This is a genomic window from Candidatus Defluviilinea gracilis (assembly GCF_057138825.1).
The window spans coordinates 1-51,188 of sequence record NZ_DBNHEF010000048.1 but is presented as its reverse complement, the minus strand read 5'-3'; the positions used below and the strand labels follow the sequence as shown (position 1 = coordinate 51,188).

General features: G+C 53.0%; 49 protein-coding genes and 1 other RNA gene. 32 read left to right on the top strand and 18 right to left on the bottom strand.

Translation table 11 applies throughout. The features are described from left to right. Window positions 1-51 precede the first annotated feature (51 nt). Window positions 52-229: non-coding RNA, 6S RNA (gene ssrS, locus AC16KF_RS06685), on the bottom strand. A gap of 127 nt (window positions 230-356) precedes the next feature. Here ssrS and AC16KF_RS06680 point away from each other — a divergent pair. Then, window positions 357-1,367, top strand: coding sequence for a GH25 family lysozyme (locus AC16KF_RS06680; RefSeq protein ID WP_484036526.1), 1,011 nt, complete (start codon window positions 357-359; stop codon window positions 1,365-1,367). Between the two features lie 84 nt (window positions 1,368-1,451). Here the strand turns inward: AC16KF_RS06680 and AC16KF_RS06675 are convergent, their stop codons facing one another. After that, the gene (locus tag AC16KF_RS06675) at window positions 1,452-2,432 is read right to left on the bottom strand and encodes an anion permease (RefSeq protein ID WP_484036525.1); all 981 of its coding nucleotides are present in this window, start codon (window positions 2,430-2,432) and stop codon (window positions 1,452-1,454) included. A 209-nt stretch (window positions 2,433-2,641) separates the two neighbouring features. Further along, window positions 2,642-3,262 (bottom strand): DUF47 domain-containing protein, encoded by a 621-nt coding sequence (locus AC16KF_RS06670; protein WP_484036524.1) that lies wholly within the window; start codon window positions 3,260-3,262, stop codon window positions 2,642-2,644. A 223-nt stretch (window positions 3,263-3,485) separates the two neighbouring features. Between AC16KF_RS06670 and AC16KF_RS06665 the strand changes: the two genes are divergently transcribed. The 4 genes from AC16KF_RS06665 (at window position 3,486) to AC16KF_RS06650 (ending at window position 5,791) form a co-directional block, all read left to right on the top strand. Beyond that, complete coding sequence (locus tag AC16KF_RS06665; RefSeq protein ID WP_484036523.1) at window positions 3,486-4,865, top strand: tryptophanase; 1,380 nt, start codon at window positions 3,486-3,488, stop codon at window positions 4,863-4,865. Between the two features lie 178 nt (window positions 4,866-5,043). After that, on the top strand, window positions 5,044-5,214 hold the full coding sequence (locus tag AC16KF_RS06660) for a glycine zipper domain-containing protein (protein WP_484036522.1): 171 nt from the start codon (window positions 5,044-5,046) through the stop codon (window positions 5,212-5,214). Further along, complete coding sequence (locus AC16KF_RS06655) at window positions 5,211-5,597, top strand: hypothetical protein (protein ID WP_484036521.1); 387 nt, start codon at window positions 5,211-5,213, stop codon at window positions 5,595-5,597. The genes AC16KF_RS06660 and AC16KF_RS06655 overlap by 4 nt, the downstream gene beginning before the upstream one ends. Then, complete coding sequence (locus tag AC16KF_RS06650; protein WP_484036520.1) at window positions 5,594-5,791, top strand: helix-turn-helix transcriptional regulator; 198 nt, start codon at window positions 5,594-5,596, stop codon at window positions 5,789-5,791. The genes AC16KF_RS06655 and AC16KF_RS06650 overlap by 4 nt, the downstream gene beginning before the upstream one ends. A gap of 63 nt (window positions 5,792-5,854) precedes the next feature. Here AC16KF_RS06650 and AC16KF_RS06645 read toward each other — a convergent pair whose 3' ends face one another. The 4 genes from AC16KF_RS06645 to AC16KF_RS06630 all read right to left on the bottom strand — a co-directional run bounded on the left by AC16KF_RS06645 (window position 5,855) and on the right by AC16KF_RS06630 (window position 8,032). Then, window positions 5,855-6,760, bottom strand: coding sequence for a c-type cytochrome (locus AC16KF_RS06645; RefSeq protein WP_484036519.1), 906 nt, complete (start codon window positions 6,758-6,760; stop codon window positions 5,855-5,857). A gap of 79 nt (window positions 6,761-6,839) precedes the next feature. Beyond that, on the bottom strand, window positions 6,840-7,334 hold the full coding sequence (locus AC16KF_RS06640; RefSeq protein WP_484036518.1) for a hypothetical protein: 495 nt from the start codon (window positions 7,332-7,334) through the stop codon (window positions 6,840-6,842). A gap of 69 nt (window positions 7,335-7,403) precedes the next feature. Next, the gene (locus AC16KF_RS06635; RefSeq protein ID WP_484036517.1) at window positions 7,404-7,814 is read right to left on the bottom strand and encodes a BphX family protein; all 411 of its coding nucleotides are present in this window, start codon (window positions 7,812-7,814) and stop codon (window positions 7,404-7,406) included. After that, entirely contained in the window at window positions 7,811-8,032 is a 222-nt protein-coding gene (locus AC16KF_RS06630; protein ID WP_484036516.1) for a hypothetical protein, read from the bottom strand. Before AC16KF_RS06630 ends, AC16KF_RS06635 begins: the two co-directional genes overlap by 4 nt. Window positions 8,033-8,181: 149 nt before the next feature. On the opposite strand from AC16KF_RS06630, the gene AC16KF_RS06625 reads away from it, so the two are divergent. Genes AC16KF_RS06625 through recJ form a run of 3 tightly spaced genes read left to right on the top strand, consistent with a single transcriptional unit; the run spans window position 8,182 to window position 13,845 of the window. Next, window positions 8,182-8,823: a transposase gene (locus AC16KF_RS06625; protein WP_484036515.1), complete on the top strand. Its 642-nt coding sequence runs from the start codon at window positions 8,182-8,184 to the stop codon at window positions 8,821-8,823. Further along, window positions 8,795-11,503, top strand: a complete 2,709-nt coding sequence (locus AC16KF_RS06620; RefSeq protein WP_484036514.1) for an ATP-binding protein — start codon at window positions 8,795-8,797, stop codon at window positions 11,501-11,503. Before AC16KF_RS06625 ends, AC16KF_RS06620 begins: the two co-directional genes overlap by 29 nt. 38 nt (window positions 11,504-11,541) lie before the next feature. Further along, entirely contained in the window at window positions 11,542-13,845 is a 2,304-nt protein-coding gene (recJ, locus tag AC16KF_RS06615; RefSeq protein ID WP_484036513.1) for a single-stranded-DNA-specific exonuclease RecJ, read from the top strand. Window position 13,846: 1 nt separating this feature from the next. Here the strand turns inward: recJ and AC16KF_RS06610 are convergent, their stop codons facing one another. Then, entirely contained in the window at window positions 13,847-14,671 is an 825-nt protein-coding gene (locus AC16KF_RS06610; RefSeq protein ID WP_484036512.1) for a hypothetical protein, read from the bottom strand. After that, on the bottom strand, window positions 14,664-16,016 hold the full coding sequence (locus AC16KF_RS06605) for an aminotransferase class III-fold pyridoxal phosphate-dependent enzyme (protein WP_484036511.1): 1,353 nt from the start codon (window positions 16,014-16,016) through the stop codon (window positions 14,664-14,666). The genes AC16KF_RS06610 and AC16KF_RS06605 overlap by 8 nt, the downstream gene beginning before the upstream one ends. A 195-nt stretch (window positions 16,017-16,211) precedes the next feature. On the opposite strand from AC16KF_RS06605, the gene rpsF reads away from it, so the two are divergent. Genes rpsF through AC16KF_RS06585 form a run of 4 tightly spaced genes read left to right on the top strand, consistent with a single transcriptional unit; the run spans window position 16,212 to window position 18,604 of the window. Then, window positions 16,212-16,493 (top strand): 30S ribosomal protein S6, encoded by a 282-nt coding sequence (gene rpsF / locus AC16KF_RS06600; protein WP_484036510.1) that lies wholly within the window; start codon window positions 16,212-16,214, stop codon window positions 16,491-16,493. Window positions 16,494-16,529: 36 nt separating this feature from the next. Beyond that, complete coding sequence (locus tag AC16KF_RS06595; RefSeq protein ID WP_484036509.1) at window positions 16,530-16,955, top strand: single-stranded DNA-binding protein; 426 nt, start codon at window positions 16,530-16,532, stop codon at window positions 16,953-16,955. A gap of 59 nt (window positions 16,956-17,014) precedes the next feature. Further along, window positions 17,015-17,308, top strand: a complete 294-nt coding sequence (gene rpsR, locus AC16KF_RS06590) for a 30S ribosomal protein S18 (protein ID WP_484036508.1) — start codon at window positions 17,015-17,017, stop codon at window positions 17,306-17,308. 6 nt (window positions 17,309-17,314) lie between these two features. Then, entirely contained in the window at window positions 17,315-18,604 is a 1,290-nt protein-coding gene (locus AC16KF_RS06585) for a peptidylprolyl isomerase (protein ID WP_484036507.1), read from the top strand. Between the two features lie 78 nt (window positions 18,605-18,682). On the opposite strand, the gene AC16KF_RS06580 is transcribed toward AC16KF_RS06585, so the two are convergent. The 4 genes from AC16KF_RS06580 to rnc all read right to left on the bottom strand — a co-directional run bounded on the left by AC16KF_RS06580 (window position 18,683) and on the right by rnc (window position 24,682). Next, complete coding sequence (locus tag AC16KF_RS06580) at window positions 18,683-18,853, bottom strand: hypothetical protein (RefSeq protein WP_484036506.1); 171 nt, start codon at window positions 18,851-18,853, stop codon at window positions 18,683-18,685. Continuing rightward, window positions 18,850-20,115 carry a hypothetical protein gene (locus AC16KF_RS06575; RefSeq protein ID WP_484036505.1) on the bottom strand — a complete coding sequence of 422 codons (1,266 nt, stop codon included), beginning with the start codon at window positions 20,113-20,115 and terminating at the stop codon, window positions 18,850-18,852. The genes AC16KF_RS06580 and AC16KF_RS06575 overlap by 4 nt, the downstream gene beginning before the upstream one ends. Window positions 20,116-20,160: 45 nt before the next feature. Beyond that, window positions 20,161-23,766 (bottom strand): chromosome segregation protein SMC, encoded by a 3,606-nt coding sequence (gene smc, locus AC16KF_RS06570; protein WP_484036504.1) that lies wholly within the window; start codon window positions 23,764-23,766, stop codon window positions 20,161-20,163. A gap of 205 nt (window positions 23,767-23,971) precedes the next feature. Next, window positions 23,972-24,682 (bottom strand): ribonuclease III, encoded by a 711-nt coding sequence (gene rnc / locus AC16KF_RS06565; RefSeq protein ID WP_484036503.1) that lies wholly within the window; start codon window positions 24,680-24,682, stop codon window positions 23,972-23,974. Window positions 24,683-24,871: 189 nt separating this feature from the next. Here rnc and AC16KF_RS06560 point away from each other — a divergent pair, with 189 nt between their 5' ends. Then, the gene (locus tag AC16KF_RS06560) at window positions 24,872-25,822 is read left to right on the top strand and encodes an aldo/keto reductase (RefSeq protein WP_484036502.1); all 951 of its coding nucleotides are present in this window, start codon (window positions 24,872-24,874) and stop codon (window positions 25,820-25,822) included. A 48-nt stretch (window positions 25,823-25,870) separates the two neighbouring features. On the opposite strand, the gene AC16KF_RS06555 is transcribed toward AC16KF_RS06560, so the two are convergent. Next, window positions 25,871-26,251, bottom strand: coding sequence for a hypothetical protein (locus tag AC16KF_RS06555; protein ID WP_484036501.1), 381 nt, complete (start codon window positions 26,249-26,251; stop codon window positions 25,871-25,873). A gap of 280 nt (window positions 26,252-26,531) precedes the next feature. Here AC16KF_RS06555 and AC16KF_RS06550 point away from each other — a divergent pair, with 280 nt between their 5' ends. From AC16KF_RS06550 to AC16KF_RS06460, 19 genes are all read left to right on the top strand, one after another. Then, window positions 26,532-26,951, top strand: coding sequence for a DUF3592 domain-containing protein (locus AC16KF_RS06550; RefSeq protein ID WP_484036500.1), 420 nt, complete (start codon window positions 26,532-26,534; stop codon window positions 26,949-26,951). Window positions 26,952-27,245: 294 nt separating this feature from the next. Beyond that, window positions 27,246-29,012, top strand: a complete 1,767-nt coding sequence (gene aspS, locus AC16KF_RS06545) for an aspartate--tRNA ligase (protein WP_484036499.1) — start codon at window positions 27,246-27,248, stop codon at window positions 29,010-29,012. Window positions 29,013-29,081: 69 nt separating this feature from the next. Continuing rightward, window positions 29,082-29,393, top strand: a complete 312-nt coding sequence (gene gatC, locus AC16KF_RS06540; RefSeq protein ID WP_484036498.1) for an Asp-tRNA(Asn)/Glu-tRNA(Gln) amidotransferase subunit GatC — start codon at window positions 29,082-29,084, stop codon at window positions 29,391-29,393. A 215-nt stretch (window positions 29,394-29,608) separates the two neighbouring features. After that, window positions 29,609-31,072, top strand: coding sequence for an Asp-tRNA(Asn)/Glu-tRNA(Gln) amidotransferase subunit GatA (gene gatA, locus AC16KF_RS06535; protein WP_484036497.1), 1,464 nt, complete (start codon window positions 29,609-29,611; stop codon window positions 31,070-31,072). A gap of 86 nt (window positions 31,073-31,158) precedes the next feature. Next, a complete protein-coding gene (gatB, locus tag AC16KF_RS06530) occupies window positions 31,159-32,601 on the top strand; it encodes an Asp-tRNA(Asn)/Glu-tRNA(Gln) amidotransferase subunit GatB (protein ID WP_484036496.1) in 1,443 nt (480 codons plus the stop codon). Between the two features lie 25 nt (window positions 32,602-32,626). Continuing rightward, window positions 32,627-33,163 carry a nucleotidyltransferase gene (locus AC16KF_RS06525; protein WP_484036495.1) on the top strand — a complete coding sequence of 179 codons (537 nt, stop codon included), beginning with the start codon at window positions 32,627-32,629 and terminating at the stop codon, window positions 33,161-33,163. Beyond that, entirely contained in the window at window positions 33,150-33,506 is a 357-nt protein-coding gene (locus AC16KF_RS06520) for a hypothetical protein (protein WP_484036494.1), read from the top strand. Before AC16KF_RS06525 ends, AC16KF_RS06520 begins: the two co-directional genes overlap by 14 nt. Window positions 33,507-33,518: 12 nt before the next feature. Further along, window positions 33,519-33,638: a hypothetical protein gene (locus AC16KF_RS06515; protein ID WP_484036493.1), complete on the top strand. Its 120-nt coding sequence runs from the start codon at window positions 33,519-33,521 to the stop codon at window positions 33,636-33,638. A gap of 105 nt (window positions 33,639-33,743) precedes the next feature. Next, window positions 33,744-34,451 carry a hypothetical protein gene (locus tag AC16KF_RS06510; RefSeq protein ID WP_484036492.1) on the top strand — a complete coding sequence of 236 codons (708 nt, stop codon included), beginning with the start codon at window positions 33,744-33,746 and terminating at the stop codon, window positions 34,449-34,451. Between the two features lie 317 nt (window positions 34,452-34,768). After that, window positions 34,769-36,112, top strand: coding sequence for an asparagine--tRNA ligase (gene asnS, locus AC16KF_RS06505; protein ID WP_484036491.1), 1,344 nt, complete (start codon window positions 34,769-34,771; stop codon window positions 36,110-36,112). 255 nt (window positions 36,113-36,367) lie between these two features. Then, window positions 36,368-37,309, top strand: coding sequence for a metallophosphoesterase family protein (locus AC16KF_RS06500; RefSeq protein ID WP_484036490.1), 942 nt, complete (start codon window positions 36,368-36,370; stop codon window positions 37,307-37,309). Between the two features lie 221 nt (window positions 37,310-37,530). Continuing rightward, a complete protein-coding gene (locus tag AC16KF_RS06495) occupies window positions 37,531-39,177 on the top strand; it encodes an APC family permease (protein ID WP_484036489.1) in 1,647 nt (548 codons plus the stop codon). 77 nt (window positions 39,178-39,254) lie between these two features. Continuing rightward, on the top strand, window positions 39,255-40,007 hold the full coding sequence (locus AC16KF_RS06490) for a nucleotidyltransferase family protein (protein ID WP_484036488.1): 753 nt from the start codon (window positions 39,255-39,257) through the stop codon (window positions 40,005-40,007). 281 nt (window positions 40,008-40,288) lie between these two features. Continuing rightward, a complete protein-coding gene (locus tag AC16KF_RS06485) occupies window positions 40,289-41,305 on the top strand; it encodes an ABC transporter substrate-binding protein (RefSeq protein ID WP_484036527.1) in 1,017 nt (338 codons plus the stop codon). A gap of 86 nt (window positions 41,306-41,391) precedes the next feature. Beyond that, window positions 41,392-42,279: an ABC transporter permease gene (locus AC16KF_RS06480; RefSeq protein ID WP_484036487.1), complete on the top strand. Its 888-nt coding sequence runs from the start codon at window positions 41,392-41,394 to the stop codon at window positions 42,277-42,279. Then, the gene (locus AC16KF_RS06475) at window positions 42,276-43,151 is read left to right on the top strand and encodes an ABC transporter permease (RefSeq protein ID WP_484036486.1); all 876 of its coding nucleotides are present in this window, start codon (window positions 42,276-42,278) and stop codon (window positions 43,149-43,151) included. Before AC16KF_RS06480 ends, AC16KF_RS06475 begins: the two co-directional genes overlap by 4 nt. A 24-nt stretch (window positions 43,152-43,175) precedes the next feature. Beyond that, window positions 43,176-44,234 (top strand): ABC transporter ATP-binding protein, encoded by a 1,059-nt coding sequence (locus AC16KF_RS06470; RefSeq protein ID WP_484036485.1) that lies wholly within the window; start codon window positions 43,176-43,178, stop codon window positions 44,232-44,234. Window positions 44,235-44,326: 92 nt separating this feature from the next. After that, a complete protein-coding gene (locus AC16KF_RS06465) occupies window positions 44,327-45,226 on the top strand; it encodes a phosphotransferase (protein WP_484036484.1) in 900 nt (299 codons plus the stop codon). Window positions 45,227-45,397: 171 nt separating this feature from the next. Further along, complete coding sequence (locus tag AC16KF_RS06460; RefSeq protein ID WP_484036483.1) at window positions 45,398-47,821, top strand: GcvT family protein; 2,424 nt, start codon at window positions 45,398-45,400, stop codon at window positions 47,819-47,821. Window positions 47,822-47,869: 48 nt separating this feature from the next. Here AC16KF_RS06460 and AC16KF_RS06455 read toward each other — a convergent pair whose 3' ends face one another. The 4 genes from AC16KF_RS06455 to AC16KF_RS06440 all read right to left on the bottom strand — a co-directional run bounded on the left by AC16KF_RS06455 (window position 47,870) and on the right by AC16KF_RS06440 (window position 50,970). After that, entirely contained in the window at window positions 47,870-48,316 is a 447-nt protein-coding gene (locus tag AC16KF_RS06455) for a hypothetical protein (protein WP_484036482.1), read from the bottom strand. A gap of 346 nt (window positions 48,317-48,662) precedes the next feature. Then, on the bottom strand, window positions 48,663-49,232 hold the full coding sequence (locus AC16KF_RS06450; RefSeq protein WP_484036481.1) for a MauE/DoxX family redox-associated membrane protein: 570 nt from the start codon (window positions 49,230-49,232) through the stop codon (window positions 48,663-48,665). 705 nt (window positions 49,233-49,937) lie between these two features. Beyond that, window positions 49,938-50,657, bottom strand: a complete 720-nt coding sequence (locus AC16KF_RS06445; RefSeq protein ID WP_484036480.1) for a hypothetical protein — start codon at window positions 50,655-50,657, stop codon at window positions 49,938-49,940. Window positions 50,658-50,742: 85 nt separating this feature from the next. Then, entirely contained in the window at window positions 50,743-50,970 is a 228-nt protein-coding gene (locus AC16KF_RS06440; RefSeq protein WP_484036479.1) for a LuxR C-terminal-related transcriptional regulator, read from the bottom strand. Window positions 50,971-51,188 lie beyond the last annotated feature (218 nt).

Below are 51,188 nucleotides of genomic sequence, written 5' to 3'. Positions count from 1 at the left end.
TAAAATAAAAAGACCTCACAGGTCTTTAAGACCTGTGAGGTCTGCTACATTCGATTCCCCGCCAATGCCGTGTGCTACGAAGTTTTGAACCTGCTTTCGCAGGTGGGTCCCTACCCAGAAACGCCGCCTTGGCTCAGGCCTATCGCGTTATTTCTTTAGGAGTTAAAGACCCGTTTAAAAAATGTTGGCTCAAAACGGAAGGGCAACATCACGAGCACAGCAGGGACGCGATTTTTATACCATAAACGACGATGAGGGGGGAGACTAATATTAATTGCGAAATTTTCAGGTTGGTTGATTTTGCTTGACATTTATGCTACCCTTAATCGTATTGTTTGTCAGACAAGGAGAATAAGATGACAACCGTTCCTGGTATCGACGTTTCATATTGGGATGCAGGCATCGACTGGCCCAAGGTTCGCGCGACGGGTCAACGATTCGTTTTTGCGAAAGCCACAGAGGGAGATTTTCACTCGGACCAAACTTTCGGCGCGAATTGGACCGGCGCGAAAGCGGCTGGACTCTTGCGCGGAGCGTATCACTTCTTCCGCGCGAATGTGGACGGCAAGAAACAAGCCAACCGTTTTATTGAGTACGTGAAATCTGCAAACGACCTTGGTGAATTGCCGCCCGTTCTCGACCTTGAAAGCCACGACGGGCAAAGGAAAGAGAAGATCATCGAACGCGCAAAAGTGTGGCTCGATCTCGTTGAAGCCGCGTTCGGCAAAAAACCGATCATCTATTCGGCTCAATACTTTTTGCAGGATTATTTTTCCGAGGCGGGCGGCGGACCTCCCGTGTGGGCGAAGGATTATCCGCTATGGCTGGCGCAATACCCGAATAATTATTCAGAAGAATCAAAACCGTTCTTGCCGCGCGGCTGGTTCAAATGGACATTTTGGCAGTACAGCGAGAAGGGACGCGTGAATGGCATCAATGCCAGCGTCGACATGAATCTTTTCAACGGGACGCTGGAGGAGCTATATCAACTTGCGGGCGCGAAACCTATCTCAACAGATTCGTCGAAGCCGGCGAAGCACAAAGTGGCGGCGGGTGATTCGTTTGAATCGATTGCGAACAAATATGGCGTGACGGTGCGCGAACTTGTCAGCGCGAACCCGCAGTTGTTGAAGACGGGCGATTCGTTGACGGTGCCTGCCCCGGTGGCGATCCCTGCCGAGGGTGAGACAGGCTCCACTGGCGGAGGAAGCGGTTCTTCATCCCCAAGAATGCACACTGTTAAATCGGGCGATTCGTTGTATGCGATCGCGATCAAATACAGCACGACGGTCGCGTCGATCGCTTCGGCGAATAATATTTTGAATGTGAACAATATCAGTGTGGGGCAGGTGTTGGTGATACCGTGAGGGTGTGGATGAAATGTGATTTCAGCGTAGGATGCAGTTCAACTGCATGCTGAACAGGGGGATGGTGATGGTAATACGGTTGTCTTATAAAGAGGTCAACAGCCAGTAAAACCCTGCCGCCAGCAGGGCGCTGACCGGGATGGTGATCAGCCATGCGGTGAGGATGTCGCCTGCCACGCTCCAGCGGACTTTGCTCAGGCGTTCCGACGCGCCGACGCCGATGATGGCGGAACTGACCACGTGCGACGTGCTGACCGGCGCGCCGAAGAATGAGGCGCCGAGAATGACGATGCCCGATGTAAGTTGCGTTGAAAAACTGTGAAGCGGACGGATCTTGTAAAACTTTCCGCCCAGCGTGCGGATGATTTTCCACCCCCCGAAACTGGTGCCGATCGCCATGGAAACCGCGCTGGCAACGGTGACCCAGAGCGGCACCTCGAACGATTTCAGGTGACCGCTGATCACCAGCCCAAGCACGATGATTCCCATCGATTTTTGGGCGTCGTTCGTGCCGTGACTCAAACCGAGAATGATGGCGGTGATGAGTTGACTCCGTTTGAAAAATTCGTTGATGCGCGGGGTCGCATTCTGCGCCAGAAAATAGATCACGCGCGTGAAGAGAAAACCGGAAGCGAACCCGATCAGCGGAAAAATAAACAACGCAACTAACACTTTGGTGAGCCCGGGGATTTTGATCGCTTCCCAACCTGCGGAAACCATGACCGCGCCGACGATCCCGCCGATCAGCGTGTGCGATGAACTGCCGGGGATTCCGAAAAAGCCGTTGATGATGTTCCACACGATCGCGCCCAGCAGGGCGGCGACGATTACCGTGAGCGTCAACGAGTCGGCTTGGACGGTATCCACGCCGATGGTGCGCGCCACCCCAACCCCGAACAAAAACGGACCCGTGAATTCAGCCAGCGCGGCGATGGTCAACGCGGCGCGAGGGGCGAACGCGCGCGAAGAGATCACGGTGGCGACGATATTTGCCGCGTCGCGGATTCCGTTTAGAAATCCGAACAATAACGCGAGCATGATTACGATGATGAGTTCGTTGGGCATGGTTTGAATAGTCGTTGCGTTTGGAGGCTTCGCTTTGCCACAGAGATCACAGAGTGCTTAAGGGGTTTCGATCTAGCCACTCGACACTTTTCTTTTTTGGACACTGACCGCGAAGCGCGCTGAAAACGCCGAGAAAAGTTTTTTGCGCCTGTTGCGTTTTTTCGCGTCCCATTTTTAAAAACTGTCAGGTGGGTGGGTTTCGATGACAGTTAAGTTTTCTTCACCACAATGTCCGCGATGATGTTTGCGGCTTCGTCGCCGCGGTCTGCCGCGTTGGAAAGATGGCGATAGACCTCGCGCAGTTTCAGCATTTCCACCACGTGATGCACATCTTCGGGACCGCGGAACAGGTCCGCGATGGCTTCGCGGTAGACGCCTTCCACGCGGTTTTCGAGCGCCTTGGCGCGTTGGGCGTGTTCGGTGGCAACGGCTGGATTTTTCTCCAATCGCAACACTGCCTGGTGGATTTCAAACGCCGCGTCTTTGAGGAGCGAAGCCATGCGCGTCATGTACGAAGTAGGCGAAACATTCAAGATCGCCATTTCGCTGACCGTGCTGTCGGCGTAGTCGATCACATCGTCGATCGAGCGCGAGAGGGAAAAGATGTCTTCACGATCGAACGGCGTGACGAAACTGCGATTCAACTCGTCGATCAGGATGCGGCGGGTTTCATCCGCTTCTTTTTCTTTCAGGGACAGTTGGTCGGCGATCTCGGGGGACTGGGTCTCCAAATATTTAACGAGCAGTTTCAACCCCTCGAAGGTGACTGCCGCTTGTTCTTGAATGAGTTTGTTGAAGATCTCTTCGCGCTTCTTGAAAAAACGAAACATGGATAACCTCGTGCTGGCTGAAATGTCCGCCAATCATACCACCGGCGGAGAGGATTGCCTGTCGGATAGTAACCTGTTGATCGCCTTCCATGGGGGCGTGATCGTTCAACCCTAAACCATGATTTAATCGTACAATCGGGGTGTCATTGGAGACCGAATGGCTATCAGAGGGAGAGCCAGGCTCGCTACCCAAATTTGACCAAAATTCAAATTAGGAGAACAAATGACTACCAGCTACCCCCCCGAACCGTTCCGCATTAAGGTGACGGAACCCATCCGCTTGATTGGGCGCGAAGAACGAGAAGACGCGCTCAAAGAGGCGGGCTACAATCTCTTCGCCCTCAAAGCCGAAGACACCTATATCGACTTGCTCACCGACTCGGGCACCGGCGCGATGAGTCAGGAGCAATGGGCGGCGATCATGCGCGGCGATGAATCGTACGCGGGCGCGCGCTCGTACCAGCGCCTCAAAACCGCTGTGGAAGACGTCTTCGGTTTCAAGTACTTTATCCCCACGCATCAGGGACGCGCCGCCGAAAATATTTTATCTGCGTGTTTGGTCAAGCCGAATCAATATATTCCCAGCAACATGCACTTCGACACCACCGACGCCAACATCCGCGCGCGCGGCGGGCGCCCGGTGAACCTCGTCATTGATGAAGCCGCCGACCCGTCGAATCCGCATCCCTTCAAGGGCAACATGGACATCGCCAAACTCAAAGCCTTCATCGCCGAGCATGGGCGCGACAATATTCCCTTTGGGATGATCACGGTCACGAACAACGGGGGAGGCGGACAGCCCGTCTCGATGGAGAATCTCAAGGCGGTATCCGCCGTCTATGGCGAGGCAGGCATCCCCTTCGTCATTGACGCGGCGCGTTACGCGGAGAACTGCTACTTCATCCAACAGCGCGAGTCGGGCTATCAGAATACATCCGTCAAAGAAATTGCGCGCGAGATGTTCGCGCTCGCCGACGGCATGACCATGTCCGCGAAGAAAGACGCCATCGTCAACATCGGCGGGCTGTTGTGCGTGAACGATGAAAAATTATTTCAGAACATCAAAAACGAATTGATCTTGCGCGAAGGATTCCCCACCTACGGCGGACTCGCGGGACGCGACCTCGACGCGATGGCGGTTGGACTGTACGAGGGCTTGGACGAATCGTACCTTGCCTATCGCGTCGGGCAGACGTTCTACCTGTCTGCCCGTCTCAACGATATCGGCGTCCCCACCATTCAACCCTCCGGCGGACATGCCGTCTACATCGTTGCGAATCAACTCCTGCCGCACATCCCCAATTACGAATTCCCCGCGCAATCGCTCGGTGTGGAGTTGTATCGAGAGGGCGGCATCCGCGGCGTGGAGATCGGCTCGGTCATGTTTGCGCATCTCGACCCTGAAACAAAGCAGTGGCGTTACCCCGCGCTTGAACTGTTGAGGTTGACTATTCCGCGAAGGGTCTACACACAAAGCCACCTTGATTACATCGTGGAGATTCTTAGCAAGATCAATTCGCGAGCAAACCGCTTGCGCGGATATAAACTCACGTACGCCCCCGAATTGCTGAGGCATTTCACGGCGCGGTTTGAACCTTTATAAGCCAGCGCTTACGCAGTTGGCGGGTAGTTGTACTGCCGCCGTCGCAGTGCAACTACAGCGCAACAGGTTCACCTGCATAAGTCCTATAAGCGTTAAAATAGCCATGTCAAATATCCTTGACATAATGTCAAGGATATTTTATACTCCCGAAAGTCAAGTTTACTTTACAGGAGCAAAAATGAAAAAGAAAAATCCAATGGCGGGCTTTGCAATGGGAATCGCGATCGGCGTTGGGATCGGCGTTGCGCTGGACAATATCGGCATGGGAATTGCTATCGGTGTTGCATTAGGTTTTGCGTTCGGGGCGGCGTTCAATAAAGAAAACGATAAAAACGGAGACAAGTCATGAATCGGGAGGTTCAAAAAAGGTACTTTAAAGAATTTGGCATTTCCATGGGGTTCTATGTGGTCCTGTTGATTGCCAGCATTTCGGTCATCTCCAATGTTGAACTCCCGAAGGCTGTTCAAGTTGTTATCGCCTTGATTCCCGTGATCCCAACCATCTTTGTTGTGATCGCCGTGATGCGGGCGTTGCGAGATAGCGACGAACTGCAACAAAGAATCCAACTGCAAGCCGTGACCTTCTCCGCCATCGTCACGGGCTTGATCACCTTCAGTTATGGCTTTCTCGAAAATATCGGCTTTCCGCATTTTCCATCTCTTTTCATATTTCCACTCATGATTGCGTTGTGGGGAATCGGCGCGGGCATTTTTGCGAGGAAGTACAAATGAAAAACAAACTCAAGGTATTGCGCGCTGAAAAGAACTGGTCACAGGCAGAGTTGGCGGAAAATCTCAATGTGTCGCGGCAAACGGTGAACGCCATCGAGACCGAGAAGTACGATCCCAGTCTGCCGCTGGCATTTCAAATCGCAAAACTGTTTGGGAAAAGGATCGAGGAGATATTCGAGCCAGATAAGAAATAGAAAACAGAATCAAACGACCTTCAGAGCATCTCCGAAGGTCGTTTTCGTTTGTCATTTACAAAATTATTCTGTATACTGTTCTAGCTTTGGAAGCGTTTGCAGGTACATCCAGATCGCTTTCAATTCATCGTCGGTGTAATTGCGGAAAGTCTCCCACGGCATGAACTCGTTATCAAGCTTGTATCCGCTTGGCGTGACGCCTGTGCGAATCGCCGTGATGAAATCTTCCTCCGTCCAAGCAGATAGTTCGCCGCCGGGTGTCAGATTCGGAGAGATCTTCGTGATGGTCGGGTCGGGGAACGGACCGCCATTTAAATTCGGGCCGTGACAAGTGCGGCAGTCGTTCGTATTCACCATGTACTCGCCGTACTCCGCGGTTGCTCCCGCCTCAGGCGCCGTGACGTGGACGTCATGGCTTACCGTCTCAACCGGCATGTTGGGAAGTTTTCCCAGCACAAAAAGGATTTTCGCCAGCGGCGTGAAGTTATGTCCGTTCGTCACATGATCCACTGGCGGGACAGACTTGACGTAGGCGATGATCGCGCCGAGGTCTTCATCGCTCAAATAAGAAGTAGATCCAACGGCTGGCATGAAGATCGCTTTGCCGTCCAGTCCTATCCCATGGCGAATGGCTCGCACAAAATCTTCATCCGATGTTGCTTCGCTCGCGAACCCGCCCTCGCCCGATGTAAGGTTAGCCGAATCCACCGTCCCAATCGGACCGGCATTGAACCACTGGTTGATGCCGCCAAGGTCGGGTCCATGACATCCCTGGCATAATGCCTCAACCCGATGTTTGCCGCGTTCGATGCTCGCCGCGTCCGTAGGAATTGTGATATTCGACGGCGGGAAGTCGTACGTCTTATTCAGGCGGCTATTGCCGATCATAACCATCACAATGCCCGCAAGCAAGATCAATCCGATCAACGAACCAAGCACGATCCCGATCCATTTCAAAACTTTTTTCACTTCATACTCTCCTTTATCAAATTTCCGTTCCGCAAACTTCGGTATGGTTTTGTACTGCAAACTTTAGTTTGCGCTACGATTAGAACGGCTTGACGATCATCAACCACGCAATGACCGCGAATCCTCCGTAGCCAACGACGAGCAATAGTGTTGGATTCACCTTCGCCGTCGCGGCATAGATTTCCTCATCGCTTCTGGCCGACTCCGCAGGGAAGGGTTTTCCCTTGACCCTGTACGGAATCCCCACGGCTTTTCTGATCTCGCCGAAAGCCGCCGCGCCATAGACTGCCATCAACACAATGATCGCGACCAGAACGAAGATCGAGAGCCAGATCCAGCCTGTGCGCCACCAAACCATGTTGAGAAACGCGGCGGCAAGTCCGAACACGACGATGGCAAGCAGTGTCAAAAACATCGAAGGATAAGATTTCTCCGAAAGATCAAGCAGGGCGCGGATGCGGTTGACGTCGCGCTCTTTCTTGATGGCGTATGAAACTGATGCCGAGACCCCGTGCGCGAGCAGGTATCCGAGCACCGAAACGACGTGCAGGAAGACAACGAGTTGATAAAGCATGTAAAACTCCTTTGGTGTATTTTGCAGTACCGCAACCTTCAGGTTGCGATACTGCGCAGGGTGAGTTATTTACTCCGCTTTCGTCTGCCGCAGGAAGACGAAACCCGTGAGAACAATGATCAAATGGACTACGATGAAGCCGATATAACTGCCAGCGTCATACCCTCGCGCAATCCAAATGGCGTCTGCCACAATTCCGCGAAAGATTTCCGCCAAAATTATGACCCATGCCATGATTCGATTTTGAGCGGGATCGCGCGCCGCGACCAGCGACATTACGCCAAGAACGCCGAGTTCAAACACGAACACCAGCCACGCGTCGGCAAACGCCTGACCCGCAAGCGGATCCGCATTCATGGGCGCTGGCAGGGTATCGGCAAGCATTTGAATGCCGCCGAAAAACAGGAAGTACACATTCATCGAAGTCAGGAGCAGATAAAACGCCCCCACGATCCGAAACCACCACTTCAGTTTGTTCATTTTGTCATCTCCTTTTTGGAATTGCCTTCGGATGAATCCTTCATCCATTTTTCCAGAAACGCGGCGAGTTCGCTCAAATCTTTGAAACCGACGCGCTCCTCCTTCTGCGAGTCCTGCAAGCTGAAACGCCACGCCAAGCGTTGACCGTCCGCGCCGCGCTCCTCCCACACCAGCAGGAGAAAGTGATGGTATTTCGGCGGGCGAACCTGCGAAGACATTGACATTGGACGCTTTTCATTCATTCTCAACTGTGATAATCTTGCCCCATTCTACAAAGCCACCGTTTAGAAATCGTTTATTGGAGCCGTACCGCAAACTTCAGTTTGCGCCCGCTTCCGTTCGACAAACTTAAGTTTGTCCCACGCCCATGCCCGAAACCATCTACTATCGCCGCGACCTGCCGCACATCCACCCGCAGAACAACCCGCTCTTCATCACTTTCAGCCTCGTGGATTCGCTCCCCGCCGCCGTTGTGGACGAACTAAAAGCCCGACGCGAAGAAGAACTACGCGCCGCCAAAACCGCCCAAGAACGCTACAACATCCAGAAAAAATATTTCGGACATTTCGACAAATGGCTCGACCGTTGCGAACACGGACACGACTGGCTCAGGCAGGAAAACATCGCCCAAATTGTGGCGGATGAAATCCACAAAAAAGCCGACCAGCATTACGAACTCTACGCCTATTGCATCATGCCCAACCACGTTCATCTGCTCATCCTCTCGCTCATCGAAAAATTTCCCCCATCCAGAATGAAAAGCGCCATCTCCCCCGTCGCCGAAATCATGCGCCTGCTCAAAGGACGCGCCGCGCGCTACTGCAACCTCGCCCTCAACCGCCAGGGTTATTTCTGGCATCACGAGTCGTACGATCACTACGTCCGCGATGAAAAAGAAATGGAACGAATCATCCTCTACATTCTGAACAACCCCGTCAAAGCGGGGCTGGCAAAAGAATGGAAGGATTGGAAATTCACCTATGTCAACCCCACCCTCGGCGAATGGTAAGACAAACTTAAGTTTGTCCTACATGGGCGCGCCAAAAATCACGCGCAACAACGCCCTCATCGCCAACTTCATCTCCAACAAAGTCCCCGCGTTGCTGGCGTATCTCGTCGTCACGCGCCGCGCTCACACCCGCGACAAACTCGCCGCGCTCCTCTGGGGCGAGATGTCCGACGCCGATGCGAAAAATAATTTACGGCAAGCCCTCGCCAACCTCCGCAAATATTTTGAAGACGAGCTGACCATCACCCGCGACTCGATTGAATTTACGGGGGACTGTTTTCTCGACTGCGCGGAATTTGAGTCCCAACTCCGCCTCGCCTCTTCTCTCGACGGGGAGGCTGGCGCGGCGATTCTGACAGATTCTCTGCGCCTCTACCGCGCCGACTTCCTCGAAGGCTTCCACGTCCGCGATGCGCCCGACTTTGAAGATTGGATGCTCGCCGAACGCGCCCGCCTGCGCGAACTTGCTTTGCAAGCCCTGCACCGCCTTGCCGAGATCCAACTCAGCCGCGCGGACTATCCCGCCGCGCTCGAAGCGACAGCCCGCCTGCTCGCTTTTGACCCGTGGCGCGAAGTGGCGCACTGTCAGCGCATGTCCGCACTCGCCCGCGCGGGACAACGCTCCGCCGCGCTTGCTCAATATCAGACCTGCCGAAGAATCCTCGAAAAAGAATTTGGCGTCGCACCCTCTGCCGAGACGACCGCGCTCTACGAACAGATCCGCGACGCGGAGACTCGTCCCTCGGGCAACCTGCCCGCGCGCGCCACCTCGTTCATCGGGCGCGAAGCGGAATTGGCGGAGATCGGCGTCAGGCTGGCAAATGCCGATTGCCGCGTATTAACTTTGGTCGGCGAAGGAGGCGTGGGCAAATCCCGCCTGGCACTGCAAGCCGCGCAGATTCACATCCACCAATTTTTGGACGGCGCGTGGTTCGTCCCGCTTGCCAATGTCAAAGACGCGGAGGGGATGTTCCTTGCGATTGCGAGCGTGTTGAAGATCAACGCGACAGGCGGCGAGCAGGTGCGCGAATTTTTGCGCGACAAAAACCTATTGCTGGTTTTGGATAACATGGAGCAACTCGTTGGCGACGCGCTCAACAAATGGATCGTTGAAACCGTGCGCCTCGCGCCGAACCTGAAACTGCTCGTCACATCGTTGACGCGGCTGAACATCCAAGCCGAGACGCTGTTTGAAGTGCGCGGACTGCCGCACGTTGATTCATCTTCGCCTGCCTTCAAGCTTTTCATGGACCGCGCCCGTCGTCTCAAACCCGACTTCAACTTGAACGCGGCTGACTCTTCCACGCTTGCGCGTCTGTGCGAGTTGGTGAACGGCTCGCCGCTCGCGCTCGAACTTGCCGCCGCCTGGGCGCGCGGACTCACCGTCGCTGAGATCGCGCAGGAGATCGAGCGCAATCTCGACATCCTCACCGTCTCACAACAGGATTTGCCGCCGCGTCATCGCAGTATGCGCGCCGTGTTCGATCACTTTTGGAGTTTGCTCGCGCCCGAAGAACGGATCGTCTTTCAAAAGCAGGCGGTCTTCCGCGGCGGATTCACGCGCGAGGCGTTCTGTGAAGTGACGGGCGCCGACCTCGCCATGCTTGCGCGCTTCGTGGATAAATCTGCCATGCATTTCAACGACGACGGACGCTATCGCCGTCATTCACTGATGGCGCAATATGCCAACTTGAAGTTAAGCGACGATGCAAATCTGCGCGCGCAAACGCGCGAAACACACGCGCGTTACTTCAGCAACCTCGTGAAAAAACTCGAAGCCGATTTTCTTGGCGGACAACCGCAAAACGCCATGCCGCCGTTTCTTGCCGATCTCGCCAACATCCGCGCCGCGTGGGAGTGGGCGGTTGAACATGGCGACGCGCCCACCTTCAACGCCATGTCCGATTCGATCATGCAGGGCTTGGATCTCGCGGGCTTGTATCGCGAAGCGTTTCAAATAGCAGAAGCGGCGATTCGGTCCATGGAGCGCTTACCGAAAAACGCAAAGAAAGAATCGCTCATCGCCAAAGGCAGGGCGATGGGCTTGGCAGGCGCGTTCCTCTTTCGTCTCGGCGAATATCAACCAGCGTTCGACTGGTGCGAAAAATCTCTGACCGCGCTGGAGAAATATCGCCCGCACATCGCGTACGCGCACACGCTCATCTACGCGGGCGCGGCGCAGTTTGGTTTGGGCGATATGCAGAGCGTGATCGCATATTGGAAGAAAGCGGCAGACGAATATCGCGCGGTTGATTCGGCATGGGGAGAGATGACCGCCAACTCGAATTTGGCGGAGGTCTTTCTTGCAACAGGTCAACTGCCTGAAGGAACAGCCTGCGCCGAACGCGCATTATCGCTCGCTCGCAACATGAAAAATCTGGAAATGATCGGCTCCGCAACCACGAGCCTGGCGAACGTCGCCATGCAGGCAGGGAAATTCATCGAAGCCACACAGTTCGCCGAAGAAGCCCTGCGCTCGCATCAACAAGTCGGTCACGACGCGCACATCGCCAACTCGCTCGCCACGCTGGCGCAAATCGCCTTCAAACAAAAAAATTTCACCGAGTCGCGCCGCCTGCTTGAAGAGTCCATCGGCATTTTGAAGCGCGTGGGCAATAAACTTTATCTCGAACAGCGTGAGAACGAACTCAATGAAATCCTCGCGGCAAGTAACACTTGAAACTTGACACCTGCAACCTCACCCCTGATACTTGACGAATGACTCGCTGGCTCGACCCTCCTCAAACAGACACTTCGCCTCTTTCGACCCTCGACCTGCCTCTGCTCCTCAAGCAGACTCTCATCCGACGCGGCATCGCAACCCCCGACTCCGCCCGTGCCTTCCTCCACCCCGAAGAGACTCCCTCCACGCCATTCCCTGAGATTGAAAACGCGGTTGAAATTATTTATCAAGCCATCCAACGCAAGGATCGCATCTGCGTCTGGGGCGACTTCGACGTGGACGGGCAAACCTCCACTGCCTTGCTCGTGCAAACGCTCCAATCCCTCGGCGCGGACGTTGTGTACTACATCCCAATCCGCGGCAAAGAGAGTCACGGCGTGCACATCGAATCGCTCGCGCCGATCATTGACGGCGGGATCAAGCTCCTCATCACCTGCGACACAGGCATCACCGCGCATGATGCGATTGATTACGCCAACTCGCGCGGGGTGAATGTTGTCCTCACAGATCATCACGACGTAGGCGAAACACTTCCAAACGCCAAAGCGATCATCAATCCAAAATTATTGCCGCAAGGACATCCGCTCAAAAACCTCGCTGGCGTCGGTGTTGCGTATAAACTCGCTGAAGCCTTACTACGTAGTGACGACTTCAGTCGTCAAAAAACAGCGACTGAAGTCGCTACCACGACAAGCGAAGATTTGTTAGATTTAGTTGCGCTAGGTTTAATCGCCGACGTTGCATTGCTCCAAAGCGAAACACGCTCACTTGCGCAAAGGGGAATTCGCCAACTTCGCAAAACAAACCGCCTTGGCTTGAAGGTGATGGCGGAACTTTCCAACACTCAACTCGAGTCATTGACCGAGGAAACCATCGGCTTCACATTTGCCCCACGCTTAAACGCGCTCGGCAGATTAAGCGACGCGAATCCCGCCGTCGAATTACTGATTACCAATAACCCCGCCCGCGCCCGCGTCCTCGCCGCGCAGATCGAGGGACTCAACGCCCAGCGCCGACTATTGACGAGTCAAGTCACTGAGGCGGCGGAGGTGCAACTGCGCGAACATCCCGAATTGTTGAATGAACCTGCCATCGTGTTGTCGCATCCCAATTGGCCCGGCGGAGTTGTCGGCATCGTGGCGAATCGCCTCGTTGACCGTTACCACAAACCCGCTCTGCTCCTCACCGAGTCTGATGATGGAATCTTGCGCGGCTCGGCGCGTTCCATTGAGGGACTGCACATCACCGAAGCGATCTCTTCGCAAAAGAATTCGCTTCTGAATTTCGGCGGACATCCCATGGCGGCGGGACTGTCACTGCAAAAAGAAAATCTCACGTCATTCCGTCGTGGACTTGGCAGAGCGATCGAAAAACAACTCGGCGAAATTATCCGCGAAGACCCGACGCTTCAAATTGATTCGTGGCTCGGCTTGGATGAGATCAATCTCGAGTTGGCGGATGCAATCGAGTTGCTCGCTCCGTTCGGCGCGGGAAACCCGAAGTTGACATTCGCTTCACGTGGCATAACGTTGAAATCTATCGCAGAGGTCGGCAAGACAAAAGAACATTTGCGTTTGGCAGTGGAAGACGAAAACGGAAATGTTCAAAGTATTTTATGGTGGGGCGGAGCGGGTGAAGAACTGCCAGAAACGGGAACTCAAATTGATATTGCGTATTCTGTGCGAGCCTCCACGTTTCGCGGCGAGAAACAAGTCAATGCGACGTTTGAGGAGTTTCGCATCGTTGAAAGCAAAGCCATCGAGATAAAAGAGCGGAGACTGGAGATTAGAGATTGGAGATTAGAAAGTGGAAAGTGGAAAGAGTTGGAAAACGTGTTGACATGGGCGGAAGGTGCGGATAAAGCAAAAGGTAAATCGCGTTACGAACTGCATCCCGCCGATGAACTTGTGATTTACACAACACCTGCGTCACCAGCAGACCTGCGCGCGGTGCTGGAAATCGTCAAGCCGAACATTGTGCATGTGATTGGCGTTTCGCCCGCCAAAGAAAAAACGGACGAGTTTCTCGCGCGGCTGGCGGGCATGGCAAAGTTTGCGATCAACAACAAAGGCGGGAAAGTTTCGGTGAACGAGCTGGCTGTCGCAACTACACAACGAGTCAACGCGGTACGAGTCGGCTTGGAGTGGCTGTCGGCCGGGGGTCACGTGACAGCCGTCCCGGAGGAAGACGCGGTTCTTTTATCCGCAGGGAATGGCGAGGCGAATCAATATCTGCAAAAGGAATTGTTTGTGGCTGTTCGCGGAATCCTTGATGAAACAACGGCTTTCCGCGATTATTTTTCGAGAGCCGACCTGAAGCAGTTTTTTTCCGATTTGTAATTTACGGGGTTGCTGTGGGCGTGGGGGTGAGGATGGGATCGGGGACGATGAGCGAATCGAGATTGATCGAGCCGCCGGAAAGATGGGTGATCGTGATGCTGTGCGTGCCGTTGACTAATATCCGCGAGGGCCATTCCTGAATGCTTGTCGCGCTGGCAGATTGATTGAGGTCAAAATCTAAACCGTCCAGCGAGATGCGTACCGAGCCAAGCCCGGGTCCTTCCTGATAGAAGATTCGAATCTGCTCGCCGATGAAGCGGAAGGATAGCGAGTTATTTAATATGTTCGAAACATGCAGTGTGTCCTCGAAGGCGTCAGGCACGTCCACTTGTTCGATCCAATTGCCTTCATATTGAATGTGCGCGTCGAAATCGTCATAGGTGCCGGGGTTGAGCGGCGCGTTGGATGGGGAAGTGGTTGGCTTGGATGGAGCCGTGCTGGTCGGCGCTGACGCTGGCTTGGTTGGCTTGGATGAGGCGGGCTGGGTTAACACAGAGGATGGTTTTGTTGGCGCTTTTGTTGCATCGATTTCCTCAGTTTCTTCGGTTGAAGTGGGATGCAAAACATCCAGATCGAACGGGGTGGTGGTGGGTTCGGAGGTTGCGCCCTCTTCCGCCGCGCTGTCGTCAGGTGTGAGGGTTGTAAATCCCGGTTCGGTTCCGAGTAGCAGATATTTGAACGGGGTGGAGGTTTCGCTCACAACAGAAACGGAACGGAACGAACTTAACTGCCCAAGGAGCAACACGAGGCAAATGCCGAACAAGGCGAACACGCCCAGCGCGAGCGGGATGACAAAAGCGCGATCAAAGGTTGGCTTGTTATCCATGTGATTCGTTGTCTGTAATTTCCAACGCCTTATCCAGCACATCCATCCCCTCTTTGAGTTGTTCCTCGGTAATGATCAGCGGCGGGATGATCAGCACAGTATGCCAATGCGTGTACAAGAACAGCCCGTGATCGAGGCAATATTTTTTCAGCGCGTTCATGGCCGGCGACGAACTGTTCCATGGCGCCATCGGTTCTTTCGTTGTTCGATCTTTGACCAATTCAAGGATGCCGAACAACCCAATCGAGCGGACTTCGCCCACAGAGGGGTGCGCCTCACCGAGATCGGTCAACATGCGCTTCATGACCGGACCCATGCCTGCCACGCGTTGGACGATTTTATCGTCCTTCATCGCCTGAATGTTGGCAACCGCCGCCGCCAGCGAAACAGGATGCGATGTATACGTCAATCCGCTTTCAAACGGAGTTTCGTTGAACGCCGCGGCGATCTCTGGTTTCATGGCAACTGCGCCGAGCGGCGCATAGGCAGACGTGAGCCCCTTTGCCATGGTGATGATGTCGGGCGTCACATCCCAATGCTCGATGGCAAACCATTTTCCGGTGCGACCGAATCCGCTCATCACTTCGTCGCAGATCATCACAATTCCATACTTATCGCACAACACCCGCGCTCCCTGCATATATCCATTAGGAGGAATGATGATCCCGTTCGTGCCGGTGACCGATTCCATGAGGAGGGCGGCAATGGTGTCGGGTCCCTCATATTGGATGATCTCTTCGAGGTGGTTCAGATAATCCTGGGCGAACTCTTCTTCGGACAAGTTGGCGTTGTGTTTATGAAAATTGGAGCGGTAGCGATACGGATCGAGAAAATGAACTACGCCGGGCATCAAATTAGGTTCCCAGACCACGCGCCGCGGGTCGCCGGTCGCCGCCATGGCGCCGGCAGTTGCCCCGTGGTAAGACCGGTAGCGCGTGAGGATCTTATGCCGCCCGGTGTATCCGCGCGCGAGTTTGATGGCGTTCTCGTTCGCGTCCGCGCCGCCAAGGGTGAACAGGACCTTCGTCAGGGCTTTCTGCGGGGTTATATCCGCTATGGTTTTGGCGGCAAGCGCGCGAATTTTCGTGGTCATGCCCGGCGCGGCGTAGGGAAGTTCCGCCGCTTGCTCTTGCATGGCTTGGATGATCCGCTCGTCTCCGTGACCGATGTTCACACACATGGTCATCGAGTTGAAATCGAGATAGCGTTTATCGTCCACGTCCCAGAAATAAACGCCTTGAGCGCGCTTCACCGCGATCGGGTTAACTTTCGCTTGCGCCGACCACGTGAAAAACACATGATCTTTTGTCAGTTGCTGAATTTCATGATCTGGCAGATCGAACATGGGTCAAATGTGCTCCTCTGAATGCTTACTCGTTTACCTGCTTCCCCCCGAATTATAACCCTCCACATTTTTACTTTCCTGTGATAAACTCCGCCCGCTTAACAATAGGTACGCGCGCAAGTGAACGTGCCTTTCCGCTCCCGGCACACCTACGGTTTGAACGGGAGCAATCCCATGGAAAGGAGGAATACCCTCATGCGAAATTATGAATTGGTTTGCATTATCCAGCCTGATCTGGACGAAACCGCGTTTAAAGGCGCGGTCGAAAAGATTCAAGGTTGGGTGACGGAAGCCGGCGGCACCGTGGACAAAGTGGATATTTGGGGACGCCGAAGGTTGGCGTACAACATCCACAAACAACGCGAAGGTCAATACGTTCTTTTGAACCTGACCATCAACCCCAAGTCCACGTCCGATTTGGAACGCAATATCCGCTTTCTGGAACCGGTCATGCGTCACATGTTGACGGTGGCGTAGTCGGTCTTTTTCTGGTTTGGAACACAAGGAGTTGAAATGAGCCGCGGATTGAACAAAGTTCAGATCATTGGTCATCTCGGGCGCGAACCTGAAATGCGTTATACGCCTGCCGGGAAGCCTGTCACTACCTTTACTGTGGCGGTCAGCCGTTCATGGAATACGAACGACGGCGAGCGTCACAGCGAAACCGAATGGTTCAATATTGTTGCCTTCGGGAGTCTGGCAGAAACCTGCAAGCAGTATCTCAACAAAGGAAAGCAGGTTTACATCGATGGACGATTGCAGACCCGCCGCTGGGACGATAAAGAAGGCGTCAAACATTCCAGCGTGGAGATCGTTGCCAATGAGATGATCATGCTGGGCGACCGCCGCGACCAAAACCAGCACGGACACACTCCCGCCGAGTCTGAATCGCGCGACACCGACTCGCCCACCCCGCCGGAAGATGAATTTCCATTTTAACGACACAGAGGCGGGCATCCACTGTGGATGTCTGCTGAAAGAAATAACGGAGTACTATCATGGCTGAAGAAAGAGAACAACGCAGATCGCACGAAGGCGGCGAAGGAGGCGGCGAACGCCGTTTCTTTGCAAAACCAAAGTTTTGCCAGTTTTGCGCCGACAAATCCCTGGTGATCGATTACAAAAAGATCGACTTGCTGAGAAAATACATCGGCGATGATGGGCGCATTCGCCCGCGCCGCCAAACCGGCGCATGCGCGCGTCATCAGCGTGTGGTCGCCGCGGCAGTGAAACAGGCGCGTCATATTGCTTTGATTCCATTTACCGGCGCGCACGCAGACGCGAACCGATAAACACGTATGAGCAATCAAAGCCAACCACCGCGGGCTGTCACCAAGAAACACGTTGCCCGCCTCGAACGCGATCGCCAGCAAGCCCGACTGGCGCGTTGGATCGCCGTGGGCGGAATTGTGCTGGTAGCGGCGATCATCGGGTATGGTTATCTCAATCTGAATTACCTGCAATTGAACGACCCGGTCATGACGATCAACGGGCAGGAAGTCACCACGAAAGAATTTCAAGAGCGCGTGCAGGTGCAACGGCTGATCCTCTTGAACGAATATCAGAACCTGCAATTCCAGCAAAATTTTGGCTTGGATACCACCCAGCAAATGCAATCGGTTGCCTTCACCTTGCAGACCCCAACCCTGTTGGGTCAGCAAACGCTGGACAACTTGAAGACGGAGATTCTCGTGCGGCAGGAAGCCGAAAAGATGGGAATTGTGGTGACAAAAGAGGAAGTGGATGCCGCGATCCAGGCGGCGTATGGATTTTTCCCGAACGGGACCAAGACGCCCACAGTCACACCGACTGCGGTCGATTTCCCAACCCTCTCGTCCCAGCAGTTGACGTTATACCCCTCCACGTTCACTCCCTCGCCCGCGCCCACCTCCACCGTCACACCGACGGGAACGCCGGATCCTGCTATGACCGCGACTGCCACCTCCACCGCGGCGCCGGCTACCCCGACGTTTGTTCCGCTGCCCGCCACCGCCACCGCCACGCCCTACACTCTCGAAGGCTATAACTTGCAATACGCCACCGCGATAGCGAACTTCAAAGACAACAGCGGCTTCAGCGAAGAAACCTTGCTCGCCGTGTATGAATATGGCTTGATCCGCGACAAGGTATTTGAAAAAGTAACCGCCGATGTTCCGCGCGCGCAAGAACAAGTTTGGGCGCGACATATCCTTGTCGATACCCTCGCCGGAGTCAGCAACGCGCAAGCCTATTTCGACCTGGGTTATGATTTTGCCGAAGTTGCCCGCAAAGTATCGAAGGATACAGGCTCCGCAGTCAACGGCGGCGACCTGGGATGGTTCGGCAAAGGGATGATGGTGCCCGAGTTCGAAAACGCCGCCTTCAGCCAGGAGATCGGCGTGATCGGCGAGCCGGTCAAAAGCCAGTTCGGATATCATATTATTCAAGTGCTCGGTCGCGCCGAGATTCCGCTCAACGCGAGCCAATATCGTCAGGCGCAAGACACCGCCTTCACCGAATGGCTGGCAAAGATAGAAGAAGAATCCAAGATCGAGACCTTCGACTGGCAGGAGCGTGTTCCGCCCGCGCCAGCCGGGTTCGGTCAATAACCTTCTTGCTCAGAATCAAATCGCCCTGTTCAATACGAACAGGGCGATTTTTTTGATACATGACTCTCTACCGCATCCCTAACTAACGGTGTGCGTTACCTGCGCTGGGGCGGGGACGGCGAAGCCGTCCAGCCAGAAAAATGCTAAGGCGTGTGAAAATGCTTGAGATGTGCGTAGAATCCCCAGCGTCAGATGCATGCTTTGTTCGGCGGCTTTGTGCAAGGCATTATCCTTTTTTTGTAGTTTCAAGTTTTCCATTTTAATAAACTTAACCAACTCGACTTGCTCTCAGATATTTTTCCAGATTGTCCATTGATAAACATGTGGAAAATATCATTTGAAGTTTTTCTATTGACAACCCATACGGGAAGAAGAAGCAATTTATAGGTTTTATCAAAAACTAGTACATCATCTTGAAGCATATCAGACTCTAGCATAAATAAACTTCGGTGCACGGCTCTCTTAAAAGCAATATCTCGCATAATTTTATGAGACACGATAGCGGCGTCTTCAAGTGCAATTTGATAATTTTCGGCTTGCCAGCCAGCCAGTATCTCAGGGCGATATTCAAGGATTGATTTCAGGTCAAAAGGAAAAATTGAAGTAATCGAATCGTGTGGCACACTTCGAGCAGCATACACCAACAAATCGTCAATGTCGCATTCAAACCAACTTTTTTCGAGGGGCCACTCTCCTTTGAATATTACCCGCTCTTGTGGTGAGTATGTAACAGGCGGAACACGATACCCTAATGCGCAAAAAATTTGCACAGTTCCATCAAATGTCCAAAAAGGTAGATATATAGACGCAAGCGTAATCTCCTGTGCGTTGATGAGTTGCGAAAGTTTTCTTGTTTGAATGTCCCATTGCTTAGCGATAATTTCTAAAATGTCATTCCTGTGGTATTGAAAGGGCACAATCCCAGCGGGAGAAACAAGGTTAGGAGTGGGAGATTGTGTGGTTATCATGTCCGAATTGCAGAAGGGACACCTTATTGTCATTTGGCTAGAGGGATGAGATGTCTTTGCTCCACAGGCGCTACAAGTGGATTGCGACTCTATACATGCCCAATTTCCCGAATCGCTTTGGAGAACTTCGCTCAGGGAAGATTCAGCCTGTGACGCGCTTTCCAATGTCAAATACTCAATTTTGCCACAGTACTCGCACTGCATACCTAGAATATCAGGATCAAATCGTTGTTTACCGCCGCAATTTGAACACGTAAATATTACAAGATCAGAGTTTTTCTGGTTTGAAGTGGTTTCTGTTCGATTTAAACGGTCAAGCAGCACACGGGCGGCAAAGGTATCGGGGGCAACTTTTAATGCTTCTTGTAAATATTGCTGCTTTCGTGCAGTTGTTTCAGATACTGTTGCTAACCATAACCAAACACGTGGATTGGAAGGCTCTATTCTTGCAGCAAGGCTCAGTATCTTGAGTGCTTCTTTATATCGCCTCGTACGCGCTGCAATGATGCCTCGACCTAGTATTTCGTAGAAGTCATATATCATATTTCTTTGGTTGCTGATTATATTACCTTGCCGCCGAACTAACTTTTAACCTCGTTTCAACATATCTTCCGTTACCTGATCCAACCGCAGGCTGATCATCTGGCTTGCCGAATCGCGCCCCATCGTAATGCCATAGATCACATCTGCCGCCTGCACCGTGTTGCGGTTATGCGTGATGACGATGAACTGCGTTTCCTTGCTCAACTCCTGCAATAGATCGCGGAACCGCCCCACGTTCGCCTCATCCAGCATCGCGTCCACCTCATCCATGACACAGACCGGGGTAGGCGACACTTTGAGCAACGCAAACACCAGCGCCACCGCCGTCAAACTTCGCTCGCCGCCTGAGAGCAACGCCAGCCCCTGCTCGCGCCGACCAGGCAAACGCGCTTCGATCTCGATCCCTGTCTCAACCAAATTATCGGGGTCGGTCAACGCAAGCCGCGCCGACCCTCCGCCGAACAGACGAGTGAACATGGCGCGGAATTGTTTATCCACCAAATCGAACGTCTTCGCGAACGATTGTTTTGTCAACTCATCGAGTTCCGCCATCACCTGGCGCAAGTCCGTTTCGGCTTTGCGTAAATCCTCCAATTGAGTCTTCATGAACGAATACCGCTCAGACTCAGCGTCGAATTCCTGCTTCGCCTCCGGATTCACCGGACCCAACCGGCGCACGCGCGAACGATTCTGGGTTAACTGCCCCTCCAGGTCGGGAGTAATTTCTGTCACAACCGGCAATTCCTCCACCATACCATCCAGCGGTAACGGCACCGGATCCGAAACATCCTCGGCATACTCGAACATCACCAGACCGAAATCATCGGAGATTTTCTGGCGCAAATTATCGAGCGCTTCCTGCTTCCGCAGATGTTCCAATTGCGCTTGTCCCATCAACCGTTCAGCGGATGCCAGCGCCCTCTGCGCGTTCGCCTCGCCATCTTGCAATCGCGCTTCCTCTTGTTCAGCGGTTTCCAACACCTTCTCGGAAGGCTCAATCTTCACGCGCAATTCCCCGATCTGTATTTGTAATTCGCTTTCACGCTCGCGGAACAAGGTTTTTGAATGTTCCAACTCGCTCAACGAAGTTTCAACATCCGAAGCCCTTGCCGAAATTTCAGCGCGGCGGGCATCGAACCGCTCCACCTCGCTCGAGCGTTCCTCTTTCCTCGCCCGCGCATCTTCCAACGCGCGTTCCACAACCGCAACGCGCGTGCCCCAATACGCCGCCTTCGATTGAGTCTCTGCCAGGTCGGTCTCGGTCAATTGCGCGGCAAGCAATTTCACTTCCTCTTGCGCGCCCGCGGATTGCGCCTCGATATCTGATAACGTTTTCAAGAGAGTATTCTGTGCGGATGCCGCCTCGCCGGCGTCCGCTTCAAGTTGACTTTGTTGCCCCTTCTGCCATTCGAACTGACGACGCGCCGCTTCAGACTCCAACCCAGCCTGATTCTCCAGCGTCTGCGTTTCCTCCAACCTCAGGCGCCACTCGCGCGCCTCGCCCTCGGCTTGACTCATCACCCGCGCGGCATCCTCCATTTGCGCGGAAAGCGAATCGACCTCGCCGTTCAACGACTCGATCTGCGCGCTCAACGCGGCGAGGGCTTCGGTCAACTCTCGCTTTTGGCGAGGCCGCCGTAGGGCGGAGGAAGAAGCGGTCTTCCCGGCAATAATCACCCCATCACCGCGGAAAACTTCCCCTTGTAGTGTCACCACGCGCGCGTGAGTCGGCAAATCGCGGACCATGCGTCGCGCCGACGAGCGGTCGCGCGCGATCAACGTATGACCAAGCATCACCCGCGCCGCCGCCTGCAACTCCTCGCTGACGTTGACAAGCTCAGAAGCGACGCCGATGCAATCGTCATCGCCGGGCTTCGATAGTATCTCGCGCGCAAGATGTTCGACGGGCAGAAGCACGGCTCGTCCTGCTTCGTCTGCTTCGAGCAGTTGCAGGGCGTCTTCGATCTCGTCGGCGTCCAGCAAAATGGCGTCGAGGGTATCGCCGAGCGCGGCGGAGATCGCGGTTTCGAGGTGCGCGGGCACATCGAGCAACGCGCTCAACGCGCCGCGCGCGCGTTTGAGTTTGAACTGCCGCGCCGCATCGAGCAAAAAGCGCGCGCCTTCGGCATAGCCCGCCAGCGATTGTTCGGCTTGTTCCAACACTTCCATCTGCGTTTTGACGCGCGTATGCTCGGCGAGAGTCCCCGCGCGTTCCTCATTCTTCGCGCGCCGCGCGCCTTCCAACGAATCCACTTTTAACTTACCGCGTTCCACCTTCTCTTGCGCTTCCTTCAACACCGCTTCGGCTTCTTCCCGGTTTTTCCGCGCTTCGGCAAATGTATCGCCAGCTGTCTTGGCATCCGTTTCAGCGGATAGCATGCTCCTGCCTGTTTCCTCCAGCCGCGTTTGCAATGCGTCGACCCGCAGGGTTAATTCATCGAACCGGGCTTGTGATTCAGCGCGCTGGGTTGTCCATTTTTCAATTTGAGCGCGGGCAGATTGGATCTTTTCCTCAAGCGCGGCGCGATCCAGTTGGCGGGTTTGTAATTTTTGTTGCGCGTCTCCGAGTTGTTGTTGCGCCTCGTTGTATTCGGCTTGTAAACGCTCGAACTCGCGCCCGGTTTCTTCGATACGCGCGCGCGCGATCTTTTCTTCATCGCCGGCGCGTTCTTGTTCGGTGAGCATGGAGGTTTGCGACGCGAGCAAGGACCGCCTGCGTTCTTCAAGCACGGCAAGTTCGCGGCTTGCTTCCTCGCGCTGGCTGTGCAATTCAGAGGAGGCGCGATGCCACGTGTTCAACTCCGCCCGCAGACCGACGAACTTTTCACGGAATGCGTTGTACTCATCTTGCGCCTGCTGATGAGCCTCCCGCGCTTCCGTCACGCGCGCCTCCTGCCCTTTAACGGTTTCTTTTGCGGTGGTCAATTCTTGTTGGGCGCGGTGCCAATGATACCCATACCATTCGCGCAAAATAATTTTCAAGTCGGCTTGCGCGCGTGAAAATTCGATGGCGCGTTTTGCCTGTCGTTCAAGGCTCCGCAAGCGCGGCTCCAATTCAGACATGATGTCGAGGACGCGTTCGAGATTGCGTTCCGTATTGTCGAGTCGTTTCAGGGCGTCTTCGCGGCGGACGCGGTACAAGCCCACCCCGGCGGCTTCCTCGAACAAGCGGCGGCGCTCATCGGCTTTCAACGCCAGCGACGCGTCCACGAGTCCCTGCCCTAGAATCGTATACGTCCGCTCCGATAACCCGGAAGCGGCGAGGATTTCATTCAAATCGCGCAGGCGCACTTGTTGATTATTTAATAGGTAATCGTTGTGACCGTCGCGGTAGGCGCGCCGGGTCATGCCGACTTCGGTGAAGTCGAGCGGAAGCCAGTTGGCGGTATTGTCGAATAAGATGTGGGCAGACGCCATGCCGGCGCGGGCGCGGTGTTCCGAACCGTTGAAGATCATATCTTCGGTCTTTTTGCCGCGCAACAACGCGTACGATTGTTCGCCCAATACCCAGCGGAGCGCGTCGGCGATGTTCGATTTGCCCGAGCCGTTCGGTCCGACGATGGCGGTGATCCCGCTCGCGAATTCGAAGGTGGTCTTCGATGCGAATGTTTTGTATCCTTGCAGTTCGAGTGATTTGAGTCTTAGAGGCATTTTGATTTACGATTTTAGATTTACGATTTCAGATTGATGGTCGAGTAGCCCGAATGTTTTTGGAGGGCGTACCGAGACCAGATTTACGATTTACGATTGACGATTGATTGTCTTGCCCATTTGCCCATTTGCTCATTTGCCTATTTGCTCATTTGCTCATTTGCTCATTTGCCTATTTGCTTTTTTGCTGATTTGAACTTTTACATCACTCGATCTCAAGATTTTTCAAGGCATCTTGCGCGGCGGCGTGTTCGGCAGTGTGTTTGCTGGTGCCGTTCCCTCGCCCGGCAACTTGTCCGCCGACCTCAACGTCCACTTCGAATTCCTTGGCATGGTCGGGTCCGCTAGTCGAAATTGTCCGGTACCGAGGCGGGTGTAGTTTCTGCGCCTGCGCCCACTCCTGTAACAAACTTTTTGCGTCGTGGATTTTTGACAAGACCGATTCCCGCACATCTTCCAGCAGGGGATTGACGAACGCCTCCACCGCCCCCAAGCCTGAATCCAGGTAGACGGCGCCGACCACCGCCTCGAACAACGACCCGAGCAAGGCGTCGCGCGAGTGACCGCCGGAGAGGAACTCGCCGCGTCCCAGCCGAAGCGCCGGACCAAGGTTCAGCGTCCGCGCGAATTTCGCCAACTGGTCATTGCGCACAATGGCAGAACGGATTTTAGTCAACTCGCCTTCTGGCATTTCCGGGAAGCGATGATACACCCATGCCCCAACGATAAAGTCGAGCACGGCATCGCCGAGAAATTCCAGCCGTTCGTTATCCGCCGACGAATTTTGATTCTCGTTGACATACGAACGGTGGGTGAGGGCGCGCGTCAGCAGGGATAAATTTGAAAAGGGCAGACCCAGCCTCAGGCTGAGGTCCGAAGCGGATTCAAAATCCCGCGATTCGGGTTTTGAGGTCACAGTCATCTCCCTGGAACTCAGGGGGAGCAAACCTCCTCTCCCGGTGGGAGAGGAACGAGGCGAGGAATTTGCGCTCCGTCAGTTCCAATGTTGGATTGGCGGGCTGAATTTTATCCCGGATTGTTCGGGCTGGCTATGAGACCGTCATATTTTAAGATACAATGCCGCAGTTCCCATGGAGAAAACGCCTTGACCAACGTTAGCGAAGATACCAGGTTTTTACACGCGATTGAGATGGGGTTGGGCGCCATGCAATGGGGCGATCGCGCGGTTTGGCAATATGGGCATGGCTATGGTGTTGAGGATGTGCGGCAGGCTTTCGAGATGGCGATCGAAGAGGGCATCCGCTTTGTAGATACGGCAGAGTTATATGGTAACGGGCTTTCGGAGAGGTTGCTTGGGCGTTTTATCAAAGAGACCGCCCAGCCCGTCTTGATCGCTACAAAATTTTTCCCCTGGCCCTGGCGGTTTACAAAAGGCGCGCTCCCGCGCGCGTTGAAAGGTAGCCTCGCCCGTCTTGGCGTCGACAGCGTGGACTTGTACCAGATCCATTGGCCCAGCCTGACGATGAGCACCGATCTTTTGATGGATGGCTTGGCGGAGTGCGTGAAAAGCGGAATGACCCGCGCGGTCGGCGCGTCAAATTTTGGTCATGCCCGTATGGTGGCGGCGTATTCCGCATTGGCGCGAAACGGCATTCAACTGGCTTCGAATCAAGTGCACTACAGCCTGCTGAACCGCACGATAGAAAAGCGCGGAGTGTTGGCGCGTTGTAAAGAACTGGGTATCCGCCTGATCGCCTACTGTCCGCTTGAGCGCGGTTTATTGGCTGGGAAATATAACGCGGAGAATATGCCGAGCGGTTCTCGCGCGCGGAAGTACAAAGAACTCATCCCCAAAATCCAACCGTTATTGAAATTGATGACGGAAATCGGGCAAGATCACGGGGGCAAATCCTGCGCTCAAGTGGCATTGAACTGGGTGATCTGCAAAGGAGCCCTGCCCATCCCCGGCGCGAAAAACTCCGCGCAAGCCCGGCAGAACGCCGGCGCCCTCGGGTGGCGATTGACCGAAGAGCAAGTTGCCCGCCTCGATTTTGCCAGCCATGCCATCATGGAACCAACAATGACCGCGCATTAATGCGCGGTCATTGTTTTTAATTCGTGTTACACGTTTGCGAACGGTTTGTTATTTCATGCGGGGTTGCAGGAACAGCACGAACACGTAACCAAGTCCGAAGGCGAACTCGACTACGACCACGACCCAGCCGAAATTGCGGATGATGCCATCGGCGGCGACGCCAATGATGGTGACGATCAATGCGAGCACGGTAGCGCCGAGCATGGCAAAACCGAGATTGCGTTGCACGCCTTCATCCGAAGCGTCCTTGGCGAACCAGAGCGCCAAGCCGAGCGCGATCAATGCGGCGCCGAGGAACCGCGCCATGTGCAATTCGGGGACGCGGGTCTCCGTTCCGAACTGGGTCAGGGTTGCCTCAGGCACGAACATCAACCCAGCGCCCAACACAGCCACCACGAGCGCGTTCAAAATAAACAAAATTTTTCCCATATTTCTCTCCTTTGGTATGTAGAATGTTATGCGAACAAAATTACTATACAACACCTTGCACCCAATGGGAAGAAAAATCAAGGCAATTCACCTTACATCATCCTTACACATTGGGCTTGCCCTATTGGGGTTTCTGCCAACCTGACCGCTTCGCGTCTTTCTCCTCGTAGGCCTGGCTTGCCATTCGGAAGCGTTGCCGCGCCTGTAGTACCATCGGCGAGCCAGTTTCCCAAGGTGTACAGTACAATGAGGCTCATCAAACGGTCCTCAAAGGAACAGCATGGTTGAAATCATATCAATCTTTTCATTCGTAATCGGTATCGGCGGCGCGATCTGCGCCACTGTGTTGCCTATCGTGATCCTGGTTGCGGTTGGATACTTTATCTATCGCCGCAGCAAAATGCGAGATACGGCGAAGCAAGCCGCGCAAGATTGGTCCAGCACGATGGGGGTGGTGATCACCTCCACAGTTCAAGTGAAACGCAGTTATAAAAGCCGCTCTGAGATTCCCGTTGTGGTCTATCAATATCAAGTGGACGGAAAGCCGTACACGGGACAAGTGGTCAAAGCGGGCGAACAATTCTTTAGCGTCCGCATCTATGGTGACGCGCAAAAAACGGTTGCCCGCTATCCCGTCGGCGCGCAGGTGATGGTGTATTACAACCCGGCGAATCCCGCCGAATCTGCGTTGGAACGTTAAGTCTGTGCTATAATGCCGCCATTATGAAATATCCGTTTTACTTCGCCAATGACAACGATAATAATGACAATGACGATCTGCTGTATCGTTGGGCGAAGCCTTGCTAGTTGACGGATTGAAAAAGTCGAACTCATCGCCCAACGCAATTGCGAAGGGCGATTTTTTATGTAAACCAAGACCTGACAGGTTTCATTGAGAACTAAGCCCGTCAGAACAATTGCGAATTGGAATGTATTCGATTGATCGAACGTTCGTGAAAACCTGTCAGGTCTTACAATTTCTTGGAGGCGCACTATGTACAGAACTCATACTTGTGGAGAATTAAGAGCCAGCCACGCGGGTCAAACCGTGACGTTGGCGGGCTGGGTGAATCGCCGCCGCGACCATGGCGGGGTGGCATTCTTTGACTTGCGCGACCGCGCTGGCATTATTCAAGTGACCATTAACCCCGATTTGCCAAAAGAAATGCTGGAGCAAGTTGCCAACGTGCGCAACGAGTGGGTGTTGCAGATCGAGGGCGTGGCGCAGAAACGCCCCGAGGGAATGGCAAACCCGAAAATGGAAACGGGTGAGGTGGAGGTCATCGCCAAGAACGTGACCGTGCTGAATCCGTCGAAGACGCCGCCATTCATGGTCAACACCGATAACGACCTGCCCGATGAGAACATGCGCCTCAAGTATCGTTATGTGGACCTGCGCCGCGAGCGATTGACTCGAAATATCGTGTTGCGTCACAAGGTCATCAAGTTCATGCGCGACTATCTCGATGAACAAGGCTTCATCGAAGTTGAAACGCCGATCATGTTCAAAGCGACTCCCGAAGGCGCGCGCGACTATCTCGTGCCGTCTCGTATCTACCCTGGGCAGTTCTATGCTTTGCCTCAGTCGCCGCAACAGTTGAAGCAGTTGCTCATGGTCGCAGGCATGGATAAATATTTCCAGATCGCGCGCTGTTTCCGCGATGAAGACCTGCGCGGCGACCGTCAGCCTGAGTTCACGCAACTCGATCTTGAGATGTCCTATGTTCACCGTGACGATGTGTTGAATCTCGTTGAGGGTTTGTTCACGGCGATGCTCCCCGAAGTTGCGCCGCACAAGAAGTTATATTCCTCGCCGTGGCCCAAGTTTTCATACAAAGAAGTTCTCGAACGCTTCGGCACCGACAAACCCGATCTGCGTTTCGGCATGGAACTGGTTGACGTGAGCGAGGTCTTCGCGAAGAGCGAGTTCAAAGTCTTCCAGTCTGCGTTGAGCGCGGGAGGCGTGGTCAAGTGTATCATCGCGCCGAAGTCGGCTGAGATGTCGCGCAAGGAAGTGGACGCGTTGACCGAGTCGGCGAAGGGGCTGGGGGCGAAGGGACTGGCGACGCTGGCGATCCAAGCCGAAGGTCCGAAGGGAACCGCCGCGAAGTTTGTCACAGAGGCAGAGGTGGAAGAGGTCAAATCCAAAACGGGCGCGAAGGACGGCGATCTTATCCTGTTTGCGGCAGACGCGCGCGCGGTCGTCAACAAAGTGTTGGGCGGGTTGCGAATCATTTTGCGCGATAAACTCGATCTTGCCGATACATCCATGATGGCGTTCGCGTGGGTGGTGGACTTCCCGTTCTTTGCGTGGAATGAGGAAGAAAAGAAATGGGAGTCGGAGCATCATCCGTTCACGATGCCGAAGTTGGAAGATCTGCCCAAGTTCGACACCAACCCTGGCGAAGTGTATTCGGACGCGTATGATATGGTGTGCAACGGCTACGAGACCGCGTCGGGTTCGATCCGTATTCATCGCCGAGATATTCAGATGAAGATGTTCCAGATGCTTGGCTTGAGCGACGAGGAAATTCAGACGAAGTTCGGTCACATGCTGGAGGCGTTCGAGTATGGCGCGCCTCCGCATGGAGGGATGGCTCCAGGCGTTGATCGACTCGTGATGTTACTGGCTGACGAGCCGAACATCCGCGAAGTGATCGCGTTCCCAAAGAATCAAGCGGGGCGCGATGTGATGGCGGACGCGCCGTCGGAAGTTGAGCCGAAGCAGTTGAAAGAATTGCATGTTCAGATCAGGGAATAGAGATTGGAGACTGGAGATTAGAGATTGGTAGCGATGCGGAGAATTAGAGAATTGGAGAATTGATCGGCGATGAACGAGAAGCAACAGATTCAGGTAGATGAAAAGTTAGTGCGAGACATCGCGTCTTTGGCGCGGTTGGATTTGAACGAGGACGAGACGAAGATGTTCGTTTCTCAGTTCAAGGATATTCTCGATTACGTCGGTGTTTTGAATGAAGTGGACACGGAGAATGTCGCGCCTGCGTATTTGTCGTCGGCGAATCAAAGCGTGATGCGCGAGGATGAGGTCGAAGAGTCTGTGCCGACGGAGGAGTTTCTCGCCAATGCTCCGCAGTCGAAAGATGAGTATGTGGTTATTCCGCGCGCGCATGTGGAGCAGTAACAAGTAATTGGTAAGTAGTAATTGGTAATTTTTGTTGCGGAGTTTTGCGTTGGTAACGAACCGTCCACGAATAAAACCACGAATTCACGAATAGAGGCGCGTCAATTCGTTTACATGTGCCCGTCAGGGTATTCGTGAACATTCGTGGATGGTTGTCACTCCGCGAAGAAGGTCTTTGATGAAGCGCAATCTTGTATAACTCGATTTGAAAATTTATGGATTTACACGAATTAACCATCCACGAAACACACGAACTACTTTCCAGTCGAAAGATTTCTTCGGCGGAGTTGACGCGCGCGTATCTTGAACGCATTCAACGACTCGACCCGCAGATCAAATCGTACGTCACGGTTTCTGAAGATGTGGCGTTGGAGCAAGCCAAAAAAGCGGACGAACGCATCAAGTCAGGCGAAGGTTTGACCCCGCTGACGGGAATTCCCTACGCGGCAAAGGATTCGCTTTCGACACGCGGCGTGAACACGACTTGCTCATCAAAAATCCTTGAGAACTATAAACCGTTTTACGACTCGACCGCGATCAAGAAATTACATGCGGCTGGCTCTGTCCTCCTTGGCAAAAACAACATGGATGAGTTCGGAATGGGGTCGTCCACCGAAAACTCTGGCTTCTTCACCACCCGCAACCCGTGGAATTTCGATCACGTCCCTGGCGGTTCGAGCGGAGGGTCAGCGGCGGCGGTCGCGGCGGGACTGGCTCCGTTTGCGCTCGGCGAAGACACGGGCGGATCGGTGCGCATGCCCGCGTCGTTTTGTGGCGTGACGGGACTCAAAACCACCTACGGAAGAGTTTCGCGCTACGGATTGATTCCGCTGGTGTCGTCGTTTGATACGATCGGTCCGATGGCGAGGAGCGCGTATGATGTGGCGCTTGTCCTTGAAGCGATTGCGGGACATGATCCCAAAGACAGCACGTCGCGCGTTGAGTCTGTTCAAAGTTATTCGGCGAGTTTGAAGAACGCGGAAAATTTACGCGGACTTCGCATCGGCATTCCCAAAGAATATTTCGTTGAAGGGCTGGATAAAGAAGTAGACGCTTCCGTTCGAGCCGCGATCAAGCAAATCGAATCGCTTGGCGCGGAAGTCCTTGAAGTGTCGCTTCCGCACACGCAGTATGCGATCCCTGTCTATTATTTGATTCTGTTTGCCGAAGCCAGTTCCAACCTCGCAAAATACGATGGCGTGCGGTTTGGACTGTCGGAGCGCGAGTCTGGCGATTTGATGGATGTCTACTTGAAGACGCGCGAGGCAGGCTTCGGCGCGGAGACCAAACGCCGCATCATGCTTGGCACGTTCGCGCTTTCGGCTGGATATTACGATGCCCACTATTTAAAAGCACAGAAAGTCCGCGCGTTGATTCGGCAGGACTTTCAGAAAGCGTTCGAGACCTGCGACGCGCTCATCACACCTGTCGCGCCGACGACTGCGTTTCGTATCGGCGAGAAGATCAGCAACCCGCTCGATATGTATTTGTCGGATGTGTTCGTGGTCGCTGTCAATCTCGCAGGGATTCCCGCGCTGTCTGTCCCATGCGGCTTTTCGAACGGACTGCCCATCGGGATGCAAGTCATGGGTCCGCATTTGTCGGAGGAGACTCTGCTTCACATTGGACATTTGTATCAATCGCAGACGGATTGGCACACGAAACAGCCCTCACTCTAGCATGTCATGCTGAGCGAAGCGAAGCATCTCTGTCACAACACACGAGACCCTTCGCTGGCGCTCAGGGTGACATGCCAATAGAAATTATGAACTACGAACCCATCATCGGACTTGAAGTCCACGCGGAGTTGCTCACAAAATCGAAAATGTTTTGTGGGTGCGAAGTTGTCGACTCAATCACCGCAAAACCGAATCGGCATATCTGTCCCGTTTGCACGGGTCAGCCTGGCGCGTTGCCTGTGTTGAACAATAAAGCCGTCGAGTTGGCGGTCAAAGTTGGGCTCGCGCTTGGGTGTCAGATCCACACCGAAAGTATTTTCGCGCGCAAGAATTATTTTTATCCCGACCTGCCGAAGGGCTATCAAATCTCGCAATACGACCAGCCGCTGGCAACAGACGGGAAACTGCTCATCGAAACTGAAGCAGGCATAAGGTCGATTCGGATTCGCCGCGTCCACTTGGAAGAGGACACGGGCAAGTTATCCCACGCCGACGCGCGCTCGTTCATTGATTACAACCGAAGCGGAGTCCCACTGCTCGAAATTGTCACCGAGCCCGATCTGCGTTCGTCCGATGAAGCGAAAGCCTACGCGACCGCGTTGCACGCGATCCTGCGTTATCTCGATGTGAATTCGGGCGACATGGAAAAAGGCGTGATCCGTTTTGAGGCGAACGTTTCGGTGCGCGAGGCGGGGAGCGAGCGACTCAACACGCGCACTGAAATAAAAAATCTCAACTCGTTCCGCTCGCTCGCGCAGGGCATCGAATACGAGATCGCGCGGCAGACTGAAATTGTTTCGCGCGGCGGAATCGTCGAACAGGAAACGTTGGGCTTCAACGAAACGACGGGCAAGACGTATTCGCAGCGCGGCAAAGAAAGCGCGCATGATTATCGTTACTTCCCCGAGCCTGATTTGCCGCCGCTAATTTTGGATTCGGATTGGATCGATTCGATTCGCGCGACTCTCCCCGAATTGCCCGACGCAAAAACAAAACGCTTCATCTCGGACTTCGGCTTGACTCAGTCCGATGCGCGTTTTCTCACCTCCGAGCTTTCTCTCGCGAACTACTTCGAGCGCGTCGCCGCGAAATCGAACAGTTCAGCGAAAGCCGTCCATTCATGGATCGCGGGCGAGTTCATGCACTACGTCAACGAGACGGGAATCAAAATTGAAGATGTGACTCTGCCGCCCGAATCGTTCGCCAAACTCATTGACATGACGACCGACAAAGTCATCGGCGGCAACTCGGCAAAAATCGTGTTGAGCGAACTCCTAAGAAATGGCGGCGACCCCGAACATATCGTCCAAGAAAAGGGACTCGTCCAAGTCTCCGACGAAAGTTTCATCAAGGAAGCCGTGACGAAAGCGCTGAACGATAACCCCTCCGAAGTGGAAAAATATCTCGCGGGCAAAGAGACTCTCCTGCAATGGTTCGTCGGTCAAGTGGCGCGCGCCACGAAGGGGAAGGCGGACCCGAACGTGACGAGGGAGTTGGTGGTGAAGGGGTTGGAGGGGAGGAGGAAGTAAGTTATCTGTGGTGTAAAATAAAGCCATGGGAATATTTACGCGTAGTGAAATCGAAGAGGGCTTAAAACGACTTGGAGAACTAGCCCAAGCCAGAGGGATTCATATTCAATTGACTCTCGTTGGCGGCGCAGTCATGGTTCTTCAATTCGACGCGCGCTCATCCACGCGGGATATAGACGCGGTTATTCTCGAGCCGCGTGAAGCCCGTCTGGTTCGAGAACTGGCAAAAAGTGTTGCCGAAGAATTCGACTGGACAGAAGATTGGTTGAATGACGGCGCAAAAGGATATTTGGTGGGCATTAGCAATGGACCGATTGTGTTTCAAGCGCCTGGGATAGAAGCGCGAACGCCTTCTTTGGAACAATTGCTCGCGATGAAACTCTCTGCATGGCGCGACGATATTGATGTTTCAGACGCTCGACGGCTTTTGCAGGAAGTTGGAAAGGGTAGAAAAAAAGATGATGTTTGGCAAAGCGTCGAACCTTTTCTCGTAAAGGGCGATGAGTTGACCGCGCAATACGCTTTTTGGGATTTATGGGAGAACTTATATGGAACAGATTGAACAACTTGCCCAAGCCGCGCTTGAACGAGACCATCTCAAATTACGCAGTCTCGTTCAAGACTTGACTCGCTCCAATACGGACTTTAGCGCTCTTCCTCGACCATCCACCACAGACCAGCGCTTATTGACCGTCAGCGCGGCTTTAACAGAATTGCTTGCCCAACGAAGCAATCAACAACCGCCTTCATGGACAAAAGAGATCGGCGCGTTGAAAGAGCCGTTCTTCCTACTCGAATCGGCGGCAACGATGAAGCGCCTGCGAACGCTCTGCGAAACTCAATCTCCTGAACCCATGCGGAAACGTCTGCTCTACGCGCCTCCGCATTTTCTTGCGTTCGCCTAACATCTCACCAAAGTGGAGAAATATCTCGCGGGCAAAGAGACTCTCCTGCAGTGGTTTGTGGGTCAAGTAGCGAGGGCGACCAAGGGCAAGGCAGACCCGAATGTGACGAGGGAGTTGCTGGTGAAGGGGTAGGGGGAGAGGAAGAAGTAGTTCTCCTTTTGTTGTAAAATCAACACACGGTGAGCGCGCTACTTACTAAATGACATCACCTTTTATCTACTTCCTCGAGGAATCATCATGAGAAAAACAAGAACCACTAAAGGGAAAAAGAAGATTGACCCAACGATTATTGTGGCATTAATCACGGTTGTTGGAACTATTGTCGTCACTCTTATATCAGTGTTCGGAAACACACCTCAAGATCACCCTGCTCTTCCAACATCACATTCGACATCTGCAATTGCCATACCCAGCACACCGACTGAAACACCGCACCCACTACCGTCAATGACACCCACAAAGGAACCCGAAATAATTTTTGGACCGCAGAATGGATCTTTAGATGAATCGAATTCCTTTATTTTTCGACCAAACTCTCCTAATCTACAAATTCATAATTTCATATTATCTGTCGTATTTGTTAATCCGAGTAATACAGATACCTGGAGTTATAGTATTTATTTTAGGGATAAAATAGGAATAAACAACAATTATTTGACAATATGTAATTGTGGCACTTGGAGTTTATATTCAACTACTCCTGAAAAAGGACTTACTAAACTCTACGATGGAACTATTAATAACCTTAATCTTTCAAGGGGAGGAACCAATCATATAAGATTGGTTATTGAAGATCTTGTTGTTTCCGTTGTTATAAACGAAGATTCAATAAACGATGATGAGATGATACTTAATTCTGATTTGGGACACGGAGGCTTTGCGATCGCAGCATCCCCCAGAATAGACTATTATGGACTCCAGATACTATCACTGGACGATCGGTAGCCAGAACATGATATCAACTATAGCAAAAGAAGTAACTTTCTAAGACAAAGAGTCTCCTTTTGAGTCTCTTGTCTATTTTTTTGTTTTTCTACCTTCTTTTTCATCTTTTGATCGCCATGCGCCATCATGTCAATGGGGCAACGATTGTCAAAATCAGAATGTGAATCTGACCCGCGTCAATTTCCACGCCATACGCATCCGTGAGGCGGAAACACTTCTTGGAGGTTTCAGCCATCCTGTTTATGTATGCGCCGACAAGGTAGGAGTTTATGCCATCTGCTATAATCGGCGCAACCACTAAATAAAGGATCCCCTACATGGCTGAACAAATCAGCGTTTCGCAAATTTCAAAATATATTGGACAAGAAATAACCATCAAAGGCTGGGTCTACAACCGCACGGACAAGGGCAAGTTATGCTTTTTACTCGTCCGCGATGGCTCGGGCTTTGTGCAATGCGTCGCGTTCAAAGGCGACCTTGAACCCGAAGTGTTCGACAAGGTCATGCGTTTGCCGCAAGAGTCGTCGGTGATCGTCACAGGCGCGGTGCGGGAGGATAAGCGCGCGCCTGGAATCCCTGGCGGATATGAACTCGGCGTGAAGCAGATCGAGATCGTGCAAGAGGCGGGCTTGGATTACCCGATGTCGCTCAAGGATCACGGTCCCGACTTCGCGCTCGATCATCGTCACTTGTGGATACGGATGCAAAGTCAGTGGGCGATACTGAAAGTGCGCAGTACCGTCATGGCGGCGACGCGCGAATGGCTCGACACGAACGGCTTCCTCGAAATGAGCACGCCCATCCTCACTCCCGCCGCCGCCGAAGGGACAACGACTCTCTTCGAGACCGAATACTTCGACGAGGGTAAAGCCTACCTCGCGCAGACGGGTCAACTGTACAACGAAGCCAACATCTTCGCCTTCGGGAAAGTCTACTGCTTCGGTCCCACCTTCCGCGCGGAGAAATCGAAGACGCGTCGTCACCTCACCGAGTTTTGGATGCTCGAACCCGAGATCGCTTTCTGCGACTTGGACGGCTTGATGGACGTGGAAGAGGGACTCATTAAACACATCGTCCAAACTGTGTTGCGCGAGTGCGCCGCCGAATTGAAATTCCTTGAGCGCGATGTGACCAAACTGGAAAACGTCACTGGCACATTCCCGCGCATGTCGTATGACGACGCGGCGAAATATCTCATTGACCTGTACGAAAAAGAAACCGACCCTGAAAAGAAGGAACTTCTCAAATTCGAATGGGGCATGGATTTCGGCGCTCCGCACGAAACCGAGTTGACGAAACTTCACGACAAGCCACTATTTGTCTATGGCTACCCCAGCGCGGTCAAGGCGTTTTACATGGAGCCATGGCCAGGTCGCCCCGAAGTCTGCAAGTCTGTAGATTTGCTCGCGCCCGAAGGCTACGGCGAAATCTGCGGCGGCTCGGAACGCATGTCGAGTCACGACGCGTTGCTGGCGCGAATTCATAAAGAAGGATTACCCGAAGAAGCGTTCAAGTGGTACCTCGAACTTCGCAAGTATGGCTCCGTTCCGCATTCAGGATTCGGTATGGGAGTGGAACGAGTCGTCGCATGGCTGTGCGGAATCGAACACATCCGCGAAGCGATTCCGTTCCCGAGGACGATCAAGAGGGTGTATCCGTAAGAGAGTATTGCTTGAGTCTGTATCCTCGTTTTTTTTTGTACACGGATACTTCGACAGGCTCAGCACAAGTTTCACGGAAAACACGTAGAATTTAAAGTTCTTTTCCGTGAAAATCAGTGAAATCTGTGGCTTCCGTGTCTAAAGAGAATTTGAGAATTGATCTCAGTGATCTCTGTGAACTCTGTGGCTAAGGATATATAATCAACGACAGCACAATAACGAAGTCAATCCAAATCCCTTGCGGAGGAAACCACCGTGACCAAACTGTTTTTTGCGACAGACATTCATGGTTCGGATATTTGCTGGAACAAGTTTTTGAACGCGGGGAAATTTTATGAAGTGGATGTGCTGATCCTTGGGGGCGATATGACCGGAAAAGCGGTCGTGCCGTTTATTCATCAGGGCGGGGAGAATTACAAAGTCACTTTGCTCGAACAGGAATTTCCAATTACCAATGCGGACGAACTCGCCGAAATGAAGAAGCGCGTGCGCAGTCGCGGCTATTATCCGTATTTGACGAATCCCGATGAGATGGCGGAATTGGAAAAGGATCCGAATCGCGTTTCGGAAATTTTCAATGCCGAGGTGTTGAAAGTCGTCCAACAGTGGATGGACATTGCCGAGAAAAAATTGGGCGGCACGGATATGAAAGTCTATTGCTCGCCGGGCAACGACGATATGGATGAAGTGGACGATGTCATCCGCGCGTCGAAGCGGGTATTGTTGGTCGAGGGGCAGGTGACGCAGTTGGATGAACATCACGAGATGATCGCCTCCGGTTGGAGCAACCGAACTCCGTGGGATACGCACCGGGAAGAGGGGGAGGACCAGCTCAAGGTCCGGTATGAAGCGATGATCTCCAAGTTGAAGAATCCGAAGAACGCGGTGTTCAACGTCCACGTGCCGCCGTATCGGTCTGGACTGGACGAGGCTCCCGAACTAGATAAGGATTTGCGTCCCGTGCTGGCGGGTCAGGCTTTGAAGCCGGTCGGTTCGACGGCTCTGCGCGAAGCCATCGAAAAATATGAGCCGCTTCTCGGCTTGCATGGGCACATCCACGAAGGGCGCGGGGCGATGAAAGTGGGCAAGACGTTGTGCATCAACCCCGGCTCGATGTACGAACAGGGGACTCTGTTGGGGGCAATTGTGAAACTGGGCAAGGATAAGATCGAAAATTACGTGCTGACATCAGGATAACTCTCTGTAACTTGCTTCAGCCGCCGTCCTCGGCGGCGTTTGTAAGGGAATTCCTGCGCCGGGACGGCGCAGGGAGCAATATGATTACGTGCTGACATCAGGATAACTCTCGCTCGGGTTTTGTGTTATGTACAGTAGCCGACGGCATGGCAGGTTTCTCCCGCCGGGTACTCGCAAAATGAATTTTGCGGTACGACTCAATTCAATAGAGGAGATGTGAAATGAGCAACTTATTTGTCCGCAAGGCGACCGGCATGGTACGTTCATGGTCGGTCATGGACGCGTTCATCTACGCGTTCTTTTCGATCAATCTGGTGACGTTGGGGTTCTACAGTTTCAGCCAGATGTATTATTTCGGCGGAGGCATGATCCCCGCGTTGCTCATCAGCGCGGCGTTCATCATCTTTGAGGTGATTGTGTACGCCTCATTGATCGCCGTGATGCCCCGCTCGGGCGGCGATTACGTCTGGCAGACGCGCATCTTCGGCGGCGGCATCGGCTTCATCCTCTCCATCACGGGTTGGTGGTTCACGCTTTGGTTGTGGACTCCCATCTACGGCGATATGCTCCGCCAGATCGTGCTAACCCCGTTGCTTGGCGCGTTCGGTTTGCAGTCTGCCGCGGTGTGGTTCGCGGGGCAGGGAAACGCCCTGTTTGTGTGTTCCTTGCTGACCCTCGGGTTTGTGGCGTTGGTTATCTTCCTTGGGATGAAGAACTACGCGCGCGTCCAGAAGTATTCGTTCTACGCGGGCATGCTCGGATTGCTGATCGTCATCGTTTTGCTGTTCACCGGTTCGCCGGATGCGTTCAAAGCGGGACTCGCTTCCAACTCTGCCGCGTACTTTGGCACGCAGGGCGAACTCTACGATGCGACCGCCCAAGCCGGCGTGGACGCGTTCGCTTCAACCCCGTTGACGGGCGGCTCGTTCGGACTCATCATGCTGACTCTCCCGTATCTGGTTTTCTTCAACTTGTGGCCCAACTGGGGCGCGACATTGTATGGTGAAGTGCGTGGCGCGACCGATTACAAACGGAACTTTGCCGGCATGGCTTGGGCGCTTGTCATCACCACCGCGTTGGGAATTGTGTTCTTCCTCGGCGTTGCCAAAACCATCGGCTGGGATTTCTACGTGCAAGCGAACGCCGCTTGGTGGAATTACGCGTGGGGTTACGTAACCGAAGCGCCTCCGCTTCCGGTCTGGCCCAACCCCGCGATGCTGGCGGTCTTCCTCACTGACAATCGCCTCGTGCAGATCGTCGTGCTGTTGTTGATGAGCACGTGGTGGTTCGGCTGGGCAGGGACGTTGTTCCTCTCCTCGACCCGCGTGATCTTCGCCGCCGCGTTTGACCGCCTGCTCCCGGAAAAAGCCGCAGAGTTGAACAAGAACGGCACGCCGGTGAATGCGATGTTGTACATGATCCTGCCAGCCATCGTTGTTGCCGCGTTGTATGCTTATAACGTGGCAGGCTTCCGCTCCATCACGCTTGCCGCCACGCAAGGCATTGCCATTATGTACTTTGGCACAGCCATTGCCGCAATCGTTCTGCCGTACAAAAAGAAAGCGCTCTTCGAAGCCTCGCCAATTGCCCAAATGAAAGTGGCTGGCATCCCGCTCATCACCGTTGCGGGCGTGATCTTTGCCGGCTTCCTTGGCTTCCTGTTGATCGAATGGATGTTCGACCCCTGGTTGAACTCAGGTGGCGAAGGCGCGGGCTTGTATGGAATCAGTTTCAAGAACACTAACTCGATCATTTTCCTCGGCGCGTGTTATGTATCCGCCGCGGCGATTTACTACGGCTTCAAAGCCCGGCGCAAGGGCGAGGGCATCGACCTCGATAAAGTGCAGGCTGAAATCCCTGCCGAGTAGCCGCTTCAAAATTTCTAGTTCTGACCCTAAAGGATTCCGGATAATCCTTTAGGGTCATTTATTGGTAGAATCGCTTCGTGCCTTTTCAGCCAGACGCCTATATTGAAATGAATCGGTTGATCGCCGCTGCCGGCGAGCAGTCCATCCTTTTGCGCGCGCTTGGCGGGCTGGCAGTGAAGGCGCATCACACAGCGGAACATCCGATATTCACGCGCGATTTTGGCGACCTCGACCTGATCGTTGAGGCGAAGCGGCGCCGCGAGTTTCAAGAATTTATGGAGCAGGCTGGATATTCCCCGCACAAAAAATTTAATTTGCTGAACGGCGACCAGCGGCAGATCTATTTTCACAACGACTCCGAGATGAAGGTGGATGTTTTCGTCGGCACGTTTGTGATGTGTCACAAGATTCCCCTCGAAGATAGACTCCATCTTCATCCGGTCACGATCCCGCCCGCGGAATTGTTGCTGACGAAAGCGCAGATCGCGGATCTGAACCGCAAAGACGCGCTGGATATCGCTTCGCTTCTTCTCTACGTGGAAACTGGTTCAAGCGATGAGAATTGCATCAACCTTCGGCGTCTTGAGTTGTTGTGCGGCGCCGATTGGGGCTTGTACAAAACTACCGCGATCAACTTGAAGCGTGTCGAAGAAACCGTAAGCGAGGAGTCGCTTGCGCTGGCTGAATCAGAACGAAGTCAGATTAAGAAGCGGATTGGCGAAATCCTGCAGGTGTTCGACTCCATGCCGAAGTCCATCCAATGGAAGATGCGAGATAAAGTCGGCACGCGCGTGCGCTGGTATGAGGAGGTGGAGGAAGTCGCCCGTTAAAGTGGTCTTTACAAATGATTAACCGTGTTTGAAATGTTCAGTATATAATCGAAAACGATGGAGAGCATGTGGCTCTCCACAAGTCAATGTATCTCAAAGGAGAGAGAATGAAGACTAGAAAGAGTTTGTACAAGCTATTCTCGTTGTTGCTTCTCGCGAGCCTTGCGCTTGCCGCATGCGGACCCGCCGCGACCGAAGCGCCCGCCGCAACGGAACCGCCTGCCGCGACTGAGGCGCCAGCCACCGAAGCCCCCGCAACTGCGGCGCCCGCCGCCGACCCGATGGCGGATTTGATCGCCGCCGCGCAAGCGGAAGGTATGCTCACCACCATCGCGCTCCCGCACGACTGGTGCAATTACGGCGAAGCCATCGAGACCTTCAAGTCGAAATATGGGCTCGAAGTCAACGAATTGAACCCAGACGCCGGCTCCGGCGATGAGATCGAAGCCATCAAAGCGAACAAGGATAACCCCGGTCCGCAGGCTCCCGATGTCATTGACGTTGGTTTTGCGTTCGGTCCTTCCTCCAAGGCTGAGGGACTGATCCAGCCGTACAAAGTTTCCACGTGGGATTCGATCCCTGCCGATGCCAAGGATGCCGAAGGCTACTGGTATGGCGACTATTACGGTGTGTTGTCCTTCCTCGTGAATACCGATGTTCAGCCTGAAGTCCCGCAAGATTGGGCAGACTTGCTCGACCCGAAATATAACGGGCAGGTCGCGCTCTCTGGCGATCCTCGCACCTCCAATCAAGCGATTCAATCCGTCTTTGCGGCTTCCCTCGCCAATGGCGGCTCGCTCGATGACGCCCAGCCTGGTCTCGACTATTTCGCCCAGATGAACTCCGCTGGTAACCTCGTCCCGTTGATCGCCAATAACGGCTTGGTTGCTACCGGTGAAACCGCTGTCCGCATTACGTGGGACTACAACGCCCTCGCCGCTGTCGATTCCTTCGAAGGCAACCCGAAGGCTGAGGTTGTGATTCCCGCTTCCGGTCGTTTCGCCGGCGTGTACGTTCAAGCGATCAGCGCCTACGCTCCGCACCCGAACGCCGCCAAGTTGTGGATGGAATTCCTCTATTCAGATGAAGGTCAGACGATCTGGATGAAGGGTTACTGCCACCCGATCCGCGAACAAGATATGCGCGATCGCGGCGTGATCCCAGCCGACTTGCTTGCCAAGTTGCCTGATGTATCCGGCGCAGTGTTCCCGACCGTTGCTCAGTTGGATGCCGCCAAAGCGCTCATCACCGGAAATTGGGATGCCGCTGTCGGCGCGAACATTCAAGCCGCTCCGTAAGGAAATTTTCTGCACCAAAAACGCGAGACCCTGCCGCACGGCAGGGTCTCGCCCAATAGCACGAAGATTGTTTGAGGACTTCTGACATGGCTCAAACTTCCATAGCCCTTCCGAAAATCAAAGAACCTTCAAATCTCAAAAACTGGCTGGGCGTATCCCCGTTTTTTTTGTTTGCCATCATGTTCATCATCTTCCCTTCGTTGTATCTTGTGGAAGGGAGTTTTTTCAATCAAGAGGGGCAGTTTACGCTGGAAAATTATGCCCTGCTTCTCCAAACCCCGTCAATTGTCAACGCATATAAATTGAGCATTCAAATCAGCGCGGCAACCGCCATTGGAGGCGGGATATTTGGTTTCCTGCTTGCGTACTCGATTACGGTGGGCGGCTTGCCGCGACAATTACGCTCAGCGTTGATCACCTTCTCTGGCGTTGCTTCGAACTTCGCCGGTGTTCCTCTGGCGTTTGCATTTATCGCCACCCTGGGCAGACGCGGATTTGTCACACTCCTGCTGAAAGACAACTTGAATATTGATTTGTATCAAGCGGGTTTCGACTTGTACACGTTTTGGGGATTAACAGCCATTTACATGTTCTTTCAATTCCCTTTGATGGTGCTGGTGATGGTCCCCGCGCTGGACGGTTTGAAGCGCGAATGGCGCGAAGCCGCCGAAAATCTGGGCGCATCCTACTTCCAATATTGGACGCGGGTTGCCATGCCGATCCTGCTTCCCTCCATCCTCGGTTCGATGATCCTTTTATTTGGCAACGCCTTCGGAGCCTACGCCACCGCCTACGCCTTGACCGGCGGCAGGCTGGGCATCATCACCATACAGATCGGCGCGCAGATCCGCGGAGATGTGTTGCATAACCCCGGCTTGGGCTATGCCATGGCAATGGGGATGGTCATCATTATGGCGGTGTCGCTTCTTGGGTATTCGTGGCTTCAAAAGGTTTCTGAAAGGTGGTTGCGATGAGCGAATCATCTGTTGATGTCTCGATCGGGCGGGATCGAAAACGCTGGTCGCTATTGCGGATCGGCGGTCGGTTTTGGAGTTGGGTCTGGTTCATCCTCGGCGCGATCTATTTCCTCGTGCCATTATTCGCCACCTTGCGGCACTCCCTCCGCATGGAGCGGGATGTTCTCGGCTTCAAAGCCTATGAACGCGCCTTTGAAGACCCAAGCTTTCTGGAAACCTTTTTATTGTCCAATGCCCTTGCGGTCGCGACAATTATTTGCAGCGCCATCCTAATCGTTCCGACTGCTTACTGGATTCGATTGCGTGTGCCCCAAGCACGGCGGATCGCGGAATTCATCACGCTGTTGCCGTTCGTCATCCCGGCGATCATCCTCGTGTTCGGTCTCATCCGAACGTATAGCACGCATTTCACCATACCGTTTACCGATATTGAATTGTTCCAGCCCTTAACTACGACGAAATTTGGAACGTACGCGTTGATCACCGCCGGCTACATGGTGCTTGCCATGCCCTACATGTACCGCTCGGTGGACACCGGTATGCGCGTGGTGGACATCCGCACGTTGACCGAAGCCGCGCAAAGTTTGGGCGCAGGGTGGTTTACCATCATCACGCAAGTCATTCTGCCCAATGTTCGGTCGGCGTTATTGAGCGGAGCGTTGCTCACATTTGCGATCGTCGTCGGCGAAGTGACGTTAGCCTCGTTCCTTGGCGTGGACGCATTCGGTCCATACCTGTTTTTGATCGGTCAGCATAAAGCGTATGAACCTGCCGCGTTGTCGTTTGTCACCTTCCTGATGACCTGGCTTGCCATGGGCATGATCCAATTTGTCACCGGCGGGCAGGGACAAGCCACAGGCGCGCACTAAAGATATTTGCAGCGGAGAATCCTCATGTCTTATTTGACTCTTGAAAATGTGACCAAACAATTTGGCGATGTGGTAGTGGTCGATAAATTCAACCTCGGCATAGAGAAAGGTGAATTCGTCTCGTTCCTCGGTCCCTCAGGCTGTGGAAAGACGACGACGCTACGCATGGTCGCTGGGTTTGAACTCCCAACCTCTGGCAAGATTACACTGGGCGGCGTTGATATTACCGACAAAGCCCCGAACCAGCGCAACGTTGGAATGATCTTTCAGGCATACGCGCTCTTCCCGAATATGACTGTCGCGCAAAACATTGGCTTTGGTCTGCGCATTCGCAAGACGAATGCAACTGATGTTCACGCCCGCGTAGATGAAATGCTCAACCTCGTCAACCTCGAGAAGCACGCCAACAAATATCCCTACCAACTTTCAGGCGGACAGCAACAACGTGTCTCGCTCGCCCGCGCGCTTGCCATCCGTCCCGAAGTGCTTCTGCTCGATGAACCGCTCTCCGCGTTGGATGCGAAGATCCGTGTTTCACTGAGGCAGGAGATCCGAGCGATTCAAAAGCGTTTAGGTATCACCGCCATCTTTGTCACGCACGATCAGGAAGAAGCGTTATCCATTTCAGATCGAATCGTGGTGATGAACGTCGGCGAGATGGAACAAGTCGGCACTCCCTTTGAAATTTATAACTTTCCCAAAACGCAATTCGTGGCGAACTTTGTCGGCTCGCTCAACAATGCCGATGCCGAAGTGGTTGACCCCGCGAACGGAATCCTTGCGATGGACGGCGTCCACTTCAAGACAGCCGAAGAGGATTTCGCAAGCCGCAAGAAAGGCGACAAGGTAAAAATTTCCGTGCGACCCGAGCGTTTCAGTTTTGCCGTTGAGCCGAAGAAAGATAACGTCATTGATTGCACCATCGAAACCATTACTTTCCTGGGTTCGGTGGTCCGCATCCAAATCAAAATTGGCAACACCAATTTCAACATGGACACGTTCAACAATCCCTTCCTTGAACTGCCTGCCATCGGCGCGAAAGAGCAGGTGATGTGTTCGAAGGAAGCGGTGTTGGTTCTTTGAAAAGACAGTAAACAGGTACACAAGTAAACAGGTAGACAAGCAGACACGTGTGTACGTGTTTCCGTGTCTACTTGTTTACGTTTGAGGAGAGCATGTCCGTCATTGATGAAGTTGTCACAAAAATTCCCGAATGGAATGGAAAAAATATTTCCGTCACGCCGCTCTCTGGCGGACTGACCAACTCCAATTTCAAAGTGGAAGTGGATGGCACGCCGTATTTTGTGCGTGTGCCTGGCGCCAGCACCGAGCTCCTCGCGATTGACCGCGCCAACGAATACCACAACACCAAATCTGCGTCGCAGGCGGGCGTTGCGCCGAAGATTTTTTATCACCTGCCCGAATACAACGTGATGGTGATTGAATTCTTGAATGGCAAAACCATGTCGAAGGATTCGCTCAACGAGTCGGGACAACCGACGCGCATGGCGCAAGCCATCAAGCGACTCCACGCTGGTTCACGCTTCCTCCTCGACTTCAACATGTTCCGCCTCACGGAATATTATCTCAGCCTCTGCCGTGACCGCGCCATCAAAATCCCCGATGGATATTTGGATAGAATGTCCACAGTGAATCGCATCGAGGAAGCGATGAATGCCAAGCCGCTTGCAACCGTTCCTTGCAACAATGACTTGCTCGCTGAAAACTACATTGACGATGGGAGTCAACTCTGGCTCATTGACTACGAATACAGCGGCAACAACGACCCAACATTTGAACTTGGCAATACCTGTCAAGAAATGCAATTCTCTGATTCTCAAATCTCAGAAGTTTGCGCCGCGTATTTCGGCAAAGCGACTCCCGCCATGATCGCGCGCATGAAGTTGAATATGATCATGTCCGATGTGGGCTGGGGACTCTGGGCGGCGATCCAGGCGGATATCTCCACCATTGACTTCGACTTCTGGGGCTGGGCAATCGAACGCTGGGGCAGGGCGGAGGAAAAGATGGACTCGAGGAAGTTTGAGGGGTGGTTGGCTGATGTGGAAAAATGATTCGCGTCTTGGGGAGTCTAATCCCGAAGGGATGGTAGGATTATAGAATCGTCGAAGTTTTGTCCAATCCCGAAGGGATGACATAATGCCACCCCTTCGGGGTTTGAATTCGATCATGCGTGATCTAGAATCATTTGACCCCCTCGGGGTCGTTTCAACAAAAAGGTGAAAATGAAAACCCAAGCAGAAATCGTCGTTATCGGCGGCGGAATTTACGGAACGAGCGTTGCATACCATTTACATAAACTCGGCAAGCGCGACATTGTCTTGCTGGAGAAAGGCGATATCGCCAGCGGAGAATCGTCTCACGCGGCGGGAGTGGTGACGCAGTTCGCCACGTCGAAGACGATGATGTCGTTCCGCAAATATTCCATCGAATTGTGGAGCGAGCTCGGGTTCTTTCACCACGTCGGGAGTTTGAGGGTGGCGTCCAGCGCGAACCAGCTCAAAGAGTTGGAAAGAAGCGTGAGTCGGGCGAAGGCGATCGGCATGGAGGTGGAGATCATCTCCCCAGCCGAAGCGGTCCGAATCATGCCGCAGATCACCGACAAGAATCTCTACGGCGCGATCTATCTTCCGCGCGATGGGCATCTTTCCCCATACGACACGACGACGGGGCTGGCGCGCATCATCAAAGAGATGGGCGTGGACGTTAACACGAACACGCGCGTCACAGGACTCGAACTTTCGCCGCGCGGAGAAATTCAATCGGTGATCACCGATAAGGGCGCGATCAAAACGAATCTTGTGATCAACGCGGCGGGCATGTGGGCGCCGCGACTCGCCGCGATGGTGGGCGTGCCGTTGCCGACCACACCCGTTGACCATCAGCACATCACGCTCAAAGCGGTGGCGGGACATGAGTTCCCGAAGAACACGCCGTGTCTGCGCGACCCCGATAATTTGGTGTACATGCGCGAAGAGCAGGGCGGACTCGTGATCGGCGGCTACGAACCGAACCCGCCCGCGCGTTGGATTGACGGCACGCCGTGGGAACATGGCAACGCGACTCTGCCGCATTCGTATCAACGATTTGAGATGTTGCTTGAAGGCGCGATTCGGCGCATCCCATTTTTGAAAGACGCGGGCATCATAGACATCACGTGTCACCCTGGCGCGTACACGCCCGATTGCCAACCGATGCTCGGACCCGTCGCTGGCGCGCGCGGATTGTGGATGTTGGCGGGCATGTCGCTCAACGGTTATGGCGGCGCGGGCGGCATGGGCAAACTGCTCGCCGAATGGATCGTCGAAGGTGAAGCGCCGATGGACGTCAACGTGTATCGCGCCACGCGCTTCGGAAATTATTTTACCGATCCGCAATATGCCGCGGAGCGCACGGTCGAGAGCGTGAAATATTATTATGCGATTCGTTTCCCCAACGATGAAAATGAAGCGGCGCGTCCGCATCGCATGAGTCCCGTTTATCATCGCACGCAAGAACTCGGCGCGGTCTTCGGCGAAAAATTTGGATGGGAGCGCGTGTTGTATTATTCGCCCGATAAAAAATGGCGGCGCGCGGGCGCGGATCAAAAAACGTGGGGCTGGAACAAGCCTCCGTATTTCGAGCGCGTCGGCGAAGAACATAAAGCCACACGCGAACGCGCCACGTTGTTCGATCTCACGTCGTTCGGCAAGATCGAAGTCACGGGTCGCGATACGTTGAAACTTTTGCAACGCGTTACCGACTCGAATGTTGATAAACCCGTCGGCAGTACCACCTACACTCAATTTCTCAACACGCGCGGCGGCGTCGAAGCCGATGTCACTGTGGCGCGCATCGAGCAAAATAAATTTTGGGTTGTTACGGGTTCGGGATTCATCGCCAACGATCTGGCGTGGCTTCAAATGCACACGCAAGATGATGACGACGTGACTCTACGCGACATCACAACGGATTGGGCGACTCTCGCCATCATGGGACCAAAGTCCCGCTCGATTCTTTCCAAGGTGACGCCTGATTCAGTTACGAATGAAGCGTTCCCATATCTGACAGCGCGCTTCATCGCCATCAACGGAGTCAAAGTCTGGGCGCAGAGAGTCAGTTATGTTGGCGAACTCGGCTGGGAGTTATACATCCCCAACAACCGCGCCTCGATGGTCTGGGACTTGTTGATGCACGCGGGCAAAGGCTTCGGCATGGAAGTCGGCGGCTACAAAGCGATGGATTCCCTCCGCCTCGAAAAAGCCTATCGCTACTACACCACCGACGTGACCCAACTCGAAACCCCGTTCGAAGCAGGCTTGGGATTCTGCGTCAACTTTGACAAAGGCGAATTCATCGGCAAGTCTGCATTGCTCGAGAAGAAACAAAAAGGCTTCGCCACAAAATTGTGCACGCTGATTTTAGATGGCGAAGACTTCACCCAAATCTACGGCGGCGAAGCGATCTACCACGAAGGCAAAGTCCTCACCCGCGTGAGAAGCGGCGGATACGGCTACACCGTGAAGAAAAATATCCTGCTCGCCTATCTGCCGCTTGAGCTGGCAAAAGCAGGCACTCGCGTGGATGTCGAGTTGATCGAAGGTATGCGCGTCGCGGAGGTGTCCGCGCCTGTGTTGTATGACCAGAAAGGGGAGAAGTTGAAGGCTTAAATTCTCAGCTGCTGATTTTGCGGACTTTTGAGTGTTTCTTTGAAAATTTCATGGGACATGCAATGTGGATAACACCATTTCTCCCAAGGTTTTACACTCGTCCCATTCGGATGGTTTGGCTTGAAGCATCACAACTGCCACTCCTAAGCTGTAATCGTAGCCATTTAGTGATTGATCTTCGATATAAAGGGCTGTAATCAGTCCAGGTGGGGTTTTGTCAGAAACTGTAACTTGATATCTGATGTCGCCTAGTTGAAGGATTTCATCGGGAATCGGGAAGTTGCCTGAAGGCCCAACTTCTTCTAATTGACACTTTTCAAGAACCAAAGATTGAAGGAAACCTACATCTACCCTTTTCCATTTAGAAGTATCGTAATTCATGATAAGAGGGGGATAAAACAAGAATGCAAATACACCCGGTGGAACTGGAGTCGGGGTATTTGTGACAATTGGAGTAGGGGGGGGCATAATGTCTTTCAGGCTCTCTGTTTCCATGGAAGCCGCAGTTAGACCAAATTCGGTTTGTAGCGTCTTCGTCGCCGCGGGCGATGTTGGCAATTGAGTAGGCGAAGTAATAATTGCACAACTCGGGCTAATGAAAAACACAAGCAAAGAAACCGATAGAATCCTAGTCTGATTTTTCAAGAACATAATTAATCACTCACTAACCATTTCTAATCGGCAGACTACCTCTCTTTATTTGAAGTGGAGAGATATGTGCCAAGAGAATCGATCTTTTTGTGCAATGCCTCAATCTCGCGTGCTAATGCAATAATCGTCAAGCCACTTACAATCATGATTAGCCACAATACGATATAACTTACGAGCCAAAATCCAGTCATCATTCCTCCAAAGTCATTCGCTGTAACATCCGATACAACTGCCGTACAAGCACGGCAAAAATCGACGCGCCTGCACAAATAAGCACAAACGGTAGAAGTATCTCCGTCATCAATGATCTTTCCCAAACGAGTGGATGGTTGTCCAATGACATTAAGCCGCCACCCCAGATCGCTATACAGAAAGCGACTATCAACAGAGCAACGTTACGACCAACAAGTTGATAGTTGACTTTTTGAGTATGTTTCGCCCCAAAACAGCCACATTCTAAATTTGTATATCCACGCATTAAACTTAATGCAATAACGGCAGTAAAAAGTATAAGCATAATCCCGCTGAAAACTGCAATCGCTCGAGTCTGCCACCCCACTAATAACAAACTACCAATAACTGCCTCTGTGCCAATTAGGATAAAAGCAATCGGTTGTACTGATGCGCTAGGGATGAGATTGAAGGCGGCTAATGTGGTTGCGAAGCGACGTGGCTGACCAGCCTTTCCGATAAATGAGGACAGAAAGATTACTCCGAGAAGTAGACGAAAAAACGTTAGTGTCAGAGGCTGAATATCCATGAGACTCATGACTATGGAGTGTTACAATACCGACCGATAGTGTTCAGGAAGTTTATGGGTAGTTTTGATAAAGCACAAACGCGACAGAAAAAATGCTTCAATCACAAACTTGAGCATTATCCCATGTAAATTTGTAGATATTTGTGGAAGTAGTTACGGTTGCACCACAACAAGGTGCAACCACTGACCCGCCTAATCTTTCCATATGGGAATGGGCTCCAGTGGAACAACCGGTACATGATCCTGTCGTGGCAGTTCCAAGCAATAAGATGCTACTAGTTAGGTTATATATCCCGCCATTTGTAACTGCAGGATTTGAGACATGCCCATACATAACAGTTCCAATATAGCAGTAACCTGTGTTGTTTAACCCGTATAATTCCACACTTATCGTGCGTTTAAAATTGTCACCACAACTAGCACTGCCACAGCAATGAAGTCCTATATAAGTAATAGCTCTACGCACATTCGGGTAATTAACTCGGAGATACACATTACCACTCCCTCCTATGTCAACGGGATTAGACCAACCCCGACATGTGCCATGTTGGTTACCAGATCCATTACAATTACCATCTGGATTTGAACAATTGCCATTGCAGTAGTTATTCCGACCAGTAATACATCCCGAGAATGGGCTTCTAACATAAACTGTTACAATAGCCATTTTATCCTCCGTAGCATTAAGAATATGCCCAAACTATATCAGTTTTCAACAAGGGACCCTCCAACTTTTTCGGGGTTGTCATGCCATCCATCGTACTCCATAAACATAGTGTAGAGTATATTTTTCTTTATCCATTGCAATGTATAGCCTTGTTCAGTAGGTATCATAATACCTCGTTTAGGGGTATAAACTACTTTCTCGGGCTTTTTGACAACATATTCATCATCGAGGATAAAGTCGCCTGCATCTTTTTTAGGGTAAGCAAGCACGGGCCATACTGGATATGGTTGGGCAAATATTGGGCGAGCCGAAAGGCTAATCAATGATTCCTGATTATCTTCAAAACCAAAGTCGAGTCTTGCTTCCCATACCTCTCCCGAACCAGCGAATCTAACGACATATCCTTGTAAGAATGTCATTTTATGAGGCAATGAACCAGGAACAAATAGGCGGAAGTCAATACTGGTTTTTAATTTTTCGATATTATCGAATACCAAAACTTCTCCTCTGTATGCAACCACGTCAGGATCAAATTCATCACCTTCATCTACCTGGCAAAGAATGGGGCTAGGTGCACACCCAACGAAAAATGGAATCGGAGCATCTAGATCAAGGAGCACAAAGCCCTCATACAATTCTCCTTCCGGCGAACCCTCGCCATATGACCCGAGAGAAGATACTCTTAGCAGTTTGTTCAACGGTGTTAATACGAAACCAAATGCCCCGATCATTTTGATGAAGTCGCGTCGGCTCAGCATGGGTGTTTACTCCCTTCTTGTAAACATATAGAATCATAGTACAACTAATCCGCCTTAACTTCAACTTGCGGATTCCCGAGGGTTGTTACTTTTCGTACAAGCGAATCAATTTCGCAACCGCCTCGGCTCGGCAACAAACATTCAATTTTGCATAGATATAGGTCAGGTGAACTTCAACTGAGCGCGTGACCATCCCAAGTTGTAAGGCAATTTGCTTTGTACTTTTCCCATTTTTCAACAATTGTATTACCTGTGCTTCTCTCTTGGTGAATACTATTGCTTCAGCAATTACTGATATATTTTCATCCATCATCGCGACCTCCTCTTCCTACGATGAATTTGCCCAAAAAGAAAACGATTATCAACTCATTGGCCGAATTGATTAGACAAGTCTATCATAGTGATATGGCTTTACCAAAGTAGAGAAAAAGGTGTGGTGAGTAGGGCAAAGGCTTGTGAGATGTGCGCGGCAAACCAGCGACGGGCGTGAGCGGCATTATGAAATTTAGCCTGTCGAATGAGAGCCAAAAC

Excerpts from the sequence above, each read along its gene's own strand:
- AC16KF_RS06485 (WP_484036527.1), top strand. The coding sequence starts at position 40,289 with ATGGCGGATTTGATCGCCGCCGCGCAAGCGGAAGGTATGCTCACCACC.
- AC16KF_RS06575 (WP_484036505.1), bottom strand. The coding sequence starts at position 20,115 with ATGATATATGACTTCTACGAAATACTAGGTCGAGGCATCATTGCAGCG.
- AC16KF_RS06650 (WP_484036520.1), top strand. The coding sequence starts at position 5,594 with ATGAAAAACAAACTCAAGGTATTGCGCGCTGAAAAGAACTGGTCACAG.
- AC16KF_RS06640 (WP_484036518.1), bottom strand. The coding sequence starts at position 7,334 with ATGCTTTATCAACTCGTTGTCTTCCTGCACGTCGTTTCGGTGCTCGGA.
- rpsF (WP_484036510.1), top strand. The coding sequence starts at position 16,212 with ATGCGAAATTATGAATTGGTTTGCATTATCCAGCCTGATCTGGACGAA.
- AC16KF_RS06655 (WP_484036521.1), top strand. The coding sequence starts at position 5,211 with ATGAATCGGGAGGTTCAAAAAAGGTACTTTAAAGAATTTGGCATTTCC.
- AC16KF_RS06660 (WP_484036522.1), top strand. The coding sequence starts at position 5,044 with ATGAAAAAGAAAAATCCAATGGCGGGCTTTGCAATGGGAATCGCGATC.
- AC16KF_RS06625 (WP_484036515.1), top strand. The coding sequence starts at position 8,182 with ATGCCCGAAACCATCTACTATCGCCGCGACCTGCCGCACATCCACCCG.
- AC16KF_RS06630 (WP_484036516.1), bottom strand. The coding sequence starts at position 8,032 with ATGTCTTCGCAGGTTCGCCCGCCGAAATACCATCACTTTCTCCTGCTG.
- AC16KF_RS06550 (WP_484036500.1), top strand. The coding sequence starts at position 26,532 with ATGGTTGAAATCATATCAATCTTTTCATTCGTAATCGGTATCGGCGGC.
- AC16KF_RS06680 (WP_484036526.1), top strand. The coding sequence starts at position 357 with ATGACAACCGTTCCTGGTATCGACGTTTCATATTGGGATGCAGGCATC.
- AC16KF_RS06525 (WP_484036495.1), top strand. The coding sequence starts at position 32,627 with ATGGGAATATTTACGCGTAGTGAAATCGAAGAGGGCTTAAAACGACTT.
- AC16KF_RS06460 (WP_484036483.1), top strand. The coding sequence starts at position 45,398 with ATGAAAACCCAAGCAGAAATCGTCGTTATCGGCGGCGGAATTTACGGA.
- AC16KF_RS06495 (WP_484036489.1), top strand. The coding sequence starts at position 37,531 with ATGAGCAACTTATTTGTCCGCAAGGCGACCGGCATGGTACGTTCATGG.
- AC16KF_RS06665 (WP_484036523.1), top strand. The coding sequence starts at position 3,486 with ATGACTACCAGCTACCCCCCCGAACCGTTCCGCATTAAGGTGACGGAA.
- AC16KF_RS06445 (WP_484036480.1), bottom strand. The coding sequence starts at position 50,657 with ATGCTGAGCCGACGCGACTTCATCAAAATGATCGGGGCATTTGGTTTC.
- AC16KF_RS06510 (WP_484036492.1), top strand. The coding sequence starts at position 33,744 with ATGAGAAAAACAAGAACCACTAAAGGGAAAAAGAAGATTGACCCAACG.
- gatB (WP_484036496.1), top strand. The coding sequence starts at position 31,159 with ATGAACTACGAACCCATCATCGGACTTGAAGTCCACGCGGAGTTGCTC.
- AC16KF_RS06595 (WP_484036509.1), top strand. The coding sequence starts at position 16,530 with ATGAGCCGCGGATTGAACAAAGTTCAGATCATTGGTCATCTCGGGCGC.
- AC16KF_RS06610 (WP_484036512.1), bottom strand. The coding sequence starts at position 14,671 with ATGGATAACAAGCCAACCTTTGATCGCGCTTTTGTCATCCCGCTCGCG.
- AC16KF_RS06470 (WP_484036485.1), top strand. The coding sequence starts at position 43,176 with ATGTCTTATTTGACTCTTGAAAATGTGACCAAACAATTTGGCGATGTG.
- AC16KF_RS06555 (WP_484036501.1), bottom strand. The coding sequence starts at position 26,251 with ATGGGAAAAATTTTGTTTATTTTGAACGCGCTCGTGGTGGCTGTGTTG.
- gatA (WP_484036497.1), top strand. The coding sequence starts at position 29,609 with ATGGATTTACACGAATTAACCATCCACGAAACACACGAACTACTTTCC.
- AC16KF_RS06605 (WP_484036511.1), bottom strand. The coding sequence starts at position 16,016 with ATGTTCGATCTGCCAGATCATGAAATTCAGCAACTGACAAAAGATCAT.
- asnS (WP_484036491.1), top strand. The coding sequence starts at position 34,769 with ATGGCTGAACAAATCAGCGTTTCGCAAATTTCAAAATATATTGGACAA.
- AC16KF_RS06520 (WP_484036494.1), top strand. The coding sequence starts at position 33,150 with ATGGAACAGATTGAACAACTTGCCCAAGCCGCGCTTGAACGAGACCAT.
- AC16KF_RS06440 (WP_484036479.1), bottom strand. The coding sequence starts at position 50,970 with ATGATGGATGAAAATATATCAGTAATTGCTGAAGCAATAGTATTCACC.
- AC16KF_RS06620 (WP_484036514.1), top strand. The coding sequence starts at position 8,795 with ATGTCAACCCCACCCTCGGCGAATGGTAAGACAAACTTAAGTTTGTCC.
- AC16KF_RS06635 (WP_484036517.1), bottom strand. The coding sequence starts at position 7,814 with ATGAACAAACTGAAGTGGTGGTTTCGGATCGTGGGGGCGTTTTATCTG.
- AC16KF_RS06675 (WP_484036525.1), bottom strand. The coding sequence starts at position 2,432 with ATGCCCAACGAACTCATCATCGTAATCATGCTCGCGTTATTGTTCGGA.
- smc (WP_484036504.1), bottom strand. The coding sequence starts at position 23,766 with ATGCCTCTAAGACTCAAATCACTCGAACTGCAAGGATACAAAACATTC.
- recJ (WP_484036513.1), top strand. The coding sequence starts at position 11,542 with ATGACTCGCTGGCTCGACCCTCCTCAAACAGACACTTCGCCTCTTTCG.
- aspS (WP_484036499.1), top strand. The coding sequence starts at position 27,246 with ATGTACAGAACTCATACTTGTGGAGAATTAAGAGCCAGCCACGCGGGT.
- AC16KF_RS06670 (WP_484036524.1), bottom strand. The coding sequence starts at position 3,262 with ATGTTTCGTTTTTTCAAGAAGCGCGAAGAGATCTTCAACAAACTCATT.
- gatC (WP_484036498.1), top strand. The coding sequence starts at position 29,082 with ATGAACGAGAAGCAACAGATTCAGGTAGATGAAAAGTTAGTGCGAGAC.
- AC16KF_RS06450 (WP_484036481.1), bottom strand. The coding sequence starts at position 49,232 with ATGGATATTCAGCCTCTGACACTAACGTTTTTTCGTCTACTTCTCGGA.
- AC16KF_RS06480 (WP_484036487.1), top strand. The coding sequence starts at position 41,392 with ATGGCTCAAACTTCCATAGCCCTTCCGAAAATCAAAGAACCTTCAAAT.
- AC16KF_RS06585 (WP_484036507.1), top strand. The coding sequence starts at position 17,315 with ATGAGCAATCAAAGCCAACCACCGCGGGCTGTCACCAAGAAACACGTT.
- AC16KF_RS06465 (WP_484036484.1), top strand. The coding sequence starts at position 44,327 with ATGTCCGTCATTGATGAAGTTGTCACAAAAATTCCCGAATGGAATGGA.
- AC16KF_RS06455 (WP_484036482.1), bottom strand. The coding sequence starts at position 48,316 with ATGGAAACAGAGAGCCTGAAAGACATTATGCCCCCCCCTACTCCAATT.
- rpsR (WP_484036508.1), top strand. The coding sequence starts at position 17,015 with ATGGCTGAAGAAAGAGAACAACGCAGATCGCACGAAGGCGGCGAAGGA.
- AC16KF_RS06475 (WP_484036486.1), top strand. The coding sequence starts at position 42,276 with ATGAGCGAATCATCTGTTGATGTCTCGATCGGGCGGGATCGAAAACGC.